This window comes from Aureibaculum koreense, assembly GCF_034296135.1.
In the GTDB taxonomy this organism is placed as follows: domain Bacteria; phylum Bacteroidota; class Bacteroidia; order Flavobacteriales; family Flavobacteriaceae; genus Aureibaculum.
The window spans coordinates 115,344-161,932 of record NZ_JAXKVV010000008.1 but is presented as its reverse complement, the minus strand read 5'-3'; the positions used below and the strand labels follow the sequence as shown (position 1 = coordinate 161,932).

Genomic DNA, 46,589 nt, shown 5'->3' with positions numbered 1-46,589 from the left:
TTAAAACGAAAAGCTTCTCAAAAAAAAATTCTAGGTGACCTACCCCTTTATAAAAAAAGATAAGCCGAACCATATAATTCCACTCTATTTTTACGCTGTCAATTTTCAATAGTTTCAATGAACAATTTCCTTACTCTTTCAAAGCGGGTGCAAATATATAATACCTTTTTTTACCCACCAATAAATTTCAAAGTTTTTTTATTTTTATTTTAGCATCTTTTCTAAAGGTCTAAAAATCAGCACAAAATATTTAAAAAGGGCTTCAAATATACGTATAATCTTGATTTTTTTACAGATTTAGACCTCTAAAGTTATTAACAATAATTACCCTTGTTAACTTTAAATATTATTGCTCTCGTTTTAGTAGCTGATTTTTAAATACTTGCAATCTGTTTTCGAAAGGTGCAATTGGCAATTTCAAAATGTTTTGTGACTTTGTTAAATCAAATCCTGTTTTGGGTGGACGTTTTGCAGGTTGACTTAATTGTGAAGTAGGTATTGATTTAATATAGGATTTATCCAAATTAAAAGCATCAGCAACCTGCAAAGCAACTTCATAAATGCTTAACAATTTACTGCTTGACACATTAAAAACTCCATAGGCTCTATTCTGAATAGCCAATAGACAGGCATCCGCCAAGTCATCTACCAAAGTAGGCATTCTGAACTGGTCATTTACAATGGTTATGGTTTGCTTGTTTTCCACTGCATTTTTGATCCAAGAAACTATGTTTTTCTTACTCATATTATCAACTAAACCATAAACCAGTATAGTCCTTAATATAGTATATTTAATTTGGGATTTTTTAATTAACTTCTCCCCTTTTAGTTTTGATAGACCGTAATAATTAATTGGATTTGGCTCATCATCCTCTGAATAGGGACCATTTTCACCATCAAAAATAAAATCTGTTGAGATATGAATGAGATGACTATTATATTTTTTTGCAGAAATAATTATATTTTTGAGAGCCTCAACGTTGATTTCATCACACTTTTCCTGCTCTTGTTCGCACTGATCTACATTTGTCATCGCCGCACAATTAATGATGTAATCAGGCCTAATCTCATCTAATAAATTGGTTATTTTTTTATGGTCGGTTATATCTATACTATAATAGGTGTATTCTTTTGCAGTTTCATTTCTATCCTCACCCCGGGATATGGCTATAACTTCAAAATCATCCAATTTTGAAAATAGGTTTACTAATTTTTGCCCAAGTAAACCATTACTTCCTGTAATTACCAACTTCTTTTCCATTAAAATAATTTATTTAGGTTTTGAATCTGCTTTGAACTACCTAAAACTATTAATTTAGAATTGGAGATAAGTTTAGTTTCTGCATCAGGATTAATCATATATTCATTCTCTGGAGTTTTAAACCCGATAATAGAACAACCAGTTTTTTTTCGCAAATCTAAATCGCGAATAGATTTTAACAAAAATTCTTTTGGAAGCTTATCAACAATTATTTCTTCTAGATGTGTGGCATTTTCAGAGTTCGCCGCTAATTTATCTACAAACTCAACAATGTCAGGTGTAACTAATAATGACGCCATGTGTTCGCCACCTAATTTATCTGGCATAATTACATTATTGGCACCTGCTATTCTCAATTTGGCATCAGAAGAATCGTTAGATGCCCTACTTACAATTGTCAAATCTTTATTCAACTGTCTTGCAGGTAAAACTACGTACAAATTATCTGCATCAGAAGGCAATGTGGTAATTAGACTTGAAGCTTTATCAATAGCTGCTTTTTCCAACACATCGTCAACGGTGGCATCTCCTTTAACATATAATAAATTTTCATCCTCGATTTCTGTAATTCTTTCTTCATCGTTTTCAATAATTACAAATGGCTTTTTGAACTTACCCAATTTTACGGTTGCCTGTTTGCCATTTCTACCATACCCGCAAACGACCGTATGTCCGTTTAATTTCTCAATAGTTTTTTGCACTTTTTTAGTTTTTAAATTTTTAAGGAATTCACCACTTGCTATATACTGCGTTATTACCGAAGCGGCGTAACCCAACGACAAAACGCTCATCAAAATTAAAAAAATTGTGAATACCCTTTCGGACTGGCTTAAAGGGTGTACTTCTCCAAAACCGACTGTAGTTATGGTAATTACGGTCATATAAAGAGCATTGATAAAAGTATCGTCAGAAAAATACATGTAACCGAAAACACCAACACAAATTACACCAATAAACAATAAGAGAGCCGTATATAGCTTAGATTTAAACATTTTTATAATTTATAAATCAAAAACCGAACTACGTTTGGTATAAATCATATCTTTTAGTTTTAACAAAAACGCTATGGTCAAATAAATTCCGAACCAAAAACCCAAGGTTATAAAGGAAATGTAGATAAAAAATAGCCTTACATTGGTCACTCTCATGCCTAGTTTATCTGCTAGTCTTGAAGAAACCTCAAATCCTCTTTTCTCGAAAAAATACCTCAGCGAATGAATGATTTTCATTTGTATTATATTTTGATGCAATTTAATAATTTTATTATTCAATTAAGATTATAATTATCATTAACTATAAATTCTCTTTACAATTAATTACCTTTGCGTTTTTCCAATTTTTTTCAAAAATATGTCAGAAAATTATATAGATGTTCAAGGGGCAAGAGTCCATAATTTAAAGAACATTGATGTTAAAATACCGAGAGATAAACTAGTGGTAATTACAGGTTTGAGCGGTAGTGGAAAATCGTCATTGGCGTTTGACACGATATATGCGGAAGGGCAAAGAAGGTACATTGAAACATTTTCGGCGTACGCAAGGCAGTTTTTAGGTGGATTGGAAAGACCTGATGTTGATAAAATCGATGGTTTATCGCCTGTAATTGCTATCGAACAGAAAACGACAAGTAAAAGTCCGCGATCTACAGTAGGGACAATTACTGAGGTTTATGATTTTTTGAGATTATTATTCGCTAGAGCAGCAGATGCCTATTCATATAATAGTGGCGAAAAAATGATCAGTTATTCTGATGAGCAGATTATTGATTTGATTCTGACGGATTTTGATTCTAAGAAAGTAGCTATTCTAGCTCCTGTTATCAAATCCCGAAAGGGCCATTACCGTGAGCTTTTTGAACAAATATCCAAACAAGGATTTTTAAAAGTGCGTGTGGATGGGCAGGTTATAAATATTGAAAAAGGCATGCGTTTAGACCGTTACAAAACCCATGACATTGAAATAGTAATTGATAGAATGCTGGTTGAAAAAAAGCAACAAAAGCGTTTAGAAGAAACGGTTAAAACGGCAATGTACCATGGAGATGATACTATTTTAGTTTTAGATGTTGAGACTAATAAAACAAGATATTTTAGTAGAAGTTTGATGTGTCCTTCAACTGGAATTTCTTACCCGAAACCCGAGCCAAATTCATTTTCTTTTAACTCGCCCAAGGGTGCTTGTGATAATTGTAATGGTTTAGGGACTGTTAATGAAGTTAATATTGAAAAAATAATACCCAACCCGGAAGTTTCAATTGCCAACGGTGGAATTGCACCAATCAGTGAGCAAAAAAGCAAATGGATTTTAAAACAAATTGAACTTATTGCAGAAAGATATCAATTCAAATTAACCACACCCATAAATAAAATACCTAAAGAAGGTTTGGACGTTATTTTATATGGTGGTAAAGAAAAATTTGAGGTACTATCCAAAGAAATGGGCATTACCAGAACTTACAGTATTGATTTTGAGGGTATTGCTAATTTTATTAAATATCAATTTGATGAAACCAGTTCTGTTTCCATAAAACGGTGGGCATCAAACTATATGGACGAGAACAAATGTTCTGTATGTGGTGGTTCACGTTTAAAAGTGGAATCGTTACATTTTAAAATTCAAGGTAAAAATATTGCTGATTTGGCAGATATGGACATTGTTCAATTAGCTGATTGGTTTAAAAATGTTAAAAGCAAACTGGGCAAAACCCAAATGGCAATTGCCGAAGAAATTTTAAAAGAAATTGAAACTAGAATCCAATTTTTATTGGATGTGGGTCTGGATTATTTGGCATTAAGCCGAAGTTCAAAAACATTATCGGGTGGTGAAGCTCAACGTATTCGGTTGGCAACACAAATTGGTTCTCAACTTGTTGGTGTATTATATATTTTAGATGAACCGAGCATAGGTTTACATCAACGCGACAATCACAGATTAATAGATTCTTTGCAGAAATTAAGGGACATCGGTAATTCCGTTATTGTGGTTGAGCACGATAAGGATATGATCGAACAAGCCGATCATGTTATTGATATTGGTCCAAAAGCGGGTAAATACGGTGGTGAAATTATCAGTAACTCCACTCCAAAAGAATTATTGAATAGCAATACATTAACAGCAGACTACATCAATGGCACTAAAGAAATAGCAGTCCCCAAAAAAAGACGGAAAGGTAACGGGAAATTGCTTACTTTAAAAGGGGCTACGGGAAATAATCTTAAAAATGTAACGGTATCATTTCCTTTGGGTAAAATGATTTGCGTTACGGGTGTTTCGGGCAGCGGAAAATCGACATTGATCAATGAGACTTTATATCCTATTTTAAATCATCATATTTATAGAGGTGTAAAAGCACCCATGCCTTACAAAAGCATAGATGGATTGGAACATATTGATAAAATTATCGATATTAATCAATCCCCCATTGGTAGGACACCACGCTCAAACCCAGCTACTTATACAGGTGTTTTTAGTGAAATACGAAATCTTTTTGCCAAAACACCAGAAGCTTTAATAAGAGGTTATAAGCCTGGAAGGTTTTCTTTTAATGTAAAAGACGGTAGGTGCGAAACCTGTCAAGGTGGTGGTGTTCGGGTTATTGAAATGAACTTTCTGCCAGATGTTTATGTGGAATGTGAAACCTGTATGGGCAAACGTTTTGATAGGGAAACGTTGGAAATTCGTTATAAAGGAAAGTCAATTTCTGATGTTTTAAATATGACGATTGATGAAAGCGTTCAGTTTTTTGAGAGTATTCCTAAAATTCATAGAAAGCTCAAAACAATTAAAGATGTAGGATTGGGTTATATTACGTTAGGTCAGCAGTCCACTACCCTATCTGGTGGTGAGGCTCAGCGTATAAAGTTGGCCACAGAGCTATCAAAAAAAGATACTGGAAATACGTTTTATATTTTAGATGAACCCACAACGGGACTTCATTTTGAAGATATTGATGTGTTGATGAAAGTCTTAAATAAATTGACTAATAAAGGCAACACAGTGTTGATTATTGAACACAATTTAGATGTAGTAAAACTGGCCGATTATATAATTGACATTGGCCCAGAAGGAGGAAAAAATGGAGGAAAAGTATTGTGCACGGGTACACCTGAGGAGATTATAAATGAGAAAAACAGCTATACTGCCGAGTTTCTTAAAAAAGAGTTACATTAGTAGCCTCTCCCCAGCCCTCTCCTTAGGAGAGGGAGCTAAATACAAGAAATAACAAAAACAGTTATAGTTAAAGATAATCAAAAAAGACAACTGTTGAACAAAAAATTAAAAATATGTCACCAGAATTAAACTCAAACGAAGACCGAAAAATAATAGAAAAGTTCCAACATAAAACTTGGAACGAGATAAAAACCAATGACACTTGGGCTATTTTTAAAATTATGGCTGAGTTTGTTAATGGCTACGAAAAAATGAGCAAGATAGGGCCTTGCGTTAGTGTTTTTGGTTCCGCGAGGACAAAACCGGATGAAAAATATTACAAATTGGCAGAAAGTATAGCATACGAGCTAACTCAAAATGGCTATGGTGTTATTACTGGTGGCGGCCCCGGAATTATGGAGGCTGGTAATAAAGGTGCACACCGAGGCAAGGGAGCTTCTGTAGGTCTCAATATTGATTTACCTTTTGAGCAAAACGATAATCCATGGATTGATCCTGATAAAAATTTAATGTTCGATTACTTTTTTGTCCGTAAAGTTATGTTCGTGAAATATGCTCAGGGTTTTGTAGTTATGCCAGGCGGATTTGGAACTTTAGATGAACTTTTTGAAGCCATGACACTTATTCAAACCAAAAAAATTGGAAGATTCCCAATTATATTAGTAGGTTCAGAATTTTGGAGTGGTATTTTTGAATGGGTAAAAACTGTACTTATCGATAAATTCGGAAATGCGAGTCCCGAAGACATGAAGCTCATTAGAGTTGTTGATACCGAAAAAGAAGTTATTTACTTACTCAATAGCTTCTATAAGAAATATAGTTTGAGTCCGAATTTTTAACGAAAATGAGGTGCTTTTAATTTATAAGGTTAGTGTTCGCACCCCTGTAGTCCCCTCAAGGGAACAATTAACGTAAAAAAATTAGTAGAAATCAAAAAATAATGAAACTAAGGTCAATTATAGTAATACTATTTTTTTGGACTTCCTTTTTGGAGGCCCAAGGTGTTATTAAGACCATGTTTTATAATTTATTGGAGTTTCCAGAGGCACCACCAACAAATAGGGCAACAATTTTAAAGACTATATTGGATGATTACCAACCCGATTTATTTATGGTTTGCGAATTAGAATCGGAAGAAGGGGCAAATACTATTTTAAATACTTCGTTGCAAACTGCAGACAATCGTTATGCTAAAGCCAATTTTGTTTCAAATCAATCAAATCCTACAACCGATTTACAGCAATTGGTATTTTTTAACCAAAAAAAATTAATTCTAGAAAGTCAAGATTTGATCAATACTGGTATAAGGGATATTAACCATTATCTTTTTAAACTTAACACACCAGATAAGGCAACAAACCCTATTTATTTAGATGTTTTTGTGGCCCATTTAAAATCTAGTCAAGGTTTTGATAACGAACAGAAAAGGCTGGATATGGTGCTAGATTTTACCAGCTACTTAGTTAATATTCCGTCGGATCACTATGTGCTGATTTCTGGAGACTTTAATCTTTATACTGATCAAGAAGATGCATATTACGAACTATTGGAATCGACCAATGCTGTGGTATTAAAAGATCCAATAAATAAACCTGGCAATTGGCACAATAATTCATCTTTCCAAGATATTCATACACAATCCAGCAGAGATTCTAATGAGAATTTTGACGGATTTGGAGCTGGTGGAGGCATAGATGACAGGTTCGATTTTATCTTAATTTCAGAAAATTTAGAAAACAGTATCACCTTAAAATACACACCAAATTCTTATAAAGCTTATGGAAATAATGGTAATTGTTACAATAAAGCGGTAAATGATGTAAGTTGTACAGGGGTTTTTAGTCAAACTATAAGAGATGCGTTATATAATATGAGCGACCATTTGCCTGTAGTAATGCAATTAGAAACAGATAAGGTTTTAAGTTCTGAAAGTCAAATTCTTACGAATAATTATCTAAAGTTTATAAGCGGAAATTTTATAACTGATAAAATATCTCTAAAAGTTGATGTTAGTATTTTAGATCACGAAATTGTTATATATAATAGTATGGGGCAACAAATTAAATCGGTTATACTGAACAAACAAATTGAGAATATTGACGCAACTAATTTTGCAAACGGCATCTACTATATTAAACTACAACACACAACCTCACCGCTAAAATTTATTAAATTATAAATTGAGCATTACAAGATACATTATCGCAATATGCTGTCTTTCAGCCATTATTTGTCATGCCCAAAGCAACAAGACAATTATTGATGCTAAACTTGATTTTCAAAACAAGGAACTTAAAATTCAACAAAAAATAATTTATTATAACACTTCTAATGTTAGTTTAGATACACTTTATTTTCACAATTGGGCGGCAGCATATAAAAATAGACGTACACCATTGTCTAAACGCCTAATAGAAGATTATGACAAAAGCCTATATTTTGCAAAATCAGAATTAAGAGGCGATACAGATATTAAAAATATTTCTAGTGATTTTGAGTCCGACAAATGGTATATTGACAAAAAAAGCCCAGATATAATTAAGGTAGCTTTAAATAAACCTTTAAAAGTCAATGATTCTGTTAGGTTAACATTAACTTATGTAACAAAAATACCTTCTTCGGTATTTACGGAATATGGCCAAAAGGATAATACCTACAACCTAAGATATTGGTATATTTCACCTGCGGTTTACGATGGCAAATGGCAAACCATGAGCAATCTTAATATGGACGATCTGTATATGCCACTATCGGATTACGATATTAAAATTTCCGTACCACAAGGAATTCATATCAATACAGATTTAAATTATACAAAATCTATTAATCCACCTCACACCACCTATCATCTAACCGGTAAAAACAGAGTTGATGTTGAACTTAATTTTAACGTCATTAACGATTTTATTGAGTTTGAAACCAATCCAAAAGTTATTACCAACTTGAACGGAACTGTTTTAAGCAATCCGTTAAAAACAGATATTGTTAATAGAGAGCTGGCTTTTATTGAAAAATATTTGGGTAAATATCCTCATGAAAAATTATTGGTAAATGGTATAACTTACAGTAAAAATCCTATTTATGGATTAAACCAACTCCCGAAAATGTTTAATCCCTTTTCCGGAGCTTTTGAGTGGGACATTAAAATGTTTAAAGCCCTTACACGTAAGTATTTAGAAAATACCATTATTGTTAACCGAAGAAAAGATGCTTGGATTTTAGATGGAATCCAAAGTTTTTTAATGATAAAATATGTTGAGCAATATTACCCAGAAATTAAAGCTATGGGTAATATTTCAAGAATATGGGGAGTAAGAAGTTTTAATATCGCAAAATTAGATTTTAATGAAAAATATCCTTTTGTGTATCAGTTTGCGGCTCGTAAAAATTACGACCAAGCGTTAACTACACAAGCGGATTCATTGTCAAATTTTAATAGGAAAATTGTCAATAAATACAAAGCTGGTTTAGGTTTACAATATTTAGATGAATACTTAAATGATAGTATTGTTTATGGTAGTATAAAACAGTTTTATACTGAAAGTTTACATAAAAAGACCAATAGTAATTTGTTCAAAAATATAATAACTAATAACACTAATAAAGATTTAAGCTGGTTTTTTGGCGATTATATCAATACCAAGAAAAAAATAGATTATACCATAAAAAAAGTAGAACAAACCGAAGATTCCGTTAAGGTAACCATCAAAAACAAAAGAAACATAACTGTACCCATTGCACTTTATGGCGTTAACAGAAAGGATATTATTTTTAGAAAGTGGCTCACGGGTATTGACACCACTGCTACTGTAACAATACCGAAAGGAGATTACAATCGCCTCTCCTTAAACTACGAATATTTATATCCAGAGCTAAACTTACGCGATAACTGGAAAAATTTAAAAGGACTATTTAACAAACCTGTTCAATTTAGATTTTTTAAAGATGTAGAAAACCCTTATTACAATCAAGTTTTTTATAATGTGTTTGCCGGTTATAATTTGTATGATGGATTAATTCTAGGACCAAGCTTGTACAATGAAGCTATTTTCAAGAAAAAATGGTTGTATAAAATAATCCCAACTTATGGCACCAATAGTCGCAAAATAACTGGTGCTGCTTCTTTTGTGTATCAACATATACCTGAAGAAACATCGGTTTATAGGTATAGAATCGGTATGAGTGCAAGTAATTTTCATTATGACAGAGACTTAAGCTATATTAGATTTTCTCCATTTGCATCCGTAGAGTTCAAAAGAAAAAGTTTGCGTGACGTTGGTGGTAGTGCTTTAACTGCACGTTATGTTATTGTAAATAAAGAAATTCCAAAGAATATTCCCAAATTAGAGTCGGACAATTATAACATTTTGAATTTACGTTATGATTACACCAAACCCGATATAATTCAGGACTTACGTTACAATATAGATTTTCAATTGGCAGATAAGTTCAGCAAACTCGCTTTGGATTTTAGATATAGAAAATTAACGGATAGCCATAGGCAATATGATTTTAGACTTTATTTAGGTACGTTTTTATCAAATAAAACCAATACGGATTTCTTTAGCTTTTCTTTAGACAAGCCCTCTGATTATCTGTTTGATTACAATTTTTTGGGCAGGTCGGAAAAATCGGGTTTCTTAAGCCAGCAGATTATTATTGCAGAAGGCGGTTTTAAATCTATGTTTGAAAACCCTTATGCCAATCAGTGGATGTTTACCACAAATAACAGTATGAGCATTTGGCGTTGGATTGAGGCTTATGCCGACGCTGGTTTCTACAAAAACAAAAATGAAAAGGCTATTTTCAGGTATGATAGTGGAATCAGATTAAACTTTGTCCATAATTTTTTTGAAGTTTATTTTCCGCTTCAATCAAGTTTAGGCTTTGAACCTACACAACAAAATTATGCTTCTAAAATCAGATTTGTAATTACCTTAGACCCAGATAAATTGATCGGGTTAATAAGGAGGGGCTTTTTTTAAATATTTAAAAAAAACCGTTACGTACTGTGTTCAACACTTAATTTCTAACATAAAAACCATCTGTTTTAATCAGGGAAGTATTGCATTTCAGAACCGAAACAAGGTAAAATCAAAACATATTATATAATAAAAAACAATTGGATATAATTTAATTTTTTTTATATCAAAAAAATGTTAAATAAATATTCTCATAACATTAAGTTTTTGTGTTTTTTATGTAACTTCACATAAATATATGGTCAAAACCTGAAGATATTCTAAAACTTTGTTAAAATACCGCTGAAATAGGATAAAAATAAAATATTAGACTATTTTCTCAGTTTAATTAGAAACTACGTTAAAAATTCAGATATTTCCACTATGAAGTATTTTAATATTATTCTTTCCTTAGTTATATTATCTCTAATTAGTTCTTGCGGTCTTTTCAAAAGATCCATTCAATTGGATAATAGTCAAATTATTCAGCTCGATACCGTTGTAAAAATAGAACCTTATAAAAAAATTATTACAAAAGAAGCAGTCACTAAAAACGGTTTAATAAAAGTACATCAAGTTAAAAACAAATATTATTTTGAAATTTCTAAATCGCTTTTAAATAGGGAAATATTGGTGGTATCTCGTTTTATCAGAACTCCGGAATTGGGAGGATACTACGGCGGTGAAGAAATAGGTGAAAGAGTTGTTTTTTTTGAAAAAGCACCAAACGATAAAATACTGCTAAGGGTAAAAACGTCTATCAGTAGAGTTTCTGAAAACGATGCCATAGCACAAGCCGTTCAGAACTCTAATGTGGCTCCAATAGTTGAAGCTTTTGAGATTAATGCCACCAACGATGCTACCGGGGCATACGTGTTTGAAGTTACCGACTTTTTAAATAGTGACAACTATTTATTAACTTTAAGTAAACCTCAAAAAACCCGCTATAAACTGCTTTCGCTAGATAAGGGCAAATCTTTTATTTCTGAGATAAATACTTATCCGATCAATACGGAAATCAAAACGGTTAAAACCTATAAGGCCAAAACAAGTTCTGAAAGCATTTATAAGGATGTGCCTGCCGCCGTATTAACAGGGATGGTTACCTTGGAAATTAACAACTCTTTTGTGCTATTGCCAAAAACCCCTATGAGGAAACGGCTATACGATCCCAGAGTAGGTTATTTTGCCAGTGCATATCTAAAGTACGATGATAACCAACAAAAGGTCAAACAGAAAGCTTTTATACATAGATGGCGGTTAGAACCTAAAGATGAAGATTTAGAAAGATGGAGAAACGGTCGTCTGGTTGAGCCAAAAAAGCAAATTGTATATTATATAGATCCTGCAACACCAAAGAAATGGGTACCCTATTTAATTGATGGTATTCAAGATTGGAACATAGCCTTTGAGGCTGCTGGTTTTAAAAATGCAATTGTAGGTAAAGAATGGCCGGTTAACGATAGTACTATGAGTTTAGAAGACGCTCGGTTTTCTGTTATAAGGTATTTTGCTTCCCCTTTTAAAAATGCTTACGGACCCAATATTGTTGATCCCAGAAGTGGTGAAATTATAGAATCGCACTTGGGGTGGTACCACAATTTAATGAGCCTATTGCACAGTTGGTATCTAATTCAAGTCGCTGCTGTAGATCCTAGGGCTCGCAATATGGAATTTGATGATGATCTGATGGGTGATTTAATACGCTTTGTCTCATCCCATGAAGTAGGACATACCCTTGGTTTAAGGCATAATATGGGGGCCAGTTATGCTACACCTGTAGATAGTTTACGTAGCGACAAATGGTTACTAAAACATGGTCACACCTCTTCTATAATGGATTATGCACGTTTTAATTATGTAGCCCAACCAGAGGATTCCATAAGTTGGGAAAACCTATTGCCTAGAGTTGGAGACTATGACAAATGGGCTATTCTATGGGGATATACAAAGTTTACCAAAGAAATGACCTTGGACGAAGAAAAGGAAATGCTTAGCGAATTGATCGTAAATAGAGTTGCTAACAATCCCAGATTATGGTTTGGTGGAGAGGGAAGAGATAATGATCCAAGATCTCAAACCGAAGATTTAGGAGATAACGCAGTATTGGCAAGCGAATATGGAATAAAAAACCTAAAACGGATTTTGCCTAATTTAATACATTGGACAAAAGAACACGAAAGTGATGATTATAAGAATTTAAAAGATTTATATACTGCACTTTTAGGGCAGTTTACCAGATATGTTAACCATGTAAAAAGTAATATAGGAGGTGTTTACATTACCCCAAAATCGGTTGTAGAAGAGGGTGATGTTTATGGTATGGTTTCCAAAAGCAAACAAAAGGAAGCTCTTAATTTTTTAAGAGATCACATATTAACAGAACCCGATTGGTTATTGGATAGGGAGGTATTAAATAAAATAAAATCACCTCAATCAAAAGAAGACATTGTTAAAACTATGGAGAGTGTTATGTCCAGTCTTTTAAGCGGTATGCTAATAAGTAGAATGGGTTTTATAGCTGAAAGATATGAACCTCTAGTGTCCGAAGATGAAGATGTAAAAAACATGACAACATCGCCTAAAGATACAGTTGGGACATTATTAGAGGTATATAAACCACAAGAATACCTAGACGATCTTTATGATATGGTTTGGAACACATTGGATATGGGCAAAAATTTCAAACCCAGTATCTACCAAAGGCATGTTCAAAAAGCGTATCTAAAAAGCTTAATAGCCTTATACAAACCACAAAAAGCTAATAAGGGACTTTCCGGACTTATGTCTATCCTCTCACAAGGTTTGACCGTAAATACAGATACCCGAGCTTTGGCATTGAGTTACTTGCTCAGTTTGCATCAGGACATAAAAAAAACTTTGCCTAAAGTCTCGGATCGGATGACAAAGGCTCACTTGCAGTATATGGATAAACAAATTGACGATGTATTTAACGAAGAAGTGGAACTGGAATAATTTATTTGTATTGTGAAAATACAAAAATTCTAAAACCGTAAATTTTCTTTTCTGTACTAAAAACCGTACTTTTGCGAAACTCCAACAAAAGCTATACATGTCAGAAAAAACAATAACATCAGAGCATAAATTATCGTTTGAAGAATTTAAAAAAGAAATTCTAGAGGACTATAAAATTGCTGTTATCAGTAGGGAATGCAGCTTATTAGGAAGAAGAGAGGTTTTGACTGGCAAAGCCAAATTCGGAATATTTGGTGATGGCAAGGAAGTACCTCAATTAGCAATGGCAAAAGCCTTTAAAAACGGAGATTGGCGTTCGGGCTATTACCGAGACCAAACGTTTATGATGGCCATTGGCGAACTGACACCCGAACAGTTTTTTGCGGGGTTGTACGCCCACACAGATATTGTTGCAGAACCCTATTCCGCTGGAAGGCAAATGGGCGGTCATTTTACCACGCACACACTTAATGAAGATGGGTCGTGGAAAAACCATATGCAACAAAAAAATATAAGTGCGGACATTTCTCCTACTGCAGGACAAATGCCTCGCCTGTTAGGTCTTGCTCAGGCATCAAAAATGTACAGGGAAATTCCAGAACTAAAAAAATCTGAAACTTTTTCCGATAATGGCAATGAAATAGCCTGGGGTACCATTGGAAACGCAAGTACTTCTGAAGGTCATTTTTTTGAAACCATAAACGCTGCCGGTGTATTACAAGTGCCTATGGTTATTAGTGTGTGGGATGATGAATATGGTATATCCGTACATGCAAAGCACCAAACAACGAAAGAAAGTATATCAGAAATCTTAAAAGGATTTCAACGTACCGATGATGAAGATGGATATGAAATTTTTGTAGTAAACGGATGGGATTATTCCAAATTAATAGATGTCTATACCGAGGCCTCTACCATAGCCCGAAAAAATCATGTCCCCGTTCTAATTCACGTAAAAGAGTTAACACAACCTCAAGGCCATTCCACTTCTGGCTCGCATGAAAGGTATAAAACCCCTGAACGCTTGGAATGGGAAGCTGCCCATGATTGTAATGCCAAAATGAAAGAGTGGATTATTGAAGTTTTTGAAAATGAGGAAGAACTTATTGCTATAGAAAAAACTGCAAAAAGAGATGTAAGTGCTGCGAAAAGAGCTGCTTGGGCCGCCTATTTGCAGGATATTATAAAAGCCCAGAAAGAAGTAGTTGGATTGTTGGATAATTTAGCTAACCAAAGTGAAAACAAGCCCTTTATATTAAAATTAAAAAAGGATTTAGAAATAATTAAAGATCCTTTAAAAAAAGATGTTTTGTCAACGGCAAGAAAATGTCTTGTTTATGTTAGAAATGAAAATAGCAGAGCTAAAGAAACATTAATCAATTGGATAAAAAATTACGATAAGGAACAACATCTTAATTATAGTACTCATCTTTATAGCGAAAACGAAAATTCAGCCACTACCGTCAAAGAAATTAAACCTGTTTACACTAAAGATGCTGAAACAGTAGATGCCAGAATTGTTTTAAGAGACAATTTTGATGCTCTATTATCACAACATAACGCATTGCTAATTTTTGGCGAAGATGCAGGAAAAATTGGTGATGTAAATCAAGGTTTGGAGGGTTTACAGCAAAAATATGGAAAATTAAGGGTTGCCGATACCGGAATTAGGGAAGCAAGTATTATGGGGCAAGGCATTGGTATGGCTATGAGAGGTTTAAGACCTATAGCAGAGATTCAATATCTTGATTATTTACTGTATGGATTACAAATTTTAAGTGATGATTTAGCCACATTACGGTATAGAACTTTTGGCAGACAAAAGGCTCCGTTAATCGTAAGGACAAGAGGACATCGATTGGAAGGGATTTGGCATTCTGGTTCGCATATGGGAGCCGTTATTCACCTTTTAAGGGGTGTTTACATTTTAACACCACGAAATATGACTAAAGCTGCAGGGTTTTATAACACACTTCTAAAAAGTGATGAACCTGCCTTAATCGTAGAAAATTTAAACGGCTATAGACTTAAGGAAGCCTTGCCCACCAATTTAGGTCAATTTACAACTCCTATTGGTGTAGTAGAAATTATAAAAGAAGGTAAGGACGTAACAGTGGTATCTTATGGCTCAACACTAAAGTTGGTTGAAGAAGCCTCCAAAGAATTGTTAAAAGCAGAAATTGATATTGAAATTATCGATGCTCAAACACTACTGCCATTTGATATTGACTACCAAGTAATTAAAAGTATAGAAAAAACCAACAGATTAGTTATTATAGATGAAGATGTTCCCGGTGGTGCTTCGGCTTATCTTTTAGACCAAATTATAAACAAACAAAATGCCTATCAATTTTTAGATAGTAAACCGCTGACCATTACAGCTAAAGACCATAGACCTGCCTATGGCACAGATGGTGATTATTTTTCAAAGCCCTCTATTGAAGATATATTTGAAGGTATTTATAATGTGATGAACGAGGCAAATCCATCGAAGTACAAAAAATTATACTAACACTGTGGGCTTTTTTTTGTGCTTTAACTTTCATGTTTAGAAGTAATTATTTACTTTTGAACGCTGAATTACACAACTCTAAATTAAAACTAATGAAATTTGCTAAAATTCTAATCACAATGCTCCTGTTTACTGCTACAACAGGTGCTGTTTTTGCCCAAGAAGAAGAGGAAAAAGGTTCTTTAAACAGTGGTACTATTGAAAGCCAGTTTGACTATTTATATAAAAAATCTGGAAAATATCAAGAGTATAGAGTGATTAAAACCAATAACCTATTTAAATTTAAAGGTAATATTACGGACACGTTAAAACTGGCCAGAAAAAAATATCTAGAAAGCCAAAATGTAATTGCTAGTCAAAAAGCTAATATCGACTCATTAAACGTCAAATTACAGGCTACAAAAGAAAATTTATCTGCTGTTACCGAAGAAAAGGATAGTATTAGTCTTTTGGGTATTCCTATGAGCAAAGCGGGATATAACACTATACTTTGGACAATTATTGCTGCCCTAACAGGTTTGCTATTATTTTTTATAGGTAAGTTTAAGCGAAGTAACGCTATAACCGTGGAGGCAAAGAAAGCAAAAGCCGAAATTGAAGAAGAATATGAAGGTCATAGACAACGCTCTATTGAACGTGAGCAAAAATTGAGACGAGAGTTGCAAGACGAATTGAACAAGCAAAAGTATGCTGACCAAGCTACCAAGAAAAAATAAAAAATTTACCCATTACCATTTATAATTCAAATAGTGAATGTTAAATATGGATATTTAACATTTTAAAACGCAATAAAATTATTATAAAACTGTTATTATTTTTTGTTGCTGTGAATTAAGTTTTTTTTAATTATTTTTTTCAACCCGATCAATAATAAAAAAGATTTGAAAAAAATTAACATTAGAGGTAGGAAAAATACCACTTGGAATGTTTTATAGTCAAAGAAACTAATTTATATGTATAAAAAAATACTTACACTAACCATCGGTTTTATCTTAACTTTTCCTGCATTTGCATCGGAAACACCAATTACAAACTACAACGAGAATAACGAGTCAGACAAAAAAACGAATAATACCAAAAGTACTTTTGCTTCGTATTCTGAAGACATATACCAAAAAATTAATGATAACGATTTAGATTTTGATGCTTTTAAGTACGCATTAAAAGGTTATGTGCAATTGCAAGACAATCAAGAATTAGACAATTCTAAATATTTAACCATTATTGATATGAGTGTTTCTGCTAATACGGAAAGATTTTTTATCATTAACATGGAAACGCAAATTGTGGAACACAAAAGTGTTGTAGCACATGGTGAAAAATCTGGTTTAGAATTTGCGAAAAAATTCTCAAATAAAGTTAACAGTCATCAAACAAGTATCGGCTTTTATAAAACAGCAGAAACCTATAATGGAAAACATGGTCTTTCATTACGTTTGGACGGATTAGAATATTCTAATAACAAAGCAAGAGAACGTGCCGTTGTTATACATGCCGCTGATTATGCAAATCCTGATTTTATCAAATCAAACGGAAGATTAGGTAGAAGTTGGGGGTGCCCGTCATTGCCAGAAAAAGGATATTCTGAAATTGTTGAAAAAATAAAGGAAGGAAGTTGTTTGTTTATTTATTATCCGCAAGAACACTATTTGTCTAAATCTAAATTGATTGCTGCTGATAACCTATTAGCATCTAACGATTAAAAAACTATAATTTTTAGATTTTAAAAATAAAAAATAGCTCGGGTTTTGCCCGAGCTATTTTTTTATAGTCAAACTATTATTTAGCATTAATTGCCAAGCTTCTAATTAATTTTTTATCCTCTTTGTAAATATCTTTGTAAAAAGTAATCTTACCATCGCTATCCGCTTCTACGGATATGTAATATAAGAATACCGGTAAGTTCTTTTTCATCGGCATCCATTTTTCTTTTTTCTTTTTAATATAAGTTCTAACAGTATCCATTGTAAATCTATTGTTGTCTTTCTCCAACAAATAATCTGCTAAATCCAAAGCGTTTTGCACCCTTATACAACCATGGCTATACGCTCTAATTTCTCTATTAAAATGCGATTTTGACGGTGTATCATGTAAATATATAGCATCTTTATTGGGAAAAATAAACTTTACATAGCCCAAAGCGTTTATACCGCCCCCTTGTTGTCTAAACCTATAATTGAAATTTGACCTATTAACCTCGCTCCAATCTACAGTTGTCGGATCAATTTTTTCACTTCCTTCGCCGATAACTTCGTATTTATTTCTGGTTAAATAGGTTGAATCTCTTTTGGCTTTCACTAAAATTTCTTGAACAGAAATCTTTTTAGGAACGTTCCAATAAGGGTATGCTATTATATATTGCAATGAATCGATAATTTCCGGGGTTTGGTTTTTAACACTTCCAACCACTACATTAAATTTCTTGGAAACCTTATTGTCGTTAACTACTCTTAATTGGTAAGATGGTATGTTTACAAACAAATAATCCGAAGGCCAATTATCTTTCCATCTCCATCTTTCCAAACTTGCTTTAATTTGTTGATAGTATTCATAAGGGCTTAATGATAAAGCGTTTGCGGTATTAGTTCCGATTAAACCGTCAGCCTTTAAACCATGATCCAATTGAAATTTTTCTAAAGCACTGTTATAAAGGGAATCCTTGTATTCTTCAGGCAAATAATTATGCAATATCAAGGCTTTTTTAGCTTGTGCAACTGCTTTTAACGAGTCTTGTCTGAAATTAACTACTTGTACGCTTTCTGTAGATAAACTAGAATGTTTCAAAAATTTTGCCAACCCTTTCTGTAAGTTCCTGTATTCGGGTTGTTTGGGTTGCAAATCTATCAATTTTTCAATTAAACTATCTTTTTCATAAGCAATCTGTAAATATTCAGGTAAGTTGATATCAAACTTTTTACGAGGTAAAATAGAAACTTCGTTTATAGAATCTAATACACCATAATTCAAATGTCTTCCAAATCGCATATATTGGTAAGACAGTAAAGCTTCTAAACGACCAAGTAAAGCATATCTACTTGTTTTATCTTCAGTTTGTTCAATTTCTTTATGGATGGCCCTCAACTCATTTATTGGGTACAATCTTGTATCCAATCCATAAGCATTGGCATCAGACAAGGTTTCTAGCAACTTGCTACCATCATTATTGAGTGTTATAGAATCGGAAATCCATAGTGTGGAATAATTGATGTTTTTATAAAAATTTTCTAACCAATGAAGGCTATCAATTTTTATTTCGTTTATTTTATCCGATAAAATGGAGTTTCTATTAGAGGCAAAGAATTGGTTAAAATCGGCTCTATGATCTGTTTTTGGTAGCTCTATAATCGGTTTTTGGCTCTTTTCTGCACATGATGCAAATAAAACCAAAAAAAGGATTAATAGTGAATTGATTGTCTTTTTCATATAAAAACCAATTCGCAAATTTAACGAATTAATTTTCACATTGTTGCGGTTTGTAAAATTTTTCATAGGTTGTTGTTGTTTTGATACTACAAACATACTGCCGAAGTAATGGCTATACATGGCACTTTTCCGTGAAAATGCTTACCCTGAATTAAGGGGTGGAAGATTTTAATTCAAAATTTTACTAAGCTATCAAGCTCCTGCCAATTGTACACTCCAAGCATCGTTTTTTTGCACAATATTCATTTTTTAATTGCAATAACGCTTGAGTTTCTAACGCAGAACTAGAGGTAATTTCCAATTGATTGAATTTTTCGATTATATTATTTTTTTCGGGTTTTAATTGCTGGATGCTCTCTATAATCTCAGTTTCGTTTAACTTATCAATTGATTTTAAGTACATAAATTTTAAAGGAATTACTGTATTTATCAGCAATAAATCTACAAAAGATTTTGTGAGCTTTTTATTACTCTTTTTTGATTTTGAAGTAAAAGAATAATGTGTCTTCCAAAAATTTGAAATGTCTATATTAAACAACTGGTAATATTCTTTAGCATCTGTTATTGTCATTATTTTAGAAAATAATTTTTGGTGTTTATTGAACAATGCTGCCAATTGTGCTATACGTATGGTGGGGAAATTATTAGGTCTTAACCTGAAAAATTGAAAATTTGCAGCCAGATTATTTGTTAACTTATATTTAGATTTTAAAAAATCATATTCATTTTTTAAATTGATATGATATTGATCTTGAACATCATCGCCCAAAAGATTGGCTTGCCCAAATAATAGAGCTTCCAATGAGTTTGCATTGTTCAGTTGTTTTCTAACAACAGTATAATCAAGTCGATTGGCAAGACTGAAAAAAGCTTCTCCGTTTACTTTTAGCCCAAAATTCTTTGCTAACATTTTGAACAATACCGCTTCCCAATCATTTTTGGAATCTAAAAGTAATTGTTCAATAACCTTAGATTTTTCTTCTAACCTTTCAATATATAACCGCTCTAACCAATTGGAAGATTGAAATTTATCAACAGCACCAATATCATTTTCACAATTTATCCATTTTTTCTGTGAAGAAAACAACTTCAGATAGTTGTGTAGCACATCTTCTTTAATATAATTTTCTAATATCAACGTAGGGATAGTACTGTTGTCCTTTCTATGTACATCAACATCGTGTTGCCAGACTACATGTAAAATAGTATTGTCGTAATTACTATCTTTCTCGTGACCATGCACATACCAATCAGAAGATTTGATATGAATTTCTACATTACCAGCCCAAAGTTGATTTCCGATTACTAGTTTTGCATTAAAGAAATCCGACCCAGAATTAAAATTGTGCTCACCACAATTTTTTATTACAACCGTTTCTTTTTGAGTAGTTAGTAAATTTTCTGTAGAGAATAATTTATACTTCCATATATAATGTAGAAAATCTTCTTTAATCATTAACTATTTCTGATTAATCAATCTGTAAATAAGTATTGCCGTTCTTTTCGTTAAATCTTCAATAGTATTCAAATTTACGGTTTCTTTTGGGGTATGTGCTCCATTGCCCATAGTTCCTAATCCATCCAGACAATCGACGTATTCGGCTACAAAAGAAACATCGGCTGCTCCCCTTTTACCTGGATCATAAGCTTCTACCCCACCCTGATTCAAATCTTTACTAACCCGATCTAAAACTTTTAATAACTTATGATTGCCTTCAGTTGGACCCATAGCAGGATAACTATCTGTAAAACTAATTTCAGCCGTGGTATGAGGTAAATTGTCGGCAACGATTTCTCGCATTTTTGCTCTTGCATTTTCCTTTTGTTCTTCTGATATGAAACGTAAACCCCCACTAACATAAGCCGTTTGGGCTACCACATTACTCTTACCAAAAGCAGCACCTTTACTTAATTCTTCTTCTAAGTTTAACGTAGTACCTCCTAAAATTACACCCGGATTAAAAGTAAGATATTCTTCACCTTTAACTTTGGTATAAAATTCATTTAATATTCTTGAGATTTCAAAAATAGCACCGGCACCTACTCTTTCATTAAAAATACCCGATGAGTGAGCTCTTTTACCTGTTACCTCTACCTTCCAGCCCGAAGAACCTCTTCTGGCAACGGTTGCATTGTTAAACCCGGTTGATGTTTCAAAACCCAAAGCTACATCACTTCTTTTAGCAGCTTCAACTAAATCTTTTCTACTAATACTTATTGGTTTGCCACTACTTTCTTCATCTCCTGTATAAGCAGCAATAATTTGAGCATTTTTCAATAAACCATTATCTGCCAAGGCTTTTAAAGCATATAACATAATTACATCTCCTCCTTTCATATCGTTACCCCCTGGTGCGTGGGCAATGCTATCATTGACCATGGTAAATTCCTGGAAATCGCTATCTTCTTCAAAAACAGTATCTAAATGACCAACAAGTAATAATTTTTTGCCTTTTATTTTTTTGCTGGATACCTCCGCAAATAAATGCCCAGAACGGTTTACCTCTGACATATTTATCCAATTTGTGGTAAAACCAATATTGTCATATGCTTGTTTAAAGACCATCCCTACTTCCTTAACTCCAGTATGATTCATTGTACCACTGTTTATATTTACCACTTTTTCTAAAAATGTGATAGCTTCACCATTGTTGGCTTCAATGGTTTTTAAAAGTTTCTTTTCATTTTTAGATAATTTTTGAGCAAAACTAAAATTAGTTACCATCAAAAGATTGATGCATAAAATTTTGACAAGTATTGTCTTCATTTTTAAAATATTTAATGTTAACGTATCGCGGAGATCACATCATATTTGGTTATAATTTGGTAACTACCGTTATCTAAATCGACCAATACCGCTTTATTGTCTTTATCAATCAGATTGGATATCTTGTCGATAGAGGCATCTTTTTTCACTATTGGAAACGCTTTTCGCATCACCTCTTTAATGGGCTTATCTGCAATATTTTTATCTTCAAAATAGAGTTTGAATAAATCGCTCTCATCTATTGATCCCACAAAACCATTTTGATCTTCAACGGGGATTTGAGAAATATCATGTTTACGCATTCGTTCAATGGCATGTGATACCAACTCTTCAGTTTTAGCCGTAAAAAGTTGACTACCAACTCTATCTTTAATTAAATCAATGGCTTTGGTAATTTCTTCATCTAAAAATCCTCGTTCTCGCATCCAATCATCGTTGAACATTTTACCGACATAACGGCTACCGTGGTCATGAAATAAAACCACCACCACATCATCAGGCTTAAAATGATGTTTTAGTTGTAATAATCCTTTTATGGCCGAACCTGCTGAATTGCCACAAAAAATACCTTCTTCTTTTGACAATTTTCTTGTAAACACCGCGGCATCTTTATCAGTAACTTTGGTAAAACCATCTATAATATCAAAGTTTACATTTTCGGGCAAAATGTCCTCACCAATTCCTTCTGTTATGTAAGGATATATCTCGTTTTCATCAAATATACCCGTTTCGTGGTATTTTTTAAATACTGATCCGTAAGTATCAACACCCCAAATTTTAATATTGGGGTTTTTCTCTTTTAGGTACTTGCCAACTCCTGAAATGGTGCCACCTGTACCAACCCCAACCACAAAATGTGTGATTTTACCATCTGTTTGCTCCCAAATTTCAGGACCAGTTTGTTCGTAATGGGCTATTGTGTTTGAAGGATTATCATATTGGTTTACGTACCAAGAATTTGGTGTTTCCGTAGCCAATCTTTTAGAAACCGAATAATAAGACCTCGGATCGTCAGGTTCTACATTGGTTGGACAAACGATAACTTCTGCACCTACTGCACGTAAAATATCCATTTTTTCTTTGGACTGTTTATCGCTTATAACGCATATTAATTTATAACCTCTAACTATGGCTACCAAAGCCAAACCCATACCTGTATTACCAGAAGTACCTTCAATTATTGTTCCTCCTAGTTTCAATCTGCCATCTGCTTCGGCATCATCAATCATTTTTACCGCCATACGGTCTTTTACCGAATTACCAGGGTTAAAGGTTTCAATCTTAGCCAAAACCAAGGCATCAACTTCTTTTATAATTTTGTTCAATTTAACCAAAGGTGTATTGCCAATGGTTTCTAATATGTTTTTTGCGTATTGCATGTGGGGTAATATTGTTTTTCTGTTTGTTGTTTTTCTGTTATATACAATTAAAAAACCGTACTTTTAACTTCTTCGTGTTACGTAATTTTTTACTTCGGTCTGCTGACTTCAAGCTTTTTTATTGTTAAAAATACAAAAATCCAGCATCAAAAATAAAAATATGGGTTCTAATAATTTCTAAATTAACTAAACATCTTTGGAAAAGCTTCTTTAGGCGATTTGCCTACCAATAATCTAATCGTGGAACGTAAGAACCCTAATCCGTAGCCAAAAAACATAACCAAGGTTGCACATATACTTAAAAAAGCAACAATTATATTTTTGTTTTTGATCAGAGAATCAAAAAATATTAGTAAAAAGTAGATTGAAATGCAATATATAAGCCAATTGAAATGAAACAATGAACCTACGGCAGATAGCAAGAAAACTACCACAAATACACTTGGAAACCAATAGGTTATTTTGGCAGTGTTAGGGTGAAGCTTATTCAGAATGGGTCTTGCTGCCCCAAAATTAAAAGTTTGTTTAAAAAAACTTGACCAACTTACTCTTCTTTTATGATAGACATAAGCGTTTTCAATAAACTGTGTTTCAAAACCGTTAACCCATAACCTAAACGTTAGGTCAATATCTTCTCCATAACGCAACGGACTAAATCCACCCGTTTTTTCAAATGCTTTTTTTGATAACCCCATATTAAAGCTACGGGGTTGGAATTTTTTTAAATTTTTATTACCTCTTAGCCCACCAGTAGTAAGCACAGATGTCATTGCATAATTTATTGCTTTTTGTATGCTGGTAAATAAGTCATGTGAAGCATCCGAGCCGCCAAAAGCATCTGTGAAATTTTTTAATAAAGTTTGTGAAACTTCTTTTAAATAATTTTTGGGTAAAATGCAATCAGAATCTAAAATTATAAAATAATTACCGCACGCATGTTGCATACCAAAATTCCTACTTAGACCCGGGCCTGAATTATCTTTTTTCAAATAGTGTATGTTGAGTTTATCTTTAAACCCGTCAATTATATGTTTAGCAGTTAAATTTGATCCGTCTTCGACTACTACAACTTCTAAATCTTCTTTGAAATGCTGAGAAACAATGCTTGACAAAAGTTCGTCAAGTTCATCGGGGCGGTTATAAACTGGGATTATTATAGAAAATTTGAGATTCAAACAGTTAATTTTTAAAACTCAAAGGTAAGGATTGCATTTATATTTTTTAAACATAAAAAAAGCTCTCAATATTGAGAGCCTTTCAAATATTTTAAAATGGTTTTTATTTTTTGAGTATTTTAAATGTTCCACTGCTACCACCCACAAATGCTTTTACAAAATAAGTACCCGATGGTAAGTTATCTAATTTGAGTTCAGCTTGAATATCATTCTGATTTACTCTCATAATTTCTTTTCCTAAAACAGAATATAAATTAATTTGCTGAATATTCTCGTTAGCCCTCATTTTTAGTGTCTTTTCAACAGGGTTTGGATAATATGTAAACCCTTTATCCAAAATTTTATCAATTGACAAGGTAGAAGACGTTACGGCTAAGTCAAAAACACCCTCTGGATTATCTAAGCCTCCACTAGGGTAAGCGACATTAATATAATAAGTTGTACCGCTTGCTGATGCAAAGCTAACCCCTTCTACAACATTCATTGTACCATTATTGGCACTGCCTTCGCATATTAAAGTTCCGCAAGAACCTGTGTAAACAGCTATACCCAGATCCCAAGATGTCGGAGAAGCCGTTATTGAAATAGTACCCCCATCACCTACAATCTCAAACCAAACGCCGTCGTTCATATTTAAACAACCTGTGGCTGTAATAAATCCTGAATTATTGGTTGCGGCTGTTGCATCATAAGTTGCATTATGTGGCAAGCTGAGAATTACTTCTGCACTAGAGCAGTCGTCATTAGCAGGAGTTACCGGTTGCGAACCAACACAAACATCAAAGGTTGTAGTGGCACCACTAGCAGTAGAATTGCTATAAATTCTGATAAAATAAGTATTGCCAATAGTAAGACTTGACAAATTAATTGTTTCCGGGTCACTACAGTAAAGAGGAGTGGCCGTTGTAGGACAGCTTCCTGAAACACCACCGTTGTAAACGTTGGTATATAAATCAGTAATACTCCCAGTAATATTCAAAATTTTCACTCTGTGAGAAACATTAGTGGCAACAAACTTAAACCAAACGTCATCATTTGCTTTGGTACTGACACTTGGGCAGCTACCAATAGCACCATCTGAAGATACCGTTGAGGCAGTCGCATCTACTAACGTACCAGAACTTACGTTATTACATAAATAGTTTGTATTGACTGTTAAGGTGGTTGCATTCACACAATCGTCATTGACTGGAGGTGCTGTAGCATCAGCCTCGTTTTCATTGGCCTGCAAAAGCCCAGTGAATAAGAAGAAAAACGCGATTAAAAATACGTATGTAGTTTTTCTGTTCATCATAGTTTTATTATAGGTTGTTAATACTCACTAACGAAGATTTGTTGAAAAAATTATATATTATTACAATAAATATTGAATATGTTTTTTAAGTATTTTTGATTCAATTATTCTTTTACAAAATAATTCATAACGGACTGACTAACACCCATATTAGAGAAGCCTCCGTCATGAAACAAATTTTGTAAAGTTACTTTCTTAGTTAAATCAGAAAATAATGAAATGGTATAATCTGCACAGTCTTGTGCTGAGGCATTGCCTAAAGGTGACATTTTTTCCGCATAGGCTATAAATCCATCGAACCCTTTAACCCCTTGGCCAGCAGTTGTTGGCGTAGGCGATTGAGATATTGTATTTACCCTAACTTTTTTATCCGTACCAAAAAAGTAACCAAAGCTTCTGGCAATTGATTCTAAATATGCCTTGTTATCTGCCATATCGTTATAGTCGGGAAAAACACGTTGTGCCGCCATATAGGTCAAAGCCACAATAGAGCCCCATTCGTTCATAGCATCTAGCTTGTATAAAACACTCATCACTTTATGAAACGATACGGCTGAAACATCCCAACCTTTAGTTGTAAAATCGTAATTAGATTCCGTATAATGTATTTTTTTTCGAACATTTACGGACATGCCAATGGAGTGAAGTACAAAATCGAGTTTGCCTCCTAAAATCTCAGTCGATTTTGTAACTAAATTTTCTAAATCTTCTATTGATGTTGCATCTGCGGGTATTATTTCGGATCCTGTTTTTTCTGCCAACTTATTAATTTCGCCCATTCGCATGGCAATTGGGGCATTGGTCAAGACAAATTTAGCTCCTTCCTCATGAGCTCTTTCCGCAGTTTTCCAAGCTATAGAATTTTCATCTAAAGCACCAAAAATAATTCCTCTTTTTCCTTTTAATAAGTTATACATAATTAGTTTTTTAATAATTAATGACAAAAATAATGGAATATTTTAACAATTCTAAACCAACTTTAAATTTATTGATCTAACAATTGTTTGGCGTGGACAACCGCCGTTTCCGCTATATCTTTACCACTTAACATCTCCGCCAACTCTTGAATTCTCTCCTGATTTGATAATTGTTTGATATTGGTAAAAGTCTGTTTGTCTTTATTCGTTTTATAAACTTTAAAATGATGTTTGCCCTTGGCCGCTATCTGCGGCAAGTGGGTAATGGCAATTACTTGCATTTTCTCGCTCATTTTTGCCATAACATTTGCTATTCGGTTTGAAACTTCACCAGAAACACCAGTATCTATTTCATCAAAAATTATGGTGGGTAAACTAGAGTAATTGCATAAGATGGCTTTTACGGCCAACATGATTCTAGACATCTCTCCACCAGAAGCAATTTTCTTTAAAGTTTCATAGCTACTTCCTTTATTTGTAGAAATTAAAAACTCAAGCTCGTCTTTACCATTATTGAAAAATGTTTCTTTCTTTTGCAGATTAATTTTAAAAGAAGTATTTGGCATTTCTAAATCCTTTAGTAACGTTTCCAATTGTTTAATTAGCTCCGGTATTGCCTTTTTTCTGCTGTAATATAAAATTTCTGAAGTTGTGTTCAGCTGCTTTTCTACTTCTAAAATTTCACTTTTTTTAGCATTTATAATTGAATCGGCATTCTCAACCGCACTAACTTTTACAGTTAAAATTTGCTGTTTATCTAACAATTCTGAAATAGAATTTACTTGGTGCTTTTTTTGCAAATTGTACAATAATTGAAGTCGGTCATTGTATTTTTCAATTTCCTGAGGACTATAATCGACGGCATCATTACTATCATCAAGTTCATTGGTAATATCATCAAAATCAATTTTTAAACTGGTAATTCTATCAGATAAATTTTCATAAGTCTTGCCATACTTACTTAATTTTTGAATAATACTTACATATTTTCGTAAACTATCACTTATCCCAACTTCCTCAATATCCGCTAATTGCTGAGCTTCGGTCAGTAATAGTTTTATTTCTTCAACATGATTGAGTTTCTCTAAGGTTTCTTCTAAAAATTCCTGTTCATTTTCCTTAAAATCAGCTTCGAGTAATTCATTCAATAAAAAAGAGTTATAATCGTGTTGACTTTGGGCTTCTGCCTGACGAGATATTATTTCGTCCAGTTCTTTATTTAACTTTTTATAAATTTTTAATCCCTTTTTGTAGGAAACCAATGTCCTGTGATTATCCGCCAAAGCATCAACAATCAGAAATTGAAACGCATTATCTGCCAATTGCAACGTTTGATGTTGCGAATGAACATCAATCAATTTATCGCTTAAATCTGATAGTAATGAAAGCGTTGTTGGCGTGTCGTTAATAAAAGCCCGTGATTTTCCGCTTGGTAAAATTTCACGTCTAATAATAGTGCTTTTTTCAAAATCTAAATCATTCGTCTCAAAAAAGGACTGCAAGTCATACTTTTCAATCAAAAATTCGCCTTCTATTATGCATTTATCTTCTTTTTTCTTCAGGCTAGATAAATCTGCACGTTTTCCTAAAATTAATTCTAACGCTCCTAAAAGAATGGATTTCCCAGCACCAGTTTCACCAGTAATAATGGAAAATCCATCTTTAAAATTTACTTCTAAAGAATCGATTAAAGCGTAATTTTTTATGGATAATGATGCTAACATAAAATAATTGTTCCGTTTAGGCACTAACCCACCTGCCGGACGAGCAGGTTTCACTATTTTTTAAACGCTGAACTAGAGAGGTCAAAATTAAGTCTTTTTTATTGAAAACATTACTAAAATTACATTTTTACTTGTCCTTTTGAGCCATTTTCAGTTGGCACTAATTCGTAAATATTTGTAGGTGCTAAAGAAGCTTCAATGGTATGGGAAACATACAGTATGGTAATATCCGTTTTTTCAATTAACGTATTTATCAATTGTATTACCAAATCAGTGTTTTCTTGGTCAAGACCTTCAACGGGTTCGTCTAAAATTAACAATGGTGGTTGTTTGACCAGAGCTCTAACAATTAATATCAACCTTTGTTGACCCAGAGTAAGCCGATTAAAATAAGTGTTCTTTAATTGTGACATATTTATAATATCAAGCCATTGTGCGGTTTTTCGTTGCTGTAAATCTGAAGGTTCATGATATAGGCCAATTGAATCGTAAAAGCCTGATAAAATCATCTGCTCTACCGTGTGATTTCTTTTAAAGAGCTCCGTTAAATTGGTCGAAAAATGACCGATTTTCTTTTTGATATCCCAAATACTCTCACCACTACCTTTCTTTTTATCGAAAATAATTATGTTTTGACCATAGGCTTTAGGATTATCGCCAGTAATTAATGATAAAATAGTGCTCTTACCAGAACCGTTTGGACCTATTAATTGCCAAAATTCGCCTTTTTTGACTGTCCAAGTTATGTCTTTTACTATAATTTTGCCATCATAGCTTACCGAAACTTTATCTAATTTTACAATGCTATTGTGTTCATCCTTAAACGATAACAAAGAATCTGGAATATCGGATTTTAAAATACTTACGGCAGATTTATTTTTTCTAGGAATTTCTGACAACACAAAGGAATTGTCGCTAATAAACCATCTATTTTCTATGAAAGGTAAAAAACTTTCTTTGCGATTTGACAATTGAATTATTGAAATGGAATTGGATAATTCCAATAGTTGGTTTGCCAGATCTAACCGCGATTCATGGTCTAGATGATCAAATGGATTATCGAAAATAATATAATCGGGATTTTGATCTAAACAATACATTAAAAAAGCTTTGCGTCGCTCTCCAGAAGAGAAAGTATTTAATTGCCTATTTTCTGATTTGGTAATTTCTATAGTGTGGTGCTTGTGTTCTACTTCTATAAAATCCGCAATAGCGATATCTGAAAATAGCAAGCCTTTGGATTTATTAAAAATTTTGAGTTTTCCTTTGGCATTGCCAGATAGTATTTTTTCAACCAAGTCTTTTTTATTGACTTTGTTATTTAACAGTATTGAAAAATGCTCTTTCGACATCAATGTTTAGCTGTTTTTTTAAGTTGTATCTTATATTTTATATGGAAAATTTATGACGGATTCCCAATTCTAAACCTGTTAGTTCCGCTAGTCCCTTCATTCTTCCTAGGGTGGAATACCCTGGATAAAACGCATCCATTCTTTTTAAATCGTCTAACAGCACATGACCATGATCTGGACGCATGGGAATTCCAACTACGCCCGAAGCTTCACAATTCCTCTTTTTTTGCTGGCGTATAATGGCTTCCATAATAGCAACCATATCTCCAGAACCTTCAAAAAGATTGGCCTCGTGAAACGAATGATTCTCCTCACGTTTTACATTTCGTAAATGGATAAAATGTATTTTATCGCCAAAGTCGTTTATTATTTTAACCATATCGTTATTTTCACTAGCCCCTAAAGAACCCGAACAAAAGGTAAGTCCGTTTGAGCGACTCTCACAAACATCTAATAAAAATTTGATATCTTCGTAATTAGAAACAACTCTTGGTAATCCTAAAATTGAAAATGGTGGATCGTCAGGATGGATACACATTAAAACTCCCAACTCTTCTGCAACGGGAATTACTTTTTTTAAGAAATAAGCTAGATTTCCTTTCAATGATTTAGCACCTATATCTGCATAATTATCTAAATGTTTTTGAAATTCGGATATGTGAAGCACGTCACGAGTACCCGGAAGTCCTGCAAGAATTGTATCTCTTAAAGCATCTTTTTGTTCATTTTTCAACGATTCAAAATAGGTTTTTGCTTTCTTTTGGATATCTTCAGGATAGTCATTTTCAGCCTCTTTTCTTTTTAAAATGAACAGATCAAAAGCCGCTAGAGCAATATGATTGTAACGCAAGGCAGATAAACTACCTTTTATTCTAAAATCTAAATCGGTACGAGTCCAATCCAGTACGGGCATAAAATTATAGCACACCACTTTTACATCATTTGCCACTAAATTTTTTAGGGTTTCAATATAATTTTGAATGTAGATTTCCTTGTCAGGTTTTCCTTGTTTAATGCTTTCATGTACATTTACGCTCTCTACCACGGACCAACGTAAATTAGCATTTTCTATAGTTTCTTTACGCTTTTTTATCTCCTCTGATGACCAAACTTTACCCGTAGGAATATGGTGTAATGCTGTAACGACGCCCGTTGCACCGGTCTGAACAACATCGATTAAGGTTACTCCAAATTCTGGCCCAAACCATCTAAAGGTTTTTTCTAAATATTCCATATAAAACATAAATAACTTATACTCCAGAGAACGAGCTAAATCCACCATCAACAGGAACAACTACCCCTGTTATGAATTTTGCGGCATCACTACATAAAAAATGAATAATACCGTTTAATTCATCTGGTGTACCAAATCGGCCCATAGGTGTGTTTCTAAGTATGCTTTCCCCTCTTCTGGTTGGTGTTCCATCATCGTTTAATAGCAGTTTTTTATTTTGATTACCAACAAAAAAACCGGGTGCTATGGCGTTTACCCTTATTTTATCGCCGAATTTTGTTGCCATTTCAACAGCCATCCATTTAGTGAAATTTTCCATAGCCGCTTTAGATGCTGAATAACCTGCAACTCTGGTAATAACCCTATCGACCGCCATGGAGGAATAATTGATAATTACTCCCGATTTTTGTTCGGACATTACTTTTCCAAAAACTATTGATGGTAAAACGGTTCCATTTAAGTTTAATTTGGTTATGGTGTCAAAATCTTCAATGCTTAAATCAAATACTGTTTGATTTTCACCAATGGTAGCACCGGGCAAATTGCCTCCAGCAATGTTTAAAAGAATATCTACTCTGCCGTATGACTCTAGGATTTCTTTTTTTGCTTTTTCCAATGAATTTTTGGATAAAATATCCGTTTCAATGGCAATAGCTTCACTATATGTGTTCAATGTCTTCAATTGCCCTTGCATTTTGGATTCGCTCCTTGTGAGTAGAGCCAGCTTAACACCAGATTTAGCCAAAGATTCTGCTATACAACTTCCTAGAACTCCACCTCCACCAGTTATTACGGCAATTTTATTTTTTATTGAAAACATTTCGGTCATATTAATTAAATTATTTTAATATAGTTTCTTTTATTTCTTATTAACTTTTTTTAATGCCTCTGTAGTTGTATAATATTTTACAACCATATTGGGGACTTCCCAATCGGGCATTGTACCTGATTTTAAATATTTCAAGAAGTTTTCGGTGACTTGTTCAAAATGAGCTTCGTGACCGATTTTGTACTTTTCAGGGATGTTGACCGCGTAGGTTAATTCATCATCTACCAATTTTAATTCTAATCCCTCAAATTTATCAGCCAAAGTAACCGTTAGAGCAATATTTAGTTCTTCTTCAAATTTCGTTTTATCCACTTTATTTTTTAACTTCACATATAGCTGTGGTTTAAAATTTTCTTCCGCCCCTTGTTTGATAATTAAATCACATTTTGCACCTCTCATGATACTGTAGTGTGTATCGCCTGTACCTTCTGGTGCTTCAAAATTCCAAATTACAGAAGTCTTGGCTACTTTTCCTTTAATCTTATAGAGGATTGAACCATTGCAATAAATTTTAAGCTTGTCATCAACAATATTCTTCTCTAAAAAGTCGGGAAAAGAAGAAGCTCCCGTAACTTTCTCAAACATTGCATTATCCAAAGTAGTTGCCCAATGTTTGGCATCTATAATTTCTATATCGGATTTTTGTAAGGTTTGATTTGGAAAGGCCTCCCACTGGATTAAATCTACTAAATGGGTTGAAACATCAGTCAAACCTTCGCCACGTTGTTGGGTATCAAAAAACCAAGTGGGTCTTGTCAATGGTTTGCCAGCAACTGTTTTTGAAAAATGATGTACGCTCTCTTTGGTAATTGCAGGGTTGTCGGGTGTACCATCAATTAAAGTACCAAAAACCTCGGGAATCATGGAAAGTTCCCTTTGTAAAATAGTTGTAGATTCAAACCGCTCTGTCATTACATCGTAAATCAATAGATTTTTAGATGTAGCCATTTTAAAAGCTTCTTCCAATGCTAAAAACCCTTCAGGATTTATTACCAAAGGTTTGTCCGCATATACATGAATTCCAGCATCAATTGCTGCTTTAATGTAATCTATTTTCTTGTTGTTTTTTCCAGACACCACCATCACGTTCCCTTTATTTTCTGCAATCATTTTTTGCAAATAATCATCACCACGATAGACTTGTTCCTTCCAATCGGTTGGATTTGTTTCTCGATTATTAAATCCATCAATCAATTTTAAATGGTTTTCAAGATCATCACCAGTAGGGGCATACACATAAACCGTATCATTGACCTGATCGTACATAGATTTCTGCACCAATGCAGCATGAAAATGACCTGGGTCTAGGGTGATTAAAGTAACTTTATCTGTTTTCAAACTATCTTCTTTTTGATCGTTATCCGATTGCTTAATATCCTTTTTACAGGCAATAATCAACAAACTTAAAATTAAAACATATTTTAGATTCTTCATGGATTATAACCCTTTTATATAATTAACCCCATACGGCTTACGTTGTGAGCGTGTTAACATACTGTTTGCTTCATCATCATCGATAAATTTTTCTGTTTCGGGATTCCAATTTAACTTTCTTTCCAGTTTCATGGAAATGTGTGTTATTAAACAGATAGAACAAGCTCTATGCCCCATTTCTACAGGTGAAATCGGAGCTTTTCTACTTTCTATACAATCTAACCAGTTACCATGTTGTTCATCACTTTTATACAAATGAATTTCATCAGGTCCAATTACAGAAGTCAGTATTTTGGGGTCACTGGCATCCAATGCCTTTGCACTTTTAGCTGCCTCAACAGGATCCGAGGCAGATGCCGTATAAGCCCCTCTAGAGACGAAAATCCAACCGTCGTCACCTATATATTTAATTCCGTTGGTATAACCTCCACTACTGGTGTACATTGTGATGCCATTGTCATATTCTGCCTTAGACATAAAATCACCATGTACGTTCCAGAGTCCCGATTTTGGAAACTCAGCCACAGCTTGTACAGAAATTGGCCCTGTTAATTCGGTATCCATTCCCCAAGCGGCTGAATCGTAATGATGTTGACCCCAGCCGGTAATCATTCCTGCACCAAATTGTTCTATTCTTAACCAACCTGGTCGGCTATAATCGTTTTGCGGATGTACACCTATTTCGGTATAATCCATCAAAGGGGTTTGACCCAACCACATGTCATAATTCAAATTTGAAGGAATTGGCATTTTTGGTGCTTCGGGACCAGATGGATCACCCGGCAATCCAATTTTTACGGTATGCAATTTTCCAATTCGTCCATTACGAACCAGTTCGGCCGCAATTCTAAATTGTGGCATGGAACGTTGCTGTGTGCCCACTTGTAAAATTGTTCCTTTTTTCTGAATAATATCGCTCAACACCCTACCTTCGTGCAACGTAAGTGATGTGGGCTTTTGTAAATAAACATCTTTACCAGCCAAAGCAGCTTCTATTGCTGGTTGTGAATGCCAATGATCTGGTGTACTGATTACTACGGCATCAATATCCTTATCTTTGAGCATTTCTTTATAATCGCCATACATTTTTACGTCCACCGCTTTATCACTTCCCGTTTTTTTGCTGTAATAGGTTTGCACTAATTTTTTAGCATCTTCCATACGCTTACTGTCCACATCGCAGACAGCTATCAAACGGGCATTGTCATATTGCATTACTCCTGGCATGTCATGATCACGAGCAATACGCCCACAACCGATCTGTCCGATGTTTATTTTTTTATTCGCCGTGGTTTTTCCAAATATTCCTGAAGGTAAAATGGTTGGAGCTAAAAATGTTGCAGCACTTGCGGCTGATGTTTTTTTGATAAAATTTCTTCGTTGCATAATGGTTTAATTATTGTATTTTTAGTTTATCTGATTTAAATGCTATTGACTTTTTCTTACTTTTTCAACAGATTTAAAATGTTTCACTTTCATTTTAACATGCTTTTAGACCTACAAGGTCTTGGAGACCTTGCAGGTCAGTCAATCTTGGTAATTACTCTTCAATTTTCAACACCCAAAGAATACCACCTCTCAGGTGTTTTCTAAAAGTGGGATTGTCATAGGTTTCAGCATCATGGCCCAATGAAGTGTACCATTGTCTTGCCCCTAGAAAATCATTGGACCAACATAGTGGAAAATAATCGCCAAAAATATCGTTTGGGTATTCAGACTTCTTTGGATCTTCAACAGTAGTCATATCGGCGGATAACAATACGTTTATACTAGGGTTCAAATTGTTGGAATAATAACATTCGTCATCCACTTTCCAAACTTCGGGCAAAAACGAAGTAGAAGGATGGTTTTTATCTGTTACCACTACATCAAATTCCTGATGTGGGGCATGGCGAACAAATTTACCACCAACCAGCTTCCAATACCACGGCCAATCTCTTTCCACCGCATTTGAAGAGTGAATACCTATAAAACCTCCACCGCCTTTAATATAGTTTTGAAAGGCTGTTTTTTGCTCTTCGGTATCAAACACCTCATTATTGGCATTGGAGAAAATAATGGCATCGTATTTTGCCAAGGTTTTCTCTGTAAAAAGCGTAGCATCTTCGCTGACATCTGTATCAATATTTTCTGCTTTACATATTGCTTCCAAAGCCTTAACGCTATTTGCAATGTTTTTATGGACAAAGCCTTTTTTTCCATTTAACGATAAGCCGTTTTTAGTGAATATCAGTACGCGTTTTTTCTTTACTAAAGAATCATGGCTTCCAGTTTTGTTTGCTTGTAGATTTAATGCCAATACAAGGCAAAAAATAAATAGTATCGTTTTCTTCATTATATGGGTTTAATTATTTTTTATAATTACTTTGGGTGGATTCGCAAAGCCCTGCCAAGCCATTTCTGCTTGCTCTGCACTTAACGAACCATCAAAAATAAGCATTCTATATTTTAATTTATAGGCTTTATCACTTTCAATTTGCCAAGGTTTATGACGGATAGGGCAAAACTCGAAAAACATATCGCCTCTCCCTCCATTCGCATCCATTGGCCAAACCCGCATGGGTTCAGGGAAATGTTTGTTTTCTTTATGGCTCATAAATAATATTCCACCATTACCTGTTTTAGTATTGGTTGCACCTTCGATTATTGACCACCTTGCCGAGCTTCCATCCGCGGTTATACGATCTTTATTTTCAGAAGTTAATACTGATGTATTGTCTTTATTCCATATTTCGGTTGCTCTAAAGCCTATTCCCCCACCGTAACGATAGGCTTCAAAGAGAATACCATTTTCTAGTGGGCTCGTGATTTCACTAGTATAGTCAACCAACCAAGGTTTGTTATCCCCTAAGTTCCAAGCTCGTATTTCAAGATTTTCATTAATAGCATTACGGTTTTCATTTTTAGCACCAAAATCAATATGCTCTTGTAAGGCTGTAAAGCTCGAATAAACATTACCTTGTTCTTTTTGGGTAAACTTTTTAAACAACACAGTACCCTGCCCTTCTCCCAGATTCCAAAAATCTACTTGACGATTATCAATTTTAGTTTTTGTCCATGGCCCCCAAATTCCGTAGTGATGATAATGATCTGGGGGTTGTATTCGGGTCAGCACTTCTCCTTCTGGTGTCCACAAAGGATGAATAAATCCTGATTTCTTGAATAAGGAATCTACTCCTTTAGGTGGGTAAACCGTTTCGTACCGATAATTTAAAATAGGTCGTTTTTTATAGGATAACTGTATAGCTCCATCCTTTAAGAGTAAATTAATTTGAGAAACCTGAGTATCGATTTTCTTTGTAACCAACTGAAATTCACGAGTGGCATTTTTAGGTGTAAATCCTTTTAGAATAAACCCCAATTCTCCTGAATTCTTATTGATTTGTGAGACCATAGGTTTTATTCCATTGTTGGTTATTTCTACCAATTGCAAATTATCAATCGCATTTAGCACACCATCTGGTAATGAAGTAAGTGCTACAGGGCAATCCATTCGATTATAGTTGCCACTTTCAACTTGAAACTTCAATATTTCTTGTCCAGGTAAAAAACTGTAAAACAGTACTGTTAACGTGTAAATAACATGCTTCATATAGTTATTCTATTTGTATAAACCCGTATTTCCCTTTTCCAGCATCGGCATTAGTTCTTCCACAATATCAAGGTTTTCATCGGCAATATTTTTGGTTTCCCAAGGGTCGGTATCGTGGTTGTAGAATTCGATTGTCGGTTCAGCTTTTCGCCAATATTTTGTTAACCTATATTGATCTGTTCGCATCGAAATCCCGTTTTTAAAATAACTATAAGCCACGTTATTTTGAATGGAGTCTGGGTTTTTAAGATTATTTGCTAAACTTTCTCCATCCAATGGATAATCAATAGAGATACCACATAAGTCCATTAGCGTTGGGTAAATATCAACAGATTCAACCACGGATTTAATCTTTTTCCCGATGACTTCTTTACCCGGAACTTTAATAATAAGGGCACTTTTTAAGGCCACATCAAACAACGTATGCTTACCCCAAACTAAGCCATTGCCTAAGTGCCAACCATGGTCGCCCCAAATTACGACAATAGTGTTTTCTTTTAAATCGAGTGCCTTGACTTCGTCAAGCACTTTACCAATTTGAGCATCAATATAACTAATAGATGCGTAATAGGCGTGAATCAATTTTCTAGAATATTCATCTGATAACGGCTTAGACAAACCCGCTTTTTCATCGGTAAGTTGATAACCATTAAACTCCCCACTTTGGTGGAGACTCGTTTTATTTACATTTTTGGGAACAAACGGATTTGGAACTAACGGCATATTAGACCTATTGTAAATATCCCAATACTTTTTTGGGGCGTTAAATGGTAAATGTGGTTTGAAGAATCCTACACCTAGAAAAAAGGGTTGTTTTTTATTTTTTAATTCCTTTAATTTAGAGACCGCCAAGTCAGCAGTCAGTCCGTCAGGATAACCATTATCATCTACCTCACCTGCTTCATAAGGTTTTACCTTCTTTTTTAAACTCTGTCTGTTTTCACCATTTGCATAGGCAAAAAAGGCGTTCCATCCAGTTTCCCATTTACCGCTATCAAATAGAAATTCATCCCAACTATAAGGCATTTCTTTTATGATGGAAGGCTGTTCTTCATATCCATAAACCAAACCATCGGCCGAATGACTTATTTTACCAATTCCGACTGTATAATATCCATTTCGTTTTAGTTGATGAACGAACGACTCTGGATTTTCAAATTTAGACTTATTTGCCATTTCTCTTTCGAAAACGTTATTTGACAGATGACTTTTTTGAGTTGGTCTAAGCCCGGTCAATAGACTATATCTAGAAGCTCCACAGGTAGGAACTTGCACATAGTGATTTGTAAAAACAAAACCTTCTGAAGCCAAATTGTCCATGTTTGGTGAATGTATAATGGTATTACCATAACTTCCTAACTCCGGACGTAAATCGTCTACAGCTATAAATAAAATATTTGGTTTATTTAATGTAGTTTGTGCAGTATCTTTTTTATTCCCTCTAGTACCACAACTGCAAACAGAGAGGACAATAAGAAAGCATAGAAGACTTTTAGAAATTATTTTAAAATCCAAATTTTTAAGAGAATACGTTTAAAGTCAAATATTAAGCTAAGATAAGCATAAATTTAATTTTAAAGTTCTCTAAACTTGGTAAGCTATATTTTAATCTTATCCCATCTATCACTATAGGTAGGATAAATCTTGAGCAAAGTTTCTTTAAGGTTTACTGCGTTTATTCGCGGGCCATCCGAAAATATATCAACAATTTCATCTACTTTGGTATCCATAAAAACACGTAGTAAAAATGCGTTGGGACGTGTGTTGTAAATATTTTTTAAAGTAAGCACAGCATTGCTAATGTTGGTTTTAGCTTTCTTTTTATCATCGTTCATTAAGTCTAATCCGTTTAAATGGTAATTGTACATCGCTGTTCTAAAATCTTTGTAAGTTGGTGATAAAAGATTCTCGTTTAGTTGATATCTTGTATTATTTCCATCTATTCTGTTCCAGCCCGAAAAACCACCTTGTTGGGCAAGGTTTACAACTTTCTCAGCCTCCTTATGGTATTCATCCCCTCCATTCAATTCGAAAGTGTCAGCATCAATGCCTAAAACTGTATATACATAAAAAGTTAAAATAGATACCAAATTTGATTGAAAACTATTTTCATTATAAATCAAATTTTGAAACTCTGTATAATTAAAAGTTAAATTATTGTCTTTATAATTTAAAATAGGACTTTGATAGGTAGAATTATAAACAGGTCGCGAGGCTATAATAGAAATATTGCCTTTAAATTCATTGGACGATGGCTGCTCTAATATAGTTAGTGTTATAGCACAATTAATTCGCTCTTGTGGCTTATAATTTTTATCGGTCCATTTTGTATTATTAATGTACTCCGAAATAGAGGTTTGAAGATTATCATACAACTGCTGGTTGGCATTTTGAATCTGTTCTGAATTAACAATCACTAAAGCATTCAGTTCTTGACCGCTCATATGAAGAGTAGAACATAAAAATAAAATCAAAAATAAATTACGCATTGTATTTTTTAAGTATTTCATTAAAAATATCTTTAGCTACTTCAGATTTTGACTTAGTATCAAATTTTTTAGGATTTTCATCAGCATCAATAATGGTTATTTTATTGGTCGGCTTTTTAAATCCTGCTCCTTTGTCATTTAACGAATTCAAAACTATCAAATCTAAATTCTTTCGTTTTAATTTACCCTTGGCATTTTCTAATTCATTTGAGGTCTCTAAGGCAAACCCAACTAAAAACTGCTTGTCTTTCACCTCACCTAAAGAAGCTAAAATGTCCTTCGTTGGTACTAATTTTAAGCTTAATTCGGCATCTTTTTTCTTAATTTTGTCTGATGCCAATTTACTCGGCTTAAAATCGGCCACCGCGGCTGATAATATAGCGATATTACATGTATTGTAATATTGATGTACCGCATTATACATTTCTTCTGCCGTTACAACATCTATTCTTTTTATTAACGAATGTTTTGTAGTTTCATTGGATGGCCCTGAAATTAAAATAACTTCCGCCCCCAAATTAGCAGCTTCTTTAGCCAGTTCAAAGCCCATTTTTCCTGAAGAATGATTTCCAATAAAACGAACCGGATCAATAGCCTCATGTGTTGGGCCAGCGGTAATCAATACTTTTTTATTACGTAACGGCAACCCTGAAATAATATCTTTTTCTATAAAAGATAAAATATTCTCTGGTTCAGCCATTCTGCCTTCACCTTCTAAACCACTAGCTAATTCTCCACTTTCCGCGGGAATCATAACATTACCAAAACTTTCTAATTGTTGTAAATTTTCTTTAGTTGAGTTATGTTTATACATGTCTAAATCCATTGCCGGAGCAAAATAGACTTTACATTTAGCGGATAAATATGTAGCCAATAATAAGTTATCACAAATACCATTTACCATTTTTGATAATGTATTCGCGGTTGCGGGAGCAATTATAAAGTAATCTGCCCAAAGAGCTAATTCAACGTGGTTATTCCACAATTCATTCTCTTCTTCTTTATCATAAAAAGTAGAATAAACCGGATTTTTAGAGAGTGTGGAAAGTGTAAGTGGGGTAACAAAATCTTTAGAAGCAGGAGTCATGATAACTTTAACATGAGCTCCTGCTTTGATAAAAAGCCTAACCAAATAGGTGGTTTTATAAGCAGCAATTCCTGCGGTTACTCCCAAAAGAATATTTTTACCGCTTAAAACCGACATTATTCCTTAGGTTCGGTTTCTTCTGGGTTTCTATAATAAATATCACCATCTAACCATTCTTCGACTGCCATAGCAGTAGGTTTAGGCAATTTTTCGTAAAAACGAGAAACTTCAATTTGTTCTTTATTTTCAAAAACTTCTTCGAGGCTATCGTTATGCGTAGCAAATTCTTCTAACTTATCAATCAATTCCTTTTTAAGGTCTTCATTGATTTGATTCGCTCTTTTCGCCATAATTGAGATAGACTCATATATATTTTGAGTTGGCTCTTCAATTTTAGTTCTATCATACGTTACGGTAGTGATAGGTGCTTCGGAATTTTTATAATCCATTGTTTGTATATTTAGCGTAAATTTCTTTTGTTTCTTCTAATTCTTTATTTAAATCTTTAAGTTTAGAGGAAAAATCTTTCAACCTTTCAGATTCAGGAAAGTTCTTTTCCAATCTATTGTAAGAAGCGATAGCATTTTCCAATCGCTGTTCTTTTTTAGTAATAATACTGTTCATACCCAGTTCGTAAGCCGCTAAGAATTTATAAGCTAATGCCTCCTCTTTGTAATCGGTACCAAAATTATCCTCTATAAAAATATCGAATGCAGTAATTGCCGCATTGTATTTTTCGGTAATGTAATATTGTTTGGCTATGTCAAACTGCTTTTTTTCCAACCTTTTTGACAATTCATCATAATACTTATTTGCCTCTTCGATTTTGTCCGATTGTGGAAATTTATCGATAAAATTTTGAAGGGCCGTCAATGCTTTATGTGTATTTGCTTGGTCTCTACTCGCTTTTGGCGAAGATAAATAATAACTTTGTGCCGCTAAAAAAGTGGCATCTTCAATTTTTGAACTTTGGGGATAGTTACCAATAAATCGTTCAAAATAATAGGCAGCTAAATCATAACTTTTTGTTTTGAAATTGGCCTCCCCAACCATATACTGAATACGCTCCATTTGTGGTTTCGCTCCATACTTGGGGATTACTTTTTCAAATAAGTTAATGGATTTATTATACTTGCCCTCTTCAAATAACTGGGTAGCCATTTTATACTGATCTTCCGTTGTGCCTTTATTTAACACCTTTTGATATTCGCTACAAGCAGAAAAGGTCAAGCCAATTACCACCAATAAACCAAGTTGCTTTATTCTAAACATTTTGCAAAAGTACTTATTTAAAACTAATTAATAAAAACTATTTTTTAATAGCTTTTTCTTATTGGAAAGCAAATGTAAAATTTGTGGGACAAATGTTCATATATTACTTACTAAATATATGTTAATAATAGCTTATGGCTCAATTTGAACAGAAGATTTTACCGTCAGTTGTTTTATATCGTTATCAAAAAGGTATAAGCCACCTTTATCATTACCAATGAGGTTGATTTTATCCAGAATTGTTCTTGCAACAGCTTCTTCTTCAATTTGTTCAGCCACGTACCACTGTAAAAAGTTATGAGTAGCGTAGTCTTTAACTTCAAGACAAATATGCACCAAATCGTTAATACTTTTTGAAACATGTACTTCGTGATCAAAGAGTGTTTCAAACATTTCTTTGAACGATCCGAACGAAGATGGTGGTGCCTTTAATTGAGAAACTTTAGCATGCCCACCGCGTTCGTTAATATATTTTACCAATTTTAACATATGCATTCGTTCTTCATCAGATTGAGCATACATAAATTGTGCAACACCTTCCAATCCTTTTACCTCAGCCCATGAGGCCATTGCCAAATAAATTTGTGAAGATTCGGCTTCTACCGTTATTTGACCATTTAGGGCTTTTTCTACTTCTTTAATCAACATTATCTATCTATTTTAGTGAATTAATATTCGTCAATAAAGATACTAATTTTTTCTTGCAATTCATCACTTGCTTCTACCAAAGGTAATCGTACAAAAGATTCACAGATTGCTCGTTTTTTTAATAGGGCTTTTATTCCTGTGGGATTGCCTTCTTCAAAAATATAATCTATACTGTCCATTATTTTAAAATGAAGGTTCGAAGCTTCTTTAGATTTCCCATCCAAAGCCAATTTTATCATCTTCGAAAAATCGTTGGGAATTCCTTGACCGATTACGGAAATTACCCCTGCCCCACCGGTTAAGGTCATAGGCAACGCAACCATATCGTCACCGGAAATGACCAAAAAGTCTTCGGGCTTATTTTGTAAGAGCCTAAAAGCCTGATCCATACTACCTGCCGCCTCTTTTACACCAATTATATTTGAGCAATCAGAAGCCAATCTCAATACCGTTTTTGGAAGCATATTAGCTCCTGTTCTACTGGGAACATTATAAATGATGAGCGGTTTGGGGCTTACCTGGGCAATTGCTTTAAAATGCTGATAAATTCCTTCTTGTGTAGGTTTGTTATAATATGGAGAAACGGAAAGAATAGCGTCAAAAGCCGATAAATCGGCTTGTTGTATTTCATTAATAACCGCTTGTGTATTGTTACCGCCAATACCAATAACCAAAGGCAATTTACCTTGGTTGGTTTCAATAACCGTTTGAATTACTTTTTGCTTTTCGTCATTGGTAAGTGTTGCAGGTTCTCCTGTAGTACCTAAAACCACTAAATAATCAATACCATTATCAATCTGAAAATTAACCAGTTTTTTTAAGGCATCAAAATCAACTGATCCGTCTGCTTTAAAAGGAGTAACTAAGGCAACTCCCGTACCGTAAAATTGCGTCATTCTATTAAATTAAAAATCTGTAAATACTTTGCCAGTTCATCATTAAACACATCTATTTTGTTACCCTCCACTACGATAGTAAAATCATACAAATTCTGTAATTCTTCATTGGCAAAACTCACCTTGAATTTTGCATTTGAACGCATTGTCAAAATATTTGTATAAACACTAGCATGATTGCAATAATTGATCAACAAATCATAATCAGCATTTACAAAATCAACCACATTTGGTGCTTTTGGTTTACCGTACATACCCAAATCTTTTTCAGAGAAGGTATTGTAATGTTGTGTAACAAAATCGTCTTTAAGGTTTTCGAAAATGATAATTTCAAAACTTTTATGAGGCATCTTTAATTTTTGACTCAAGTTTCTTGAAATATCATAGCCTCCAAACAATCGTGAATCGGCCAAAACGCCGATCTTTTTAATTTTTTTTGGAATATTATCGTTTGTACTCTTTAATTTTTTTAATTGCTTTTGATAATATTGAACGGCTGTTTTCTTTTTTAAACCTCTAAAGTTCATTGCGTTTAACAATTGTAAAGTAAAATTAATAAATCGGGTTGTAATTTAACGGTAATGTATTTAAATTAAACGAATAGTTTATATACGTTAGTATTTAAACAAGCCTAATTATTACTAAAACTTATAAAGGCCTATTTAAAACACCTCGCCCGATTCTTTTAGCTTTTCGGCATTTTCAGCTAATTTTAATTCTTCAATAATTTTATGGATATCGCCGTTTATAATATTACTGAGGTCATATAAAGTCAGCCCAATTCTATGTTCGGTTACGCGACCTTGTGGGTAATTATATGTTCTAATTTTTGCTGACCTGTCGCCACTGGAAACCATACTTTTTCGTCTAGCGGAATCTTCTGCCTGTTTTTTTGCCAATTCGGCTTCGTACAATCTGGAACGTAATACTTTAATTGCTTTTTCTAAATTTTTATGCTGTGATTTTTGATCTTGACATTTGGCTTCAATACCAGTTGGGATGTGTTTTAACTGTATGGCTGAATAGGTTGTATTTACACTTTGCCCGCCTGGTCCTGTAGATGTGGTTCTGATAATCTTTACATCTTTCATATCCAGTTCCACATCAAATTCTTCGGCTTCGGGTAATACCATAACCGTTGCAGCGGAAGTATGAACCCTACCTTGGGTTTCGGTTTGCGGTACACGTTGAACACGGTGCACGCCCGCTTCAAATTTCATATCACCATAAACATCTTCACCAGTTATGCTGAAAATAACTTCCTTAAATCCGCCCGAAGTGCCTTCACTTACATCTACCAATTCCGTCTTCCAACCTTTATCTGAACAGAATTTAGTGTACATTCTGTACAAATCACCAGCAAAAATACTAGCTTCGTCCCCACCTGTACCGGCCCTGATTTCTACCATAACATCCTTAGCATCTTCTGGATCTTTGGGTATAAGCATATATTTTATATCTGACTCTAACTTTTCAAGTTTTTCGGAGGCTTCTTCTAGCTGCATTTCGGCCATTTCAACCATTTCAGCATCCGAACCATCATCAATAATCTCTTTGGCTTCCTCTACCCTGCTCAATATTACCTTATATTCTTCCCCTTTATCTACTATCGTTTTAAGGTCTTTATATTCTTTGTTCAGTTTAACATATCGCTTCTGATCTGAAATAATATCTGGTTGGATAATCAGATCTGAAACCTCATCAAAACGCTGTTTTACAATGTTTAATCTTTCTAACATCTTCTAATTTTTTATTAGGACAAACTTAATCATTTTTAATATTACTTTTAGTGCCTCATCAATTTATTTAGAATATCTCTAAATTAGAGAAAACTATACAATATGTATAAAAATTTATGGTTAAGCAATTATTATTTAATTAAATTTACAACTGAATCTAAAATACAGAAATCATGAAAAAATTATCAATTCTTTATATAGCCTTTGCAATGTTAGTAGTAAGTTGTGGTGATAAAAAGAAAGAAGAAGTAAAAAAAGATGTAGAGAATGTGAAAGAAGAAGTGAAAGAAACTACTTCTACCGGTGCTAATGATAAGGACGGTCAAATTGCTATGGGTCAAAAACTATTTACTGACAAAACCTGTACCACTTGCCATGCTTTGGATACCAAAGTTATCGGTCCATCAATAAAGGATATGATGAAAATCTATGATGAAAAAGGCGGTAATATTGTTCAATTTTTAAAAGGGAATGCCGATCCTATTGTTGATACCGATCCTGGTCAAGTAGCTATTATGCAAGCAAATATTGATGGATTTGTAAAAGATATGACTCCTGAAGAATTACAGGCTGTAGCTGCTTACATGCGTGATGCCGCAAAATAGATTTTTTTATAAAAAAACAATATAATTTTCTGTCTTATCGAGCAGAGTTGACATGTCTTGAACCTCAATAGTTTTGGTTCTCTCTCGAATTACTCGGGACGCTCGAACTGACATTAGGCGAGTACCTTTACGGTTCTTTTATTGGGCTTTATTTGCTAACGCCGCTATTTGTAATTCAAGTCTTTTTATTTCCCTTAACAATGCGTTTTTATCCATCTGCATCCAAACAAAAAGTTTTATCATTGCCAAAGTTGACCAGCATAAAACTCCAGCGGCCGCCCACTTTATAAGTCCGTTCGTTTCCTCAGTATTTAAAAATTGAACGATACAATAAATAAATATACCGAACACCACTAAATTTACAACATTCATTAAAATAATCAACCAACTGTGTTTTGTTTTAAATAAGCCCCCAAACATTTGCAATAGGTTTTGTTCGTCAAGTTCATCATAAAATTGAGCTTCTTCTTTTGTTAACGATTCTTTAATAATTTGATCTATTTCTTCGTTGTTATTTTTCATAATTTCTATTTTTTATAATTAATTTTAATTTTTCTCTTGCGTAAAATAATCTCGATTTTATTGTTCCTTTAGGTAATGATAAAATATCCGCTATTTCGTGTAATTTATATTCTTCAACATAAAAAAGACGTAACACAATTTGCTGTTGCTCTGGCAATTCTTTGATACAATCTATAACCATTTTAGAATTACCAGCACTATCAGAAGTAGCACTATAATCACTGTTTTCAGTATATTTTTTTGTATCATAATCTATTTGTGTTTGTTCATGATATTGATTTAAATTGAATTCTTCTTTGTTTCTTTTCCTTAAATAATCAAGCGACTTTCT

38 protein-coding genes (1 of these 38 only partly in view) are annotated in these 46,589 nt (G+C 33.7%); 9 read left to right on the top strand and 29 right to left on the bottom strand.

Annotation, left to right across the window (positions count from 1 at the left end):
* Window positions 1–346 precede the first annotated feature (346 nt).
* Genes rfbD through UMM65_RS09660 form a run of 3 tightly spaced genes read right to left on the bottom strand, consistent with a single transcriptional unit; the run spans window position 347 to window position 2,490 of the window.
* A complete protein-coding gene (gene rfbD, locus UMM65_RS09670; RefSeq protein WP_321976304.1) occupies window positions 347–1,261 on the bottom strand; it encodes a dTDP-4-dehydrorhamnose reductase in 915 nt (304 codons plus the stop codon).
* A complete protein-coding gene (locus UMM65_RS09665) occupies window positions 1,261–2,253 on the bottom strand; it encodes a potassium channel family protein (protein WP_321976303.1) in 993 nt (330 codons plus the stop codon). Before UMM65_RS09665 ends, rfbD begins: the two co-directional genes overlap by 1 nt.
* Before the next feature lie 9 nt (window positions 2,254–2,262).
* Window positions 2,263–2,490, bottom strand: coding sequence for a PspC domain-containing protein (locus tag UMM65_RS09660; RefSeq protein WP_321976302.1), 228 nt, complete (start codon window positions 2,488–2,490; stop codon window positions 2,263–2,265).
* 121 nt (window positions 2,491–2,611) lie between these two features.
* Between UMM65_RS09660 and uvrA the strand changes: the two genes are divergently transcribed.
* From uvrA to UMM65_RS09620, 8 genes are all read left to right on the top strand, one after another.
* Window positions 2,612–5,431, top strand: coding sequence for an excinuclease ABC subunit UvrA (gene uvrA, locus UMM65_RS09655; protein WP_321976301.1), 2,820 nt, complete (start codon window positions 2,612–2,614; stop codon window positions 5,429–5,431).
* A gap of 113 nt (window positions 5,432–5,544) precedes the next feature.
* Entirely contained in the window at window positions 5,545–6,270 is a 726-nt protein-coding gene (locus UMM65_RS09650) for an LOG family protein (protein ID WP_321976300.1), read from the top strand.
* 101 nt (window positions 6,271–6,371) lie between these two features.
* Window positions 6,372–7,610, top strand: a complete 1,239-nt coding sequence (locus UMM65_RS09645) for a T9SS type A sorting domain-containing protein (protein WP_321976299.1) — start codon at window positions 6,372–6,374, stop codon at window positions 7,608–7,610.
* A gap of 1 nt (window position 7,611) precedes the next feature.
* The gene (locus UMM65_RS09640) at window positions 7,612–10,416 is read left to right on the top strand and encodes a gluzincin family metallopeptidase (protein ID WP_321976298.1); all 2,805 of its coding nucleotides are present in this window, start codon (window positions 7,612–7,614) and stop codon (window positions 10,414–10,416) included.
* Between the two features lie 360 nt (window positions 10,417–10,776).
* Complete coding sequence (locus UMM65_RS09635) at window positions 10,777–13,368, top strand: zinc-dependent metalloprotease (protein WP_321976297.1); 2,592 nt, start codon at window positions 10,777–10,779, stop codon at window positions 13,366–13,368.
* A gap of 97 nt (window positions 13,369–13,465) precedes the next feature.
* A complete protein-coding gene (locus UMM65_RS09630) occupies window positions 13,466–15,880 on the top strand; it encodes an alpha-ketoacid dehydrogenase subunit alpha/beta (protein WP_321976296.1) in 2,415 nt (804 codons plus the stop codon).
* Window positions 15,881–15,972: 92 nt separating this feature from the next.
* On the top strand, window positions 15,973–16,596 hold the full coding sequence (locus UMM65_RS09625) for a tRNA (guanine-N1)-methyltransferase (protein ID WP_321976295.1): 624 nt from the start codon (window positions 15,973–15,975) through the stop codon (window positions 16,594–16,596).
* A gap of 237 nt (window positions 16,597–16,833) precedes the next feature.
* Window positions 16,834–17,583 carry a murein L,D-transpeptidase catalytic domain family protein gene (locus UMM65_RS09620; RefSeq protein ID WP_321976294.1) on the top strand — a complete coding sequence of 250 codons (750 nt, stop codon included), beginning with the start codon at window positions 16,834–16,836 and terminating at the stop codon, window positions 17,581–17,583.
* 76 nt (window positions 17,584–17,659) lie between these two features.
* Here UMM65_RS09620 and UMM65_RS09615 read toward each other — a convergent pair whose 3' ends face one another.
* The 24 genes from UMM65_RS09615 to prfA all read right to left on the bottom strand — a co-directional run bounded on the left by UMM65_RS09615 (window position 17,660) and on the right by prfA (window position 45,131).
* The gene (locus UMM65_RS09615; protein WP_321976293.1) at window positions 17,660–19,303 is read right to left on the bottom strand and encodes a L,D-transpeptidase family protein; all 1,644 of its coding nucleotides are present in this window, start codon (window positions 19,301–19,303) and stop codon (window positions 17,660–17,662) included.
* A gap of 184 nt (window positions 19,304–19,487) precedes the next feature.
* On the bottom strand, window positions 19,488–20,759 hold the full coding sequence (locus UMM65_RS09610) for a DUF2851 family protein (protein WP_321976292.1): 1,272 nt from the start codon (window positions 20,757–20,759) through the stop codon (window positions 19,488–19,490).
* 3 nt (window positions 20,760–20,762) lie between these two features.
* Window positions 20,763–22,070: a M20/M25/M40 family metallo-hydrolase gene (locus UMM65_RS09605; RefSeq protein WP_321976291.1), complete on the bottom strand. Its 1,308-nt coding sequence runs from the start codon at window positions 22,068–22,070 to the stop codon at window positions 20,763–20,765.
* A 17-nt stretch (window positions 22,071–22,087) separates the two neighbouring features.
* Window positions 22,088–23,449, bottom strand: coding sequence for a pyridoxal-phosphate dependent enzyme (locus UMM65_RS09600; RefSeq protein WP_321976290.1), 1,362 nt, complete (start codon window positions 23,447–23,449; stop codon window positions 22,088–22,090).
* Between the two features lie 182 nt (window positions 23,450–23,631).
* Complete coding sequence (locus tag UMM65_RS09595; protein ID WP_321976289.1) at window positions 23,632–24,624, bottom strand: glycosyltransferase family 2 protein; 993 nt, start codon at window positions 24,622–24,624, stop codon at window positions 23,632–23,634.
* Window positions 24,625–24,727: 103 nt separating this feature from the next.
* The gene (locus UMM65_RS09590) at window positions 24,728–25,918 is read right to left on the bottom strand and encodes a T9SS type A sorting domain-containing protein (protein ID WP_321976288.1); all 1,191 of its coding nucleotides are present in this window, start codon (window positions 25,916–25,918) and stop codon (window positions 24,728–24,730) included.
* 104 nt (window positions 25,919–26,022) lie between these two features.
* A complete protein-coding gene (locus UMM65_RS09585) occupies window positions 26,023–26,838 on the bottom strand; it encodes an enoyl-ACP reductase FabI (protein WP_321976306.1) in 816 nt (271 codons plus the stop codon).
* Between the two features lie 65 nt (window positions 26,839–26,903).
* Window positions 26,904–28,559, bottom strand: coding sequence for a DNA repair protein RecN (recN, locus tag UMM65_RS09580; RefSeq protein WP_321976287.1), 1,656 nt, complete (start codon window positions 28,557–28,559; stop codon window positions 26,904–26,906).
* Between the two features lie 119 nt (window positions 28,560–28,678).
* Complete coding sequence (locus UMM65_RS09575) at window positions 28,679–29,911, bottom strand: ATP-binding cassette domain-containing protein (RefSeq protein ID WP_321976286.1); 1,233 nt, start codon at window positions 29,909–29,911, stop codon at window positions 28,679–28,681.
* A 37-nt stretch (window positions 29,912–29,948) separates the two neighbouring features.
* Window positions 29,949–31,145 (bottom strand): mannonate dehydratase, encoded by a 1,197-nt coding sequence (uxuA, locus tag UMM65_RS09570; RefSeq protein WP_321976285.1) that lies wholly within the window; start codon window positions 31,143–31,145, stop codon window positions 29,949–29,951.
* A gap of 16 nt (window positions 31,146–31,161) precedes the next feature.
* Window positions 31,162–31,965, bottom strand: coding sequence for an SDR family oxidoreductase (locus UMM65_RS09565; RefSeq protein ID WP_321976284.1), 804 nt, complete (start codon window positions 31,963–31,965; stop codon window positions 31,162–31,164).
* 39 nt (window positions 31,966–32,004) lie between these two features.
* On the bottom strand, window positions 32,005–33,408 hold the full coding sequence (locus UMM65_RS09560; RefSeq protein ID WP_321976283.1) for a putative oxidoreductase C-terminal domain-containing protein: 1,404 nt from the start codon (window positions 33,406–33,408) through the stop codon (window positions 32,005–32,007).
* A 3-nt stretch (window positions 33,409–33,411) separates the two neighbouring features.
* Window positions 33,412–34,794: a Gfo/Idh/MocA family protein gene (locus tag UMM65_RS09555; protein ID WP_321976282.1), complete on the bottom strand. Its 1,383-nt coding sequence runs from the start codon at window positions 34,792–34,794 to the stop codon at window positions 33,412–33,414.
* Between the two features lie 154 nt (window positions 34,795–34,948).
* The gene (locus UMM65_RS09550; protein WP_321976281.1) at window positions 34,949–35,743 is read right to left on the bottom strand and encodes a ThuA domain-containing protein; all 795 of its coding nucleotides are present in this window, start codon (window positions 35,741–35,743) and stop codon (window positions 34,949–34,951) included.
* A gap of 9 nt (window positions 35,744–35,752) precedes the next feature.
* Entirely contained in the window at window positions 35,753–37,000 is a 1,248-nt protein-coding gene (locus tag UMM65_RS09545) for a DUF6807 domain-containing protein (RefSeq protein WP_321976280.1), read from the bottom strand.
* 9 nt (window positions 37,001–37,009) lie between these two features.
* On the bottom strand, window positions 37,010–38,515 hold the full coding sequence (locus UMM65_RS09540; RefSeq protein ID WP_321976279.1) for a sulfatase: 1,506 nt from the start codon (window positions 38,513–38,515) through the stop codon (window positions 37,010–37,012).
* An 83-nt stretch (window positions 38,516–38,598) separates the two neighbouring features.
* Entirely contained in the window at window positions 38,599–39,510 is a 912-nt protein-coding gene (gene porD / locus UMM65_RS09535; RefSeq protein ID WP_321976278.1) for a type IX secretion system protein PorD, read from the bottom strand.
* On the bottom strand, window positions 39,482–40,693 hold the full coding sequence (gene coaBC / locus UMM65_RS09530) for a bifunctional phosphopantothenoylcysteine decarboxylase/phosphopantothenate--cysteine ligase CoaBC (RefSeq protein WP_321976277.1): 1,212 nt from the start codon (window positions 40,691–40,693) through the stop codon (window positions 39,482–39,484). Before coaBC ends, porD begins: the two co-directional genes overlap by 29 nt.
* On the bottom strand, window positions 40,693–41,025 hold the full coding sequence (locus UMM65_RS09525) for a DNA-directed RNA polymerase subunit omega (RefSeq protein ID WP_321976276.1): 333 nt from the start codon (window positions 41,023–41,025) through the stop codon (window positions 40,693–40,695). Before UMM65_RS09525 ends, coaBC begins: the two co-directional genes overlap by 1 nt.
* Window positions 41,015–41,848, bottom strand: coding sequence for an outer membrane protein assembly factor BamD (locus UMM65_RS09520; protein ID WP_321976275.1), 834 nt, complete (start codon window positions 41,846–41,848; stop codon window positions 41,015–41,017). Before UMM65_RS09520 ends, UMM65_RS09525 begins: the two co-directional genes overlap by 11 nt.
* Before the next feature lie 132 nt (window positions 41,849–41,980).
* The gene (locus tag UMM65_RS09515) at window positions 41,981–42,496 is read right to left on the bottom strand and encodes a ferritin (protein ID WP_321976274.1); all 516 of its coding nucleotides are present in this window, start codon (window positions 42,494–42,496) and stop codon (window positions 41,981–41,983) included.
* Between the two features lie 20 nt (window positions 42,497–42,516).
* Entirely contained in the window at window positions 42,517–43,392 is an 876-nt protein-coding gene (dapA, locus tag UMM65_RS09510) for a 4-hydroxy-tetrahydrodipicolinate synthase (RefSeq protein WP_321976273.1), read from the bottom strand.
* Window positions 43,389–43,919: a DUF6913 domain-containing protein gene (locus UMM65_RS09505; RefSeq protein ID WP_321976272.1), complete on the bottom strand. Its 531-nt coding sequence runs from the start codon at window positions 43,917–43,919 to the stop codon at window positions 43,389–43,391. Before UMM65_RS09505 ends, dapA begins: the two co-directional genes overlap by 4 nt.
* Before the next feature lie 135 nt (window positions 43,920–44,054).
* Window positions 44,055–45,131: a peptide chain release factor 1 gene (gene prfA, locus UMM65_RS09500; protein WP_321976271.1), complete on the bottom strand. Its 1,077-nt coding sequence runs from the start codon at window positions 45,129–45,131 to the stop codon at window positions 44,055–44,057.
* Window positions 45,132–45,304: 173 nt separating this feature from the next.
* On the opposite strand from prfA, the gene UMM65_RS09495 reads away from it, so the two are divergent.
* Window positions 45,305–45,736, top strand: coding sequence for a c-type cytochrome (locus tag UMM65_RS09495; RefSeq protein ID WP_321976270.1), 432 nt, complete (start codon window positions 45,305–45,307; stop codon window positions 45,734–45,736).
* Between the two features lie 138 nt (window positions 45,737–45,874).
* On the opposite strand, the gene UMM65_RS09490 is transcribed toward UMM65_RS09495, so the two are convergent.
* Window positions 45,875–46,258, bottom strand: coding sequence for a DUF6768 family protein (locus UMM65_RS09490; protein WP_321976269.1), 384 nt, complete (start codon window positions 46,256–46,258; stop codon window positions 45,875–45,877).
* Window positions 46,248–46,589, bottom strand: partial view of an RNA polymerase sigma factor gene (locus tag UMM65_RS09485; protein ID WP_321976268.1) — the 3' portion only. It continues 246 nt past the right edge of the window; 342 of the gene's 588 nt are visible here — the last part of the coding sequence; the start codon falls outside the window, past its right edge; the stop codon is at window positions 46,248–46,250. Before UMM65_RS09485 ends, UMM65_RS09490 begins: the two co-directional genes overlap by 11 nt.

Coding starts and splice junctions, on each gene's coding strand:
- rfbD (WP_321976304.1), bottom strand. CDS start 1,261: ATGGAAAAGAAGTTGGTAATTACAGGAAGTAATGGTTTACTTGGGCAA.
- UMM65_RS09665 (WP_321976303.1), bottom strand. CDS start 2,253: ATGTTTAAATCTAAGCTATATACGGCTCTCTTATTGTTTATTGGTGTA.
- UMM65_RS09660 (WP_321976302.1), bottom strand. CDS start 2,490: ATGAAAATCATTCATTCGCTGAGGTATTTTTTCGAGAAAAGAGGATTT.
- uvrA (WP_321976301.1), top strand. CDS start 2,612: ATGTCAGAAAATTATATAGATGTTCAAGGGGCAAGAGTCCATAATTTA.
- UMM65_RS09650 (WP_321976300.1), top strand. CDS start 5,545: ATGTCACCAGAATTAAACTCAAACGAAGACCGAAAAATAATAGAAAAG.
- UMM65_RS09645 (WP_321976299.1), top strand. CDS start 6,372: ATGAAACTAAGGTCAATTATAGTAATACTATTTTTTTGGACTTCCTTT.
- UMM65_RS09635 (WP_321976297.1), top strand. CDS start 10,777: ATGAAGTATTTTAATATTATTCTTTCCTTAGTTATATTATCTCTAATT.
- UMM65_RS09630 (WP_321976296.1), top strand. CDS start 13,466: ATGTCAGAAAAAACAATAACATCAGAGCATAAATTATCGTTTGAAGAA.
- UMM65_RS09625 (WP_321976295.1), top strand. CDS start 15,973: ATGAAATTTGCTAAAATTCTAATCACAATGCTCCTGTTTACTGCTACA.
- UMM65_RS09620 (WP_321976294.1), top strand. CDS start 16,834: ATGTATAAAAAAATACTTACACTAACCATCGGTTTTATCTTAACTTTT.
- UMM65_RS09615 (WP_321976293.1), bottom strand. CDS start 19,303: ATGAAAAAGACAATCAATTCACTATTAATCCTTTTTTTGGTTTTATTT.
- UMM65_RS09610 (WP_321976292.1), bottom strand. CDS start 20,759: ATGATTAAAGAAGATTTTCTACATTATATATGGAAGTATAAATTATTC.
- UMM65_RS09605 (WP_321976291.1), bottom strand. CDS start 22,070: ATGAAGACAATACTTGTCAAAATTTTATGCATCAATCTTTTGATGGTA.
- UMM65_RS09600 (WP_321976290.1), bottom strand. CDS start 23,449: ATGCAATACGCAAAAAACATATTAGAAACCATTGGCAATACACCTTTG.
- UMM65_RS09590 (WP_321976288.1), bottom strand. CDS start 25,918: ATGATGAACAGAAAAACTACATACGTATTTTTAATCGCGTTTTTCTTC.
- recN (WP_321976287.1), bottom strand. CDS start 28,559: ATGTTAGCATCATTATCCATAAAAAATTACGCTTTAATCGATTCTTTA.
- UMM65_RS09575 (WP_321976286.1), bottom strand. CDS start 29,911: ATGTCGAAAGAGCATTTTTCAATACTGTTAAATAACAAAGTCAATAAA.
- uxuA (WP_321976285.1), bottom strand. CDS start 31,145: ATGGAATATTTAGAAAAAACCTTTAGATGGTTTGGGCCAGAATTTGGA.
- UMM65_RS09565 (WP_321976284.1), bottom strand. CDS start 31,965: ATGTTTTCAATAAAAAATAAAATTGCCGTAATAACTGGTGGAGGTGGA.
- UMM65_RS09560 (WP_321976283.1), bottom strand. CDS start 33,408: ATGAAGAATCTAAAATATGTTTTAATTTTAAGTTTGTTGATTATTGCC.
- UMM65_RS09555 (WP_321976282.1), bottom strand. CDS start 34,794: ATGCAACGAAGAAATTTTATCAAAAAAACATCAGCCGCAAGTGCTGCA.
- UMM65_RS09550 (WP_321976281.1), bottom strand. CDS start 35,743: ATGAAGAAAACGATACTATTTATTTTTTGCCTTGTATTGGCATTAAAT.
- UMM65_RS09545 (WP_321976280.1), bottom strand. CDS start 37,000: ATGAAGCATGTTATTTACACGTTAACAGTACTGTTTTACAGTTTTTTA.
- porD (WP_321976278.1), bottom strand. CDS start 39,510: ATGAAATACTTAAAAAATACAATGCGTAATTTATTTTTGATTTTATTT.
- coaBC (WP_321976277.1), bottom strand. CDS start 40,693: ATGTCGGTTTTAAGCGGTAAAAATATTCTTTTGGGAGTAACCGCAGGA.
- UMM65_RS09525 (WP_321976276.1), bottom strand. CDS start 41,025: ATGGATTATAAAAATTCCGAAGCACCTATCACTACCGTAACGTATGAT.
- UMM65_RS09520 (WP_321976275.1), bottom strand. CDS start 41,848: ATGTTTAGAATAAAGCAACTTGGTTTATTGGTGGTAATTGGCTTGACC.
- UMM65_RS09515 (WP_321976274.1), bottom strand. CDS start 42,496: ATGTTGATTAAAGAAGTAGAAAAAGCCCTAAATGGTCAAATAACGGTA.
- dapA (WP_321976273.1), bottom strand. CDS start 43,392: ATGACGCAATTTTACGGTACGGGAGTTGCCTTAGTTACTCCTTTTAAA.
- UMM65_RS09505 (WP_321976272.1), bottom strand. CDS start 43,919: ATGAACTTTAGAGGTTTAAAAAAGAAAACAGCCGTTCAATATTATCAA.
- prfA (WP_321976271.1), bottom strand. CDS start 45,131: ATGTTAGAAAGATTAAACATTGTAAAACAGCGTTTTGATGAGGTTTCA.
- UMM65_RS09495 (WP_321976270.1), top strand. CDS start 45,305: ATGAAAAAATTATCAATTCTTTATATAGCCTTTGCAATGTTAGTAGTA.
- UMM65_RS09490 (WP_321976269.1), bottom strand. CDS start 46,258: ATGAAAAATAACAACGAAGAAATAGATCAAATTATTAAAGAATCGTTA.